This window comes from Agrobacterium sp. SORGH_AS_0440 (genome assembly GCF_031453135.1).
Classification (GTDB): Bacteria; Pseudomonadota; Alphaproteobacteria; order Rhizobiales; family Rhizobiaceae; genus Agrobacterium; species Agrobacterium pusense.
Genome location: NZ_JAVIYR010000001.1, coordinates 56,900 through 112,944, shown reverse-complemented (window position 1 = coordinate 112,944; position 56,045 = coordinate 56,900). Strand labels below are relative to the sequence as shown.

55 protein-coding genes and 1 pseudogene (2 of these 56 running past the window's edge) are annotated in these 56,045 nt (G+C 59.9%); 32 read left to right on the top strand and 24 right to left on the bottom strand.

Features of this window, described 5'->3' with window-relative positions; all coding sequences use genetic code 11:
* Positions 1–514 carry the 3' portion of a TRAP transporter small permease gene (locus QE453_RS00560; RefSeq protein ID WP_004445019.1) on the top strand. The gene continues 38 nt to the left of window position 1, outside the view, so 514 of the gene's 552 nt are visible here — the last part of the coding sequence; the start codon falls outside the window, past its left edge; its stop codon occupies positions 512–514.
* Between the two features lie 3 nt (positions 515–517).
* Entirely contained in the window at positions 518–1,798 is a 1,281-nt protein-coding gene (locus QE453_RS00555; protein WP_004445017.1) for a TRAP transporter large permease, read from the top strand.
* A gap of 24 nt (positions 1,799–1,822) precedes the next feature.
* Here QE453_RS00555 and QE453_RS00550 read toward each other — a convergent pair whose 3' ends face one another.
* Positions 1,823–2,719 carry a LysR substrate-binding domain-containing protein gene (locus QE453_RS00550; RefSeq protein ID WP_309776165.1) on the bottom strand — a complete coding sequence of 299 codons (897 nt, stop codon included), beginning with the start codon at positions 2,717–2,719 and terminating at the stop codon, positions 1,823–1,825.
* Between the two features lie 85 nt (positions 2,720–2,804).
* Positions 2,805–4,001, bottom strand: coding sequence for an MFS transporter (locus QE453_RS00545; protein ID WP_309776164.1), 1,197 nt, complete (start codon positions 3,999–4,001; stop codon positions 2,805–2,807).
* A gap of 124 nt (positions 4,002–4,125) precedes the next feature.
* Between QE453_RS00545 and QE453_RS00540 the strand changes: the two genes are divergently transcribed.
* A complete protein-coding gene (locus tag QE453_RS00540) occupies positions 4,126–4,980 on the top strand; it encodes a helix-turn-helix domain-containing protein (RefSeq protein WP_004445008.1) in 855 nt (284 codons plus the stop codon).
* 58 nt (positions 4,981–5,038) lie between these two features.
* On the opposite strand, the gene QE453_RS00535 is transcribed toward QE453_RS00540, so the two are convergent.
* Positions 5,039–5,935, bottom strand: coding sequence for a helix-turn-helix domain-containing protein (locus QE453_RS00535; RefSeq protein WP_309776902.1), 897 nt, complete (start codon positions 5,933–5,935; stop codon positions 5,039–5,041).
* Between the two features lie 86 nt (positions 5,936–6,021).
* On the opposite strand from QE453_RS00535, the gene QE453_RS00530 reads away from it, so the two are divergent.
* From QE453_RS00530 to QE453_RS00505, 6 genes are all read left to right on the top strand, one after another.
* A complete protein-coding gene (locus QE453_RS00530; protein WP_309776163.1) occupies positions 6,022–7,293 on the top strand; it encodes a sugar ABC transporter substrate-binding protein in 1,272 nt (423 codons plus the stop codon).
* Between the two features lie 254 nt (positions 7,294–7,547).
* The gene (locus QE453_RS00525; RefSeq protein ID WP_022562661.1) at positions 7,548–8,408 is read left to right on the top strand and encodes a carbohydrate ABC transporter permease; all 861 of its coding nucleotides are present in this window, start codon (positions 7,548–7,550) and stop codon (positions 8,406–8,408) included.
* On the top strand, positions 8,405–9,241 hold the full coding sequence (locus tag QE453_RS00520; protein ID WP_035210329.1) for a carbohydrate ABC transporter permease: 837 nt from the start codon (positions 8,405–8,407) through the stop codon (positions 9,239–9,241). The genes QE453_RS00525 and QE453_RS00520 overlap by 4 nt, the downstream gene beginning before the upstream one ends.
* 11 nt (positions 9,242–9,252) lie before the next feature.
* Positions 9,253–10,338: an ABC transporter ATP-binding protein gene (locus QE453_RS00515; protein WP_244455356.1), complete on the top strand. Its 1,086-nt coding sequence runs from the start codon at positions 9,253–9,255 to the stop codon at positions 10,336–10,338.
* A 45-nt stretch (positions 10,339–10,383) separates the two neighbouring features.
* Positions 10,384–12,387 (top strand): aldo/keto reductase, encoded by a 2,004-nt coding sequence (locus QE453_RS00510; RefSeq protein ID WP_309776162.1) that lies wholly within the window; start codon positions 10,384–10,386, stop codon positions 12,385–12,387.
* 319 nt (positions 12,388–12,706) lie between these two features.
* On the top strand, positions 12,707–13,939 hold the full coding sequence (locus QE453_RS00505; protein ID WP_309776161.1) for a Xaa-Pro peptidase family protein: 1,233 nt from the start codon (positions 12,707–12,709) through the stop codon (positions 13,937–13,939).
* A gap of 8 nt (positions 13,940–13,947) precedes the next feature.
* Here the strand turns inward: QE453_RS00505 and QE453_RS00500 are convergent, their stop codons facing one another.
* The 3 genes from QE453_RS00500 to QE453_RS00490 all read right to left on the bottom strand — a co-directional run bounded on the left by QE453_RS00500 (position 13,948) and on the right by QE453_RS00490 (position 15,944).
* A complete protein-coding gene (locus tag QE453_RS00500) occupies positions 13,948–14,265 on the bottom strand; it encodes a cupin domain-containing protein (RefSeq protein ID WP_006700391.1) in 318 nt (105 codons plus the stop codon).
* 37 nt (positions 14,266–14,302) lie between these two features.
* Positions 14,303–15,040 (bottom strand): FadR/GntR family transcriptional regulator, encoded by a 738-nt coding sequence (locus QE453_RS00495; protein ID WP_309776160.1) that lies wholly within the window; start codon positions 15,038–15,040, stop codon positions 14,303–14,305.
* 106 nt (positions 15,041–15,146) lie between these two features.
* Positions 15,147–15,944 (bottom strand): NAD(P)-dependent oxidoreductase, encoded by a 798-nt coding sequence (locus tag QE453_RS00490; protein ID WP_309776159.1) that lies wholly within the window; start codon positions 15,942–15,944, stop codon positions 15,147–15,149.
* Between the two features lie 137 nt (positions 15,945–16,081).
* Between QE453_RS00490 and kduI the strand changes: the two genes are divergently transcribed.
* The 8 genes from kduI to QE453_RS00450 all read left to right on the top strand — a co-directional run bounded on the left by kduI (position 16,082) and on the right by QE453_RS00450 (position 23,701).
* Positions 16,082–16,906, top strand: a complete 825-nt coding sequence (gene kduI / locus QE453_RS00485) for a 5-dehydro-4-deoxy-D-glucuronate isomerase (RefSeq protein ID WP_004444988.1) — start codon at positions 16,082–16,084, stop codon at positions 16,904–16,906.
* Positions 16,903–17,646, top strand: a complete 744-nt coding sequence (kduD, locus tag QE453_RS00480; RefSeq protein ID WP_004444987.1) for a 2-dehydro-3-deoxy-D-gluconate 5-dehydrogenase KduD — start codon at positions 16,903–16,905, stop codon at positions 17,644–17,646. Before kduI ends, kduD begins: the two co-directional genes overlap by 4 nt.
* A 112-nt stretch (positions 17,647–17,758) precedes the next feature.
* A complete protein-coding gene (gene kdgD / locus QE453_RS00475) occupies positions 17,759–18,670 on the top strand; it encodes a 5-dehydro-4-deoxyglucarate dehydratase (protein ID WP_004444985.1) in 912 nt (303 codons plus the stop codon).
* Positions 18,671–18,694: 24 nt separating this feature from the next.
* Positions 18,695–19,831, top strand: a complete 1,137-nt coding sequence (locus QE453_RS00470; RefSeq protein ID WP_004444983.1) for a D-galactarolactone cycloisomerase — start codon at positions 18,695–18,697, stop codon at positions 19,829–19,831.
* Positions 19,828–20,706: a D-galactarolactone isomerase gene (locus tag QE453_RS00465; protein ID WP_077987633.1), complete on the top strand. Its 879-nt coding sequence runs from the start codon at positions 19,828–19,830 to the stop codon at positions 20,704–20,706. Before QE453_RS00470 ends, QE453_RS00465 begins: the two co-directional genes overlap by 4 nt.
* A gap of 144 nt (positions 20,707–20,850) precedes the next feature.
* Positions 20,851–21,828, top strand: a complete 978-nt coding sequence (locus QE453_RS00460; RefSeq protein WP_309776158.1) for a TRAP transporter substrate-binding protein — start codon at positions 20,851–20,853, stop codon at positions 21,826–21,828.
* A gap of 70 nt (positions 21,829–21,898) precedes the next feature.
* Positions 21,899–22,420 carry a TRAP transporter small permease gene (locus QE453_RS00455; protein ID WP_022562649.1) on the top strand — a complete coding sequence of 174 codons (522 nt, stop codon included), beginning with the start codon at positions 21,899–21,901 and terminating at the stop codon, positions 22,418–22,420.
* Positions 22,421–23,701: a TRAP transporter large permease gene (locus QE453_RS00450; RefSeq protein ID WP_044459266.1), complete on the top strand. Its 1,281-nt coding sequence runs from the start codon at positions 22,421–22,423 to the stop codon at positions 23,699–23,701.
* A 29-nt stretch (positions 23,702–23,730) separates the two neighbouring features.
* Here the strand turns inward: QE453_RS00450 and QE453_RS00445 are convergent, their stop codons facing one another.
* The gene (locus QE453_RS00445) at positions 23,731–24,657 is read right to left on the bottom strand and encodes an AraC family transcriptional regulator (protein WP_125271376.1); all 927 of its coding nucleotides are present in this window, start codon (positions 24,655–24,657) and stop codon (positions 23,731–23,733) included.
* A 212-nt stretch (positions 24,658–24,869) separates the two neighbouring features.
* Here QE453_RS00445 and QE453_RS00440 point away from each other — a divergent pair, with 212 nt between their 5' ends.
* The 6 genes from QE453_RS00440 (at position 24,870) to QE453_RS00415 (ending at position 31,826) form a co-directional block, all read left to right on the top strand.
* Positions 24,870–25,751 carry a carbohydrate ABC transporter permease gene (locus QE453_RS00440; RefSeq protein WP_004444977.1) on the top strand — a complete coding sequence of 294 codons (882 nt, stop codon included), beginning with the start codon at positions 24,870–24,872 and terminating at the stop codon, positions 25,749–25,751.
* Between the two features lie 4 nt (positions 25,752–25,755).
* On the top strand, positions 25,756–26,640 hold the full coding sequence (locus QE453_RS00435; protein ID WP_037092664.1) for a carbohydrate ABC transporter permease: 885 nt from the start codon (positions 25,756–25,758) through the stop codon (positions 26,638–26,640).
* Between the two features lie 2 nt (positions 26,641–26,642).
* Positions 26,643–27,743 (top strand): ABC transporter ATP-binding protein, encoded by a 1,101-nt coding sequence (locus QE453_RS00430; protein WP_100911167.1) that lies wholly within the window; start codon positions 26,643–26,645, stop codon positions 27,741–27,743.
* A gap of 43 nt (positions 27,744–27,786) precedes the next feature.
* On the top strand, positions 27,787–29,055 hold the full coding sequence (locus tag QE453_RS00425) for an ABC transporter substrate-binding protein (protein WP_044459269.1): 1,269 nt from the start codon (positions 27,787–27,789) through the stop codon (positions 29,053–29,055).
* Positions 29,056–29,169: 114 nt separating this feature from the next.
* Positions 29,170–30,723 (top strand): glycoside hydrolase family 28 protein, encoded by a 1,554-nt coding sequence (locus QE453_RS00420; protein ID WP_309776157.1) that lies wholly within the window; start codon positions 29,170–29,172, stop codon positions 30,721–30,723.
* 8 nt (positions 30,724–30,731) lie between these two features.
* The gene (locus QE453_RS00415) at positions 30,732–31,826 is read left to right on the top strand and encodes a glycoside hydrolase family 88 protein (protein ID WP_309776156.1); all 1,095 of its coding nucleotides are present in this window, start codon (positions 30,732–30,734) and stop codon (positions 31,824–31,826) included.
* 104 nt (positions 31,827–31,930) lie between these two features.
* On the opposite strand, the gene QE453_RS00410 is transcribed toward QE453_RS00415, so the two are convergent.
* Positions 31,931–32,167, bottom strand: coding sequence for an acyl carrier protein (locus QE453_RS00410; RefSeq protein WP_004444965.1), 237 nt, complete (start codon positions 32,165–32,167; stop codon positions 31,931–31,933).
* A 301-nt stretch (positions 32,168–32,468) separates the two neighbouring features.
* Here QE453_RS00410 and QE453_RS00405 point away from each other — a divergent pair, with 301 nt between their 5' ends.
* Positions 32,469–33,566, top strand: a complete 1,098-nt coding sequence (locus QE453_RS00405; protein WP_309776155.1) for an acyltransferase — start codon at positions 32,469–32,471, stop codon at positions 33,564–33,566.
* 360 nt (positions 33,567–33,926) lie between these two features.
* On the opposite strand, the gene QE453_RS00400 is transcribed toward QE453_RS00405, so the two are convergent.
* From QE453_RS00400 to QE453_RS00345, 12 genes are all read right to left on the bottom strand, one after another.
* Positions 33,927–34,214 carry a hypothetical protein gene (locus QE453_RS00400; RefSeq protein WP_278067556.1) on the bottom strand — a complete coding sequence of 96 codons (288 nt, stop codon included), beginning with the start codon at positions 34,212–34,214 and terminating at the stop codon, positions 33,927–33,929.
* A gap of 550 nt (positions 34,215–34,764) precedes the next feature.
* The gene (locus QE453_RS00395; RefSeq protein ID WP_004444959.1) at positions 34,765–34,902 is read right to left on the bottom strand and encodes a hypothetical protein; all 138 of its coding nucleotides are present in this window, start codon (positions 34,900–34,902) and stop codon (positions 34,765–34,767) included.
* Positions 34,903–34,945: 43 nt separating this feature from the next.
* Positions 34,946–35,161, bottom strand: coding sequence for a hypothetical protein (locus QE453_RS00390; RefSeq protein ID WP_004444958.1), 216 nt, complete (start codon positions 35,159–35,161; stop codon positions 34,946–34,948).
* 35 nt (positions 35,162–35,196) lie between these two features.
* Positions 35,197–35,433 (bottom strand): 30S ribosomal protein S21, encoded by a 237-nt coding sequence (rpsU, locus tag QE453_RS00385; RefSeq protein WP_006700627.1) that lies wholly within the window; start codon positions 35,431–35,433, stop codon positions 35,197–35,199.
* Between the two features lie 29 nt (positions 35,434–35,462).
* A complete protein-coding gene (locus QE453_RS00380; RefSeq protein ID WP_004444954.1) occupies positions 35,463–35,753 on the bottom strand; it encodes a hypothetical protein in 291 nt (96 codons plus the stop codon).
* Between the two features lie 110 nt (positions 35,754–35,863).
* On the bottom strand, positions 35,864–36,073 hold the full coding sequence (locus tag QE453_RS00375) for a cold-shock protein (protein WP_003508146.1): 210 nt from the start codon (positions 36,071–36,073) through the stop codon (positions 35,864–35,866).
* A gap of 261 nt (positions 36,074–36,334) precedes the next feature.
* Entirely contained in the window at positions 36,335–36,505 is a 171-nt protein-coding gene (locus QE453_RS00370; protein ID WP_309776154.1) for a hypothetical protein, read from the bottom strand.
* Positions 36,506–36,827: 322 nt separating this feature from the next.
* Positions 36,828–38,063 carry a Gfo/Idh/MocA family protein gene (locus QE453_RS00365; RefSeq protein ID WP_113382417.1) on the bottom strand — a complete coding sequence of 412 codons (1,236 nt, stop codon included), beginning with the start codon at positions 38,061–38,063 and terminating at the stop codon, positions 36,828–36,830.
* 19 nt (positions 38,064–38,082) lie between these two features.
* The gene (locus tag QE453_RS00360; RefSeq protein WP_004444942.1) at positions 38,083–38,904 is read right to left on the bottom strand and encodes a sugar phosphate isomerase/epimerase; all 822 of its coding nucleotides are present in this window, start codon (positions 38,902–38,904) and stop codon (positions 38,083–38,085) included.
* Positions 38,905–38,927: 23 nt separating this feature from the next.
* On the bottom strand, positions 38,928–40,091 hold the full coding sequence (locus QE453_RS00355) for a dihydrodipicolinate synthase family protein (protein WP_113382418.1): 1,164 nt from the start codon (positions 40,089–40,091) through the stop codon (positions 38,928–38,930).
* Between the two features lie 10 nt (positions 40,092–40,101).
* Entirely contained in the window at positions 40,102–41,244 is a 1,143-nt protein-coding gene (locus tag QE453_RS00350) for a Gfo/Idh/MocA family oxidoreductase (protein ID WP_309776153.1), read from the bottom strand.
* Between the two features lie 247 nt (positions 41,245–41,491).
* On the bottom strand, positions 41,492–42,202 hold the full coding sequence (locus tag QE453_RS00345) for a TetR/AcrR family transcriptional regulator (RefSeq protein ID WP_006700541.1): 711 nt from the start codon (positions 42,200–42,202) through the stop codon (positions 41,492–41,494).
* Positions 42,203–42,319: 117 nt separating this feature from the next.
* On the opposite strand from QE453_RS00345, the gene QE453_RS00340 reads away from it, so the two are divergent.
* The 4 genes and pseudogenes from QE453_RS00340 to QE453_RS00325 all read left to right on the top strand — a co-directional run bounded on the left by QE453_RS00340 (position 42,320) and on the right by QE453_RS00325 (position 46,598).
* Positions 42,320–43,609 (top strand): ABC transporter substrate-binding protein, encoded by a 1,290-nt coding sequence (locus QE453_RS00340; RefSeq protein ID WP_004444937.1) that lies wholly within the window; start codon positions 42,320–42,322, stop codon positions 43,607–43,609.
* Between the two features lie 6 nt (positions 43,610–43,615).
* Positions 43,616–44,569 (top strand): carbohydrate ABC transporter permease, encoded by a 954-nt coding sequence (locus QE453_RS00335; protein WP_004444936.1) that lies wholly within the window; start codon positions 43,616–43,618, stop codon positions 44,567–44,569.
* A pseudogene (locus tag QE453_RS00330) lies at positions 44,562–45,438 on the top strand (carbohydrate ABC transporter permease). Before QE453_RS00335 ends, QE453_RS00330 begins: the two are co-directional and overlap by 8 nt.
* An 86-nt stretch (positions 45,439–45,524) precedes the next feature.
* The gene (locus QE453_RS00325; protein ID WP_004444934.1) at positions 45,525–46,598 is read left to right on the top strand and encodes an ABC transporter ATP-binding protein; all 1,074 of its coding nucleotides are present in this window, start codon (positions 45,525–45,527) and stop codon (positions 46,596–46,598) included.
* 162 nt (positions 46,599–46,760) lie between these two features.
* Here the strand turns inward: QE453_RS00325 and QE453_RS00320 are convergent, their stop codons facing one another.
* The 4 genes from QE453_RS00320 to QE453_RS00305 are packed head-to-tail and all read right to left on the bottom strand — an operon-like array spanning position 46,761 to position 51,493.
* On the bottom strand, positions 46,761–47,549 hold the full coding sequence (locus QE453_RS00320) for a TIM barrel protein (protein ID WP_309776152.1): 789 nt from the start codon (positions 47,547–47,549) through the stop codon (positions 46,761–46,763).
* Entirely contained in the window at positions 47,546–48,562 is a 1,017-nt protein-coding gene (locus QE453_RS00315; protein ID WP_107339616.1) for a hydroxyacid dehydrogenase, read from the bottom strand. Before QE453_RS00315 ends, QE453_RS00320 begins: the two co-directional genes overlap by 4 nt.
* Complete coding sequence (locus tag QE453_RS00310) at positions 48,559–50,436, bottom strand: DUF2264 domain-containing protein (protein WP_309776151.1); 1,878 nt, start codon at positions 50,434–50,436, stop codon at positions 48,559–48,561. The genes QE453_RS00315 and QE453_RS00310 overlap by 4 nt, the downstream gene beginning before the upstream one ends.
* Positions 50,429–51,493 (bottom strand): LacI family DNA-binding transcriptional regulator, encoded by a 1,065-nt coding sequence (locus tag QE453_RS00305; protein WP_022562628.1) that lies wholly within the window; start codon positions 51,491–51,493, stop codon positions 50,429–50,431. The genes QE453_RS00310 and QE453_RS00305 overlap by 8 nt, the downstream gene beginning before the upstream one ends.
* Positions 51,494–51,605: 112 nt before the next feature.
* On the opposite strand from QE453_RS00305, the gene QE453_RS00300 reads away from it, so the two are divergent.
* From QE453_RS00300 to QE453_RS00285, 4 genes are all read left to right on the top strand, one after another.
* The gene (locus tag QE453_RS00300) at positions 51,606–52,898 is read left to right on the top strand and encodes an ABC transporter substrate-binding protein (RefSeq protein ID WP_309776150.1); all 1,293 of its coding nucleotides are present in this window, start codon (positions 51,606–51,608) and stop codon (positions 52,896–52,898) included.
* A 181-nt stretch (positions 52,899–53,079) separates the two neighbouring features.
* Positions 53,080–54,009 carry a transcriptional regulator gene (locus QE453_RS00295; protein ID WP_004444928.1) on the top strand — a complete coding sequence of 310 codons (930 nt, stop codon included), beginning with the start codon at positions 53,080–53,082 and terminating at the stop codon, positions 54,007–54,009.
* Positions 54,010–54,131: 122 nt separating this feature from the next.
* A complete protein-coding gene (locus QE453_RS00290) occupies positions 54,132–55,643 on the top strand; it encodes an alpha-N-arabinofuranosidase (RefSeq protein WP_309776149.1) in 1,512 nt (503 codons plus the stop codon).
* A gap of 7 nt (positions 55,644–55,650) precedes the next feature.
* Positions 55,651–56,045, top strand: the 5' end (the start) of a protein-coding gene (locus QE453_RS00285; protein WP_006700547.1) for an ABC transporter ATP-binding protein. 679 nt of this gene lie beyond the right edge of the window; only the first 395 of its 1,074 coding nucleotides appear in the window; it begins with the start codon at positions 55,651–55,653; its stop codon lies off the right edge, out of view.

The window sequence follows — 56,045 nt, the reverse complement described above, 5'->3', positions numbered from 1 at the left end:
AAGACTCATCGCCGATGTGGCCGCAGGCGCGGCCTGCGCCGGCATTCTCATCGTCGTGCTCCTCCAGGTCATTGGCCGCCTCATCGGCAGTCCTCTCCCCTGGACCGAGGAAGCGACCCGCTTTCTCTTCATCTGGATGGTGTTTCTGGGCCTCGCCGCCGGCTTCCGCACCGTTGAAAGCGCCCGTGTTGTGGTGTTTCTCGTGCTGTTTCACCGCTTCTTCCGGCGGCTCGCGGTGCCGATCTACGTCGGTTCATCCGTGTTCTTCTTCGGCATGATGGGCTGGACGGGCCTGACCATGGTGCGCCAGCAGGTCATGATGAACGAAACCGCCGCCACGCTTCCCATCCCGATGTGGACCATCGGCATCGTTCTGCCGGTTTCCGCCATCATCGCCGTGCTCGCCATCGTCGAATCGCTGCGCAGCCGCCGGGAGCTCATCGCGCTTCCCGAGCTTGGCCTGCCGGCGGACGAGATCGCACACGCCGACATCTCCATTTCAGCAGGACATTGATCCATGTCGGTCTTTCTTCTCGTCGCCTTTTTCGGTCTCAGCATGCTCGGTGTACCGCTTGCCATTGCGCTGGCGCTCGCCAGCGTCGGCACGCTCTGGCTCTTTACCTCCATGCCGATGGACCTGCTGTCGCAGACGATGTTCTCGTCCATGAACTCCTTCCTGCTCGTCGCCGTGCCGCTGTTCATCCTCGTCGGCACCGTCATGGAGCGGGGGCGTGTGGCGGAGCGCATTTTCGATTTCGCCGAGGCCATGGTGGGCTGGTTGCCCGGCGGCCTCGGTCACGTCAACGTCATCTCCTCGGTGATTTTTTCCGGTGTCTCCGGCTCGTCCGTCGCTGACATCGCCTCTGTCGGCGCCATCGAGATCAAGGCGATGGAGCGGCATGGCTTCCCGAAGGGTTATGCCGTCGGCATGACGCTTTGCACCTCCACGCTCTCCTCGATCATTCCGCCGTCGATCCTGATCGTCATTGCCGGCTCCATCGCCAACGTGTCCATCGGCACATTGCTGATCGCGGGCCTGGTGCCCGGCCTCTTCATCGCCTTCGCCTTCCTGGTCTTCAATCACTTCTATTCCGTGCACTACGGATATAACCCGCCGACCCCCTTCAACTTCCGTCTGGTTGTCATCACCGGACTTCGCGCCATCCTGCCGATGCTCACCCCGCTGATCCTCATCATCGGCATCGCCAGCGGCCTGTTCACGCCGACGGAAGCCGCTGCCATCGCGGTCGTTTATGTCGCGGTGCTCGGCGTCATCGTCTACCGCACGCTACCGGTGCGCGAACTGCCGGAAATCCTCATCTCGACGGCACGCATTTCCGGAACCATCCTGTTCATCGCCGCCACTTCGCAGCTGGCTGCCTGGGTCTTCACCTTTGACGGCCTGCCGGAACAGGTCGCCGAACTCTTGAAGGCGATGAACCTCGGGCCGATGACGGGCATGCTCGTGATCTTCGTGTTCCTGCTGATCATCGGCATTTTCATGGAAGCGATCCCCGCCATGTTCATCCTCATTCCGGTATTGATGCCGCCGGTCGAAGCGCTCGGTATCGATCCGATCCATTTCCTGATCGTCACTGTCATGACGCTGACGCTCGGGCTGGTGACGCCGCCAGTCGGGGTCTGCCTGTTTGCCGCAGCCCAGGTCGCGAACATGAAGATCGAGGATGTCATCCGCGGTTCGCTGGCGCCGATGACGGTGCTGACGCTCGCCATATTTGCGCTGGTGCTTTTCCCGATCCTGACGCTTGGGCCGATACGGCTGATGGGTCTTTACTGAGCCGAAACAGTACGCCTGAAAAACTCAGACAACGCGACGGTCACGCCACTCGTCGCGTTGTTTTCGCATCCACTCCAGGAAAAGCGTCACCTTTCGCTGCCGCAGGTGAGAATGCGGGCAAACGATCCATTGGGTAACGAGCTTGATGCGCGGTGCGTCGATGACGGGGCAGACAAGCGCCCCGATGCTCAGTTCCCGTTCCATCATCAGCGTGCTTTCCAGCGCGACGCCCAGACCGCCGGCCGCGGCGTCGATGGCCATATGGCTGCGGTCGAACAGCACGCGCCGCCATCTTTTGTCTGAATGCACGCCCGCCATCGGGAACCAGTGCGTCCACTGCGCCTGTGCCTTCACCGAATGAATGAGCCGCAGTTCGAGCAGATCGGCGGCCTGAAGGCTTCCGGTGGCGGCATAGTGCGGTGAGGACACCGGCAGGAATTCCTCTTCCACCAGCCCTTCCACGAAGAGGCCCGGCCAACGACCATCGCCGTGGCGCAGCTCCACATCGACGAGCTCCTGCGAAAAATCGGTCGGCTCGTTGGTGCCGTCCAAGCGCACTTCCAGTTCAGGGTGCTCCTCCAGAAAGGAGCCGAGACGCGGCAGAAGCCATTTGTTGGAAATGGTCGGCGTCGCCCGGATAGTCAGTGCCGTGACGGAACGGAAACCGCGAATGCTGTCGGTCGCGTCGGATATCTGCTCAATCTGGGCGGTGATCATCGAAAAATAGCGCTCGCCCGCTTCCGTCAATGTCACCTTGCGGCCCGTCCGCGCCATCAGCGTCGTGCCGAGCTGGCCTTCCAGCAGCTGGATCTGCTGGGAAACGGCCGAAGGCGTCACGCTCAACTCTTCCGCCGCCCGGGAAATGCTGCCCGCCCTTGCCGCGGCGTGGAAAACGAGGATCGATTTTATCGGGATTTGCATGGATAGGGCTTTGCTCAACGGAATACGGCGGTCACCCGAGTATCACAGGTGACCGCCGTGTTGAAAAGCGTTGAACGCGAGGCTTTTAGCGGTGGCTCGGCAGTTTCGGCAGGAAGACCGTCAAAAGGCCGAGCAGCGGCATGTAGGAGCAGATGCGGTAGACGAATTCAATGCCTTCCTTATCCGCATAGACCCCCAGAACCGCAGCCCCGATGCCGCCGAAACCGAAGGCGAAACCGAAGAACATGCCGGCGATGAGGCCGACGCGGCCCGGCACAAGCTCCTGCGCGAAAACGACGATGGCCGAGAAAGCGGAAGAGAAGACGAAGCCGATGACGACGACCAGAACGGCTGTCCAGAACAGGTTCGCATAGGGCAGCATCAACGCGAAGGGAATGACGCCGAGGATCGAGAACCAGATGACGACGCGCGAGCCGAAACGGTCACCGATCGGGCCGCCGAAAAACACGCCCAGTGCCGAAGCGCCGAGGAAGAGGAACAGCAGTACCTGCGCGTCCTGCACGCCAAGGCCGAACCTGTCGATGGTGTAGAAGGTGAAGTAGCTCGACAGGCTGGCGAGATAGGCATTTTTGGTGGCGGTCAGAACCACCAGCACCAGAAGCGTCATCATCACGGTTCCGCGTGAGAGCGGCAGGGCGCGGCTGGCCGGAGCCTTGCCGATGGTTGCGCGGCGGTGGCGGGTATACCAGACGCCGACCCAGGACAGCACGCCGAAGCCGAGGAGGGCAATCAGCGAGAACCAGCTGAGGCTCGACTGGCCCAACGGAATGACGATGAAGGCGGCGAGCAGCGGGCCGATGGCCGTGCCGGTATTCCCACCCACCTGGAAGAAGGACTGCGCCAGACCATGGCGGCCGCCGGATGCCAGGCGGGCAACGCGCGAGGCTTCGGGATGGAAGATCGCCGAGCCGATGCCGATGAGGCAGGCGCCAATCACCAGGACCTCGAAACTATGGGCAAAGGCGAGCGTGATGAGGCCGGCGCAGGTGGAGAGCATGGCCACGGGCAGGGAAAACGGCATGGGCCAACGGTCTGTCACCATGCCGACGACCGGCTGCAGCAGCGATGCCGTGACCTGAAAGGCGAAGGTAAGCAGTCCGATCTGTACGAAATCGAGCGCGTAATTGGCTTTCAGCAACGGGTAAAGCGACGTCAGCAGCGATTGCATGATGTCGTTCAGCATATGGCAGAAGCTCGCGGCTGCGATGATTGAAAACGCCGTGCGTTGCGGGTTGAACCCGGTGCTGGTGACGGTGGCCATGAATTATCCTCTCCAGATCCCCGCTGATGAAACGGGAAACATGTCTTTATTTGCTCCCGCTTTTATTCATATTGTGTCTGGCCTGCATTTGTGTTCTGGACGAGTTTCTTTGTGAGTGGGCCAAATGGCAAAAATCAAATCGCGACAGACAGTCGGTGTGACGCTCGAGGAGCATGAGCGCAGCCTGAAACTGATCGACGGCACCAATGAGCCGGTGCTGGCGCTCCATCGCATCTATCCGACGGGGCATCGCACTCCGCCCCATAACCATAGTCGCGTGCAGATATGGTGCGCGCGCCGGGGGGTGGTGCTGGTCAGCACGGCGGATGGGCGCTGGATGATACCGCCGGGTCACGGGCTGCTCATTCCCGCCGGTCTGCAACATGAGGCCGAAGTCATCTCCAATGTCGAGATGCACTCCATCTACGTCCATCCCGATCTCTTCCAGGCAACGTCTCCAAGGGTCGTGGAAATAACAGATCTCGCCTCGAGCCTGATTTCCGAATTGCTGGCCGAGGAACATCAGCCAGCTGCTTTTCACCGGCAGGGTCTCGTGCGCGCACTTTTGCTGGATGAAGTGAACCGCCTGCCGGAACGCCCTTTGGGTTTGCCATTTCCGGACAATCAGCGGCTGGCAGCGCTTTGCCGGGATTTCCTCAACAGGCCCGTGGCGCGGGTGGAGATCGATGACTGGGCGGCGGCCATGGGCATCAGCCGCCGGTCCTTCACGCGTCTGTTTCGCAAGGAACTGGGGGTGAGCTTCGCCACATGGCGTCAGCAGGCCTGCATCTTCGCCTCCCTGCCGCGGCTGGCGGCGGGGGAGGCCGTGACGAACGTGGCGCTGGATGCCGGTTATGAAAACATCCCCGCTTTTACAACGATGTTCCGGCGAATGCTGGGCAGCTCGCCCCGGGCTTATCGCCAGGCGGCGCGGCAACGCAGCGCTGCTTTTCCCGATTTTGAAGAGATGGGTGGCTAGGGTTGGGTGGCTCACTCAACCTCATCCCTGTGACGAGCACAGGAATGAGGAGGGTACCCTAAGCCGCCGCCGCCCGCATGTCGCGGCGAAAATCGGAAGGCGACATGCCTGATATCTGGCGGAATGCCTTGTTGAATGCGCTGACCGAGCCAAAACCGCTTTCCATGGCGATTTGCAGGATATTGTCCTTGCCCGTCATCAGCATGGCCTGCGCGCGCGAAAGACGGAGCAGGGTCAGATATTTGATCAGCGTCATGCCGGTGGATTTGCGGAACAGGTTCATCGCATATTTCGGGTGAAGCGCGGCGGCGCGGGCGATGTCGGTTGCGTCGATATCGTCGAGGAAATTGGCGGCAATGAAATCGCACATGCGTACCACGCCGATGGAGGGCGCCATGCCCTCATCGTTCTCTCTGCGTTTGCCGCTGGCGGCGGAAGATATGACGGAGTATGGCTCGAGGAACATCCGCTCGACCCTGAGCAGCAATTCTTCCACCGCGTGCTGGGCTTTCGCCGGGTCGCCGGAGGTGACATAGCGAAACCAGCGGCCGAAATTTTCGGCGTCTGCCTTGTCCGTCTCAGCACTCACCATCGTCGCACCGCCCATCAGCAGGCTCGAAACGGTAGCGGGCAGGCGCATGCGGAAAAAGTGCACGAGCGGAAGATGCGCGCCGGCGTAAAACGAATCGTCGGAAGAGTGGTCCATCTGGTGCGGCTGGCCACCCCAGAAGATGCACATCTGGTCGGAATTAAGCGTAAGGTCATGATCGCCCATGCGATAATGCACCGATCCCGCCATCACGTAATTCACCTCCACCTGCGCGTGCCAGTGTGGCCTGAGCATGATGGGCGGGTGATTGTGAAAAAGCTGAAGGGTTGTCGGCATGCCTTCGATGCTGCTTGCACCCGGCTGGTAGAAGGCTCTTTCAGCAATCTTACTTTCCGCCAAATCGATGTTCCCTTTTTACGAGACAGATTTCCTGCCGCCGGTAATGTGCCCATGTTCGCTGAAGAACGGCAATTGAAAAAGGGAGGTTTTCAATGTGCTTGAAATTTCTTGGCGCGTCTACGGCCATGCTGCTTCTTGCAGCCCAGGCTTTCGCGCAAACCGAGACCGTCACCATCTGGAGCTGGAATGTCGCGGCTTCCGCGCTGAAATCCACGGTAGAGGGCTTCAACAAGCAGAATCCGGATATCAAGATCGTCGTTGAAGACCTTGGAAACAATCAGGTTTTTGACAAGACGCTGGCTGCGTGCGCCGCCGGGGGCGATGGTCTTCCTGATATCGTCACCATTGAAAATTTCGAAGCGGAACTGTTCTGGAGCCGTTTTCCCGATTGTTTCGCCAATCTGACCGAGCTTGGCTATACGCCTGAGAAACAGGCGCTTTTCCCTGATTTCAAGCGCACGGAACTGGAGGTTGACGGTGTCGCCTATGCGGTTCCGTGGGACTCCGGCCCGGTAGCGGTTTTCTATCGCCGCGACTTCTATGAGAAGGCGGGCGTCGATCCGGCCACCATCAAGAGCTGGGATGATTTCATCGCCGCCGGCAAGAAGGTCATGGCTGCCAATCCCGGAACGGTCATGGCGCAGGCCGACTTCAACGGCGATAGCGAATGGTTCCGCATGATCGCCAATGAGCAGGGATGCGGTTACTTTTCGACCGATGGCCAGAACATTACCATCAACCAGCCCGCCTGTGTCGCGACCCTTGAAAAGGTCAAGGAAATGAAGGACGCCGGCATCATCACGGCGGCGATCTGGGATGAAAAGATCCAGGCGAATACCGCCGGCAAGGCCGCCAGCCAGATGTATGGCGCCTGGTACGAGGGCACGATCCGCTCCGGCTCGCCCGATCTCGCGGGCAAATGGGGCGTCTATCTGATGCCGAGCCTCACGCCTGACGGTCCGCATGCGGCCAATCTTGGCGGGTCTTCGCTGGCGATCAGTTCGACGTCCGAGCACAAGGAAGCCGCATGGAAATACATCGATTACGCGCTGACCACGAATGAGGGCCAGGTGACGATGCTGAAATCCTTCGGCCTCGTTCCCTCGCTGCTATCAGCCATCGACGATCCCTTCGTGAAGGAGAAGCACCCCTATTGGGGCGGGCAGGCGGTCTGGACCGATATTCTCGCCACGCTGCCGAAGATCGTTCCAAGCCGCGGCACGGCATTCCAGTCCGATGCGGATGCGATCTACAAGGCGACGCAGACGAAATATTTCGCAGGTGGCTATCCCGATGCGAAGGCTGCGCTCGATGATGCGGCAAAGCAGATCGAAACGGCCACGGGGCTGCCTGTCGCGCAGTAAGCCGGCGGCCAGGACCGAGCGGGTGCCACGGGCTTCTTCTTCCCGAGGGGAGAAGTCCGCGGCAGCGAGATGAGGGGGCAACGTTGGTGATAGATCGCGAGCTAACCACCTCATCCGACCCTTCGGGCCACCTTCTCCCCCTTTGGGGAGAACAAAATAGGCCGCACCGCCTTGCAATGGTCTCGCCCTCGAAATCGGGCAGGCCTTCAAGCTTTTCCATTTATCCGGCCCTTGTCCGGCATCTGGAGGTCGTCATGCCGTCTAGGAACAGGATCGCTTATGCGTTCCTTGCGCCCTATCTCCTGATTTTCGCCACCTTCTGGGTCTGGCCGATCATCAGCTCGTTCATGCTGTCGTTCCAGAATACCCGCATTAACCCGTGGCGGTTTGCACCGTCCATGAACTGGGGGCGGCTCGTCTCCGATCCGGCTTTTTATAACGCGCTCTACAATACGCTGATCATTCTGGTCATTCAGGTGCCGGTCATGATCGCGCTCGCCACCGTCATGGCGGTGCTCTTGAATTCGCCGCTGCTGAAAGCGCGGCCGCTCTATCGTTTTGCCTTCTTCGCGCCTGTCGTTGTCGGCGAGGTGGCCTATGCGGCGGTGTTCCGGCTGATGTTCAGCGCCGATTTTGGCATCATCAACAAGCTCATCACGTCAGTCGGCCTTGCGCCCATCTCGTGGTTCGACAATGCCAATGCGGCCATGGCGCTGGTCATCATCGCGGTGACCTGGCGCTGGGCGGGGTATAACGCCATCATCATTCTCGCCGGTCTGCAATCGATCCCCGGCGATGTCTATGAGGCGGCGACGCTGGACAAGGTGAGCAAGCGCCAGCAGTTTTTTCATATCACGCTGCCGCTCCTCAAGCCCATCATCCTGTTCTGCGTTGTCCTGTCGGTCATCGGCACCATGCAGCTCTTTGCCGAACCCTTCCTCATCACCAACAGGGGCGGGCCGGGCGGCGGCACGGAAACGCTGGGACTCTTCCTTTATCGGCAGGGCTTCACCTCGCTCAATTTCGGGTACGCCTCGGCCATCGCCTACACCATGGCGGCGCTCGCCATCGCCATTTCGTTGCTTAATCTCTGGGTCGGGAGGGAGCCGAAATGAGATCGAAATCAAGATCGCTTTTCTGGCAGAAGATCGCGCTGCACGCGGTGCTGACGCCACTTGCCGTCATCTGGCTGTTTCCGCTGTGGATGATGTTCGTGTTCTCGACCATGCCGGATTACGGCATCTTCAGCCCCGATATCGTTCTGGTGCCGTCCACCAACTTCATCGAGAATTTCAACAACCTGCAGGCGGATACGAATTTCCTCAGGGCCATGTTCATCTCGATCACCGTCGCCTGCATCTACACCGTCCTTTCGGTCTTCCTGACGTCGATGGCGGGCTGGGCGCTGGCGCGTTACCGTTTTGCGGGACGCGGCGTGGTGATCGCCATCATTCTCGGCACCATCACCCTGCCGTTTGCAGTCGTGGTCATTCCGCAATTCATCATGGTGGCGCGGGAATTCAAGCTCGCCAATACCTGGGTAGCGCTGATCGTGCCGCCGCTCTTCAACTCGCTCGGCGTGCTGTTCATGCGGCAATCCTTCTCGATGATGCCGACGGAGCTTTTCGATGCCGCGCGGGTGGAAGGCGTCAAGGAATGGCAGATTTTTCTGCGCATTGCTTTGCCCTTGGCGCGGCCCACAATGGCGGCGCTCTCCATCATTCTCTTCCTGGCCTCGTGGAACAACTACCTCTGGCCGCTTCTCATCAATTCCCGCCCAGGAATGATGACCGCACCCGTGGCACTTGGCACCCTTATCGGGCTCACCAAGGTGTCATGGGGCGGCATCATGGCTGGCGCGGTGCTGCTGACCGCACCCATTCTCGTGGTTTTCGTGGTCCTGCAGCGTCACTTCATCGCCGGCATTTCAGCCGGGGCAGTCAAGTAAGGGGAGGCCGCATGGCGGAACTTTCGCTCAAAAACGTGGTCAAGCGATACGGTGCGCTGGAGGTGATCCATGGCGCCAACCTTGAGGTGAAAGACGGGGAATTCGTCGTTTTTGTCGGCCCGTCCGGCTGCGGAAAATCCACGCTTCTCAGAATGATCGCGGGGCTGGAGGATATTTCCGGCGGCGATATCGTGATTGGCGGCAAGACGGTCAGTGATGCTGATCCGGCCGATCGTGGCATTGCCATGGTGTTCCAGTCCTATGCACTTTATCCGCATATGACGGTGGCCGAAAACCTCTCCTTCGGCCTCAGGATGAACGGCAACCCAAAGGCCGATACGGAAAAGCGGGTCAACCGCGCCGCCGAAATCCTGCAGATCAATGAACTGATGGATCGCCGGCCGAAACAGCTTTCCGGCGGCCAGCGGCAGCGTGTGGCCATCGGCCGGGCCATTGTGCGCGAGCCGAAGGTCTTCCTGTTCGACGAGCCTCTGTCCAACCTCGATGCGGAACTGCGGGTGCAGATGCGCGTCGAAATTTCGCGCCTGCACAAGCAACTCGGCACCACGATGATCTATGTGACGCATGACCAGACCGAGGCGATGACGCTGGCCGACAAGATCGTGGTCCTGCGGGCGGGCAATATCGAACAGGTGGGCGCGCCGCTCGATCTCTATGACGATCCCGCCAACCGCTTTGTCGCCGGCTTTGTCGGCTCGCCGAAGATGAACTTTCTCGACGCCACTGTCATCGGCGGCGGCGCCGACAGCGTCACGCTCGCCCTCGACAGCGATCCTGCGGTGCGGCTGACTTTGCCGATTAAAGAGCGCGTCAACGAGGGCGCCAGGGTCTCGCTCGGCATCCGGCCGGAGCATTTTGCCGATGCGGGCGGGGGCGATGCCGATCTCACCGTGCATGTCGATGTCGCCGAGCATCTCGGCAATACCAGCTATGTCTATGCCCGAACCGAAGGCGGCGAGCAGATCATCATCGAGCGGCCGGAATCGCGTGATGTCGGCAATCGCGACCGGCTGACGGTCGGCCTTTCCGCCCGCCGCGCTTTCCTTTTCGACAGCAAGGGCGAACGCCTGCGCTGAACCCTTTCCCAAGCACCCAAGACCGATACGAAAGACGAGGATTTCATGACCACCGAACAACCGATCCGCTGGGGCATCATCGGCCCGGGCACCATCGCCAGAACCTTTGCTGACGGTATCGCCCATTCCCGCACCGGCAGGCTGGAGGCCATCGCCACTCGCAATCCGGACAAGCCCGGCCTTGCCGAAGCTTTTCCCGGCGCGCGCATTGTGAAGGGTTACGATGCGCTGCTTGCCGATCCCGATATCGACGCGGTCTATATCGCCACGCCCCATACGGGCCATGCCGAGTGGGCAATCAAGGCAATCCGGGCGGGCAAAAACGTGCTGGTGGAAAAGCCTATCGCGATTTCCGCTTATGACGCCGACGCCATTTTCCATGAGGCGAAAAAGGCCGGCGTTTTTGCCGGTGAAGCCTATATGTATCGCTTGCATCCGCAGACGGCGAAATTGCTGGAACTGGTGAAAGCCCGCGCGGTGGGCGATATCCGCATCATCCGCTCCAGCTTCGGTTTCAACATGGGCTCGTTCCGGGCCGATCACCGGCTGTTCGCCAATGAAACCGCGGGCGGCGGCATTCTCGATGTCGGCGGTTATCCGGTTTCCATGGTGCGGATGATCGCAGGCGCTGTGGATGGAAAGCCTTTTGCGGAGCCCGAAAAAGTGGCGGGTGCTGCCCATCTCGGCCAGTCGGGCGTTGATGAATGGGCCTCGGCCGTGCTGAAATTCCCAAACGGCATCGTCGCCGAAGTCTCGTGCTCGATCATGGCGGCGCAGGACAATGTGCTGCGCATCATCGGTTCGGACGGCCGGATCGAGGTCAGGGATTTCTGGTTTGCCGCCGGCCACAAGGGCGGCACCGGGCGGATCGATATCATCAGGGGCGACAAGGTGGAAACCATCGAGCTGCCGGAGGATCGCTGGCTTTATTCCTTCGAGGTCGATGCGGCGGGCGAAGCAATTCGCCAGGGTAAAAAGGAATTCGATGCACCCGGCATGGCCTGGGCGGACAGCCTCGGCAACCTGCGCGTCATGGACCAGTGGCGCGCTTCCGTCGGGCTGGAATACAGCGTCGAAAAGGCGACGTCGCGCATCGCCAATATAGCCGGTGGTAAGGTTGTATCCGGAAATACGGTCCCGAAGCGGCAGATACCGGGCCTTGCCAAGCCCGCTTCGGTGGTCGCGCTCGGTTTCGAATTCTTCCCCAATTTCGCGTCCGCATCCCTGACACTCGATGCCTTCTACGAGGCCGGCGGCAATCTCTTCGATACGGCCTATGTCTATGGCGGCGGCAAAACGGAGGCGATTTTCAGCGACTGGCACACCAGCCGCAACGTGCCGCGCGAAGAGATCGTGCTGATCGGCAAGGGTGCGCATTCGCCGCTCTGCTATCCCGATATGATCGCCAAACAGCTAGATCAGTCGCTGGAGCGTCTGAAGACGGATTATGTCGATGTTTATTTCATGCATCGCGATAATCTCGACGTCCCGGTGGACGAGTTCGTTGATGCCATGGATGCCGAGGTTCGGCGCGGGCGCATTCGCGGCATTTTCGGTGGCTCGAACTGGACGCGCGAACGGATGGATGAGGCCGCGGCTTACGCGCAGAAGAACGGCAAACAGGCCCCCGGCGCACTTTCCAACAATTTCTCGCTTGCCGAAATGCTCGATCCCATCTGGGCAGGCTGCGTGGCGGCATCGGATGACGAATGGAAAGAATGGCTGAAATCCCGACAAATCCCCAATTTCGCCTGGTCCAGCCAGGGGCGCGGTTTCTTCACCGAGCGGGCAGGGCGGGACAAGCATGACGATGAGGAAATCGTCCGCGTTTGGTATTCCGACCGCAATTTCGTCCGTCGCGATCGGGCGATCGAGCTTGCGCAGAAACTCGGGCGCCACCCAATCCATATCGCTCTCGCTTATGTCATCGCCCAGCCTTTCCCGGTCATCCCGCTGATCGGGCCGCGCACGATTGCGGAGCTGGAGGATAGTCTTTCGGCGCTGGATATTGCGCTGACGGACGAGCAGGTGAAGTGGCTGGAGGCGTAAGAGTGGATTGAGGCTGAGGATTTATCTGCCGCCTCTTTCGGATAGGGCAAGCCGTTGCGGCATATTTCTTCTCCCCGCCGCGGAGAAGGTGGCCCGAAGGGTCGGATGAGGGGGCTAGCTCTCCGGATATCTCTTCCGGAGCCCCCCCTCATCCCGCTGCCGCGGACTTCTCCCCGCCGGGGAAAAGAAACATGCGGGAAGCGCTCGCGCAACTGACGACTCTCAGGGTTGAGACATCATCTTCCACCTTCTTTCCTATCCCGGTGACTGCTAAAGCGTAGGTTCACAAACCTGCTGCCAAACAATCACCGGAGTTCCCATGAGCGATATCGACCGAGGCCGCGCCCAGCAGCTGATGCGGGAGGCGGAGATTGATGCGCTGGTACTGTTCCAGCCCGAGGCCTTTCGTTATGCGGTTGGTGCGCCTGCCGGTGTTGCGACCATGTGGGGCAAAGCGGGTTCCGCAATTGCGCTGGTGCCTGCCGATGCCGGGGCAGGGCTGGCCGCTGTCGTCAGTGATCATGCCGCGCCGATCATCAGGAGGGCGGCACCTGATATCGATCTGCGCTGCCATCGCATCTGGATCGATTTGGTCGATCTTTCGGGTGTGGAAACCCTCGCGCAGGTGGATGATGCCTATCGCCGCAACAATTCTGGCGGGGCGCGGCCAGAGACATTTGATCGTACCGCCTGCTTCGGCCTGCTCTCCGATCTGCTGCGGGAGCGCGGACTGTCCGCGACGCGCATCGGTGCCGACCTTGAATTCATGCCCGCCGCCGATTTTTTCGCCCTGCGTCAGGCGCTGCCCGAGGTGAATTGGGTTGATGGTTCGACGGTGCTGAAACGTCTGAGGGCGGTGAAATCCCAACGCGAGATCAAACTTCTCAGGCAGGCGTCAGCCGCCGCCGAGGCGGGGTTGGTCGAGATGGCAGCCGCCGTCCGACCGGGGGCGGCCCTTGGTCAACTCTCCGCCGCCTGGAAATCCGGCGCGCAGGCATATGCCGCGAAATCCGGTTTTTCGTTGAGCGGGCATTGGGACTTCATTTCGGTCGGCCCGGCTTTGTCGGATATGACGGCAGCGGTCGCGCCGGGTGCGCTGATCAAGGCCGATGTGGGCACGCTGGTGGACGGTTATTCTTCGGATGGCGCGCGGACTTTTTCATGGGGGCCGGTTTCGCCTTTCGCGGGCGATATCTTCAAGGCTCTGGAAGCGGCCTTCGCCCGCGGGCTGGACGCGCTCCGCCCGGGCAATACATTCGGTGCAGTGCACGCCGCCATGCTGGCCTCGATGCGCAAGGACGGCTTCGGTGAATATTATCGCGGCCACTTCGGCCACTCCGTTGGTGGCAGCGTGGGTATCGAGGAATGGCCGTTCTTTTCCCACGACAATCCGGAACTCATTCTTCCCGGCATGGTCGTCGCGCTCGAAGCGCCGTTTTATGGGGAAGGCGTGGGTGCGTTGATGATCGAGGACCAGTTCCTCGTCACCGCATCTGGCGCAGAGTGCATGAACAGCCTGCCACGCACTCTACGGGATTTATCTGCGGACTGATCGCCGGATCAGAGGAAATCGTCGCGGCGCGGCGTGAAGCAGTCGATCAGTTCGCCCTCTTCCAGACACAGGCAGCCATGCTCGATATGGCCGGGAATGACGAGGCTATCGCCCTTCTTGAGGTCGTAGGCCTCGCCATCACGGTAAAAGCGGAAGCTGCCGCTGGCGACATAGGTCGATTGTACATGCGGATGGCTGTGCAGCTTGCCTTCCGCGCCGGTCTTGAAACGGAACGATACCACCATCAGTTCGGGCGCTTCGGAAAGCACGGTGCGTTCTACGCCATCGTCGGGCGAAACAGTGGGGAAGGTCGGAAGCTGCTGCATATCTTTCTCCTCAGTCAATGCGGTTCAGGCGGCAATCTCAGCGCGGTGCGCGCAACATCGCGCGGTATCGCATCTGGCTGCTTTTCAGGTGGTTGCGCATGGCGCTTCGCGCCGCCTCCTCGTCGCCGTCCTGTATCGCGATCAGTATCGCCTCGTGCTCTCCCACCAGACGGCTGAGATCAGCGGGCGAAAGCACGGTCTCGGAGCCGTTTTCGGCCACGGCGCGGCGGGGAATGACGGTCGGGCCAAGCACCTGCAGAAACTCGCTGAAGCGGGGATTGTTGGTCGCTTCGGCAACGGCCAGATGGAAGGCGAAATCGGCCTCGGCCGTCGGGCTGCCCTTGGCGGCGCTGGCGCGGAAGGCGTCGAAGGCCTCGATGATCTTTTCTTCCTGCGCCGGCGAACGGCGGATCGCAGCAAGGCCCGCGGCATCGCCTTCCACCGCGGTGCGCAGTTCCAGCATTTCTATCAGCGAGGAGACGCGGGCCAGATCGACATTATGGAAAGGCCGCCGTTCGACCGGGGCGGGCTCCAGTACGAAGACACCGGCGCCCTGACGCGCTTCGACGAGACCGTCTGAGCGCAGGGAAGCAATCGCCTCGCGCACAACGGTTCGGCTCACGCCGAATTCCTGCGTCATCTGCGCTTCCGATGGCAGGCGGTCGCCAGTCTTGTAACGGCCCTTGGCGATCTGGCTGCGGAGTTCCTCCGAAACCTTCACCACAAGCGTTTTGGCCTGTGGCGCTGCCGGTTCGGAGGTCGTCGTTCTTGTCATCTTCGTCGCCGTTCTAAAATATCGGTTGCGTCTACCGTTCCTCGATACGTTATTCGCGGCCCGGCTTGCAATCCCACCGCCTGCCGGGAACGTTCCCTGCCGCTTTTCACGTCGCCTTGAAGATCGGGTTGTCGACGAAAACACCGCCCTGAAACCGCACCATGGCATCGCCGGGGTCGGGTTTCGGCGTTGTCTCGGCAATGTGCCGCCGGAAGGCCTCCGCATTGTCTTTGGGTTTCCATCCGAGAAAACCGAGATGCGAATTGTCCCACCAGCCGGCATCATTGGCAGACGCGCCCCAGACAACGGGGCAGCCGAGGATCGGTGCGCGAAATACCGCTTCGATCAGCGATACGAAATCGTCGTGCGAGAACCAGGTGGACAACATGCGATAATTGGTGGGTTCCGGGGTGCAGGAGCCGATGCGCACAAGCGCCGTCTCCTGCCCGAACTTCTCGAAATACATGCGGGCAAGGTTTTCGCCAAAACACTTGGAGACGCCGTAAAGCCCGTCCGGTCGGAAGGGGGCGTCGGGGCCAAGACGCTCCGTCTGGGGATAATAACCGATCGTGTGGTTGGAGCTGGCAAAAACGATCCGCGGCTGTCCATGGGCGCGGGCGGCTTCATAGAGATTATAAAGCCCGATGATGTTGCCTTGAACGATCTGTTCGAACGGCTTTTCCACCGATATGCCGCCAAGGTGGATAATCCCGTCGCAACCGGCGACCATGGCATCCACGGCTTTTGCGTCCGCCAGGTCGCACTGCACGCATTCCTCGTTCGGGCCTGCCGGGTCTAGCGGAGCAAGATCGGCGAGGCGCAATATCTCGGCCACCGGTGCGAGGCGTTCGCGCATGACGCGGCCGAGCTGACCTGCCGCACCGGTAACAAGAAGCCGTTTCATCGCAATTCTCCATCAGCATTATACGTCATCGACGCAGTCAGATATGGCAGCGCCTCTTGACCTTGTCATACAGATCGTACAAAAAGCGGATAACATATATTATGTGCCATACGCAACAATCATGAAGGATGAGTTTGATGCTGACCGTCGAAACAAGGCAGGCCGTGAACCCGGAATATGCAAAAACGCTGGATACCGAAGGTCTCCGCCGGCATTTCCTCGCCAGCGACATGTTCCGTTCCGGTGAAATCAAGCTGATCTACACCCATTACGACCGCTTCGTGATGGGCGGCGCCGTGCCTGACGGAAAGCCGCTGACGCTCGACAAGGTGGAGGAAACCAGGACGCCTTCCTTCCTCGATCGGCGTGAAATGGGCATCGTCAACATCGGTGAGGCGGGCACGGTCAGCGCCGGCGGCGAAACCTACACGCTGAACCGCGGTGACGTGCTTTATCTCGGTGCCGGCAGCGGCGCGGTGACCTTCGACGGCGCCGGGCGATTCTACATCACCTCGTGCCCGGCGCATCGCAGCCTGCCGGCGAAGCTGGTGACGCTGGCGAACAGCAAGGAGGTCAAGCTTGGTGCAACCGAAACCTCCAACAAGCGCACCATCAACCAGTTCATCCATCCGCTGGTCATGGAAAGCTGCCAGCTGGTGCTGGGATATACGACACTGGAGGACGGCTCGGTCTGGAACACCATTCCCTCGCATATTCATGATCGCCGCATGGAGGCCTATCTCTATTTCGGCATGGATGAAAAGTCGCGCGTGCTGCACCTGATGGGCGAGCCGCAGGAGACCCGCCACCTGTTCATTTCAAATGAAGAAGGCGCGATTTCCCCGCCCTGGTCCATTCATTCCGGTGCGGGCATCGGCTCCTACACCTTCATCTGGGCCATGGCCGGCGACAATGTCGACTATACCGACATGGACTTCATTCAGCCGGGAGACCTGAAATGAGGAACCCCTTTTCGCTTCAGGGGCGCAAGGCGCTCGTCACCGGCGCGAATACGGGGCTCGGCCAGGCGATTGCGGTGGGTCTCGCCGCTGCCGGTGCGGACGTCGTCTGCGCCGCCCGTCGTGCGCCGGATGAAACGCTTGCCATCATCGCGAGGGACGGCGGCAAGGCCAGCGCATTGTCTATCGACTTTGCCGATCCGCTGGCGGCAAAAGACAGTTTTGCCGGTGCCGGTTTCGACATTCTCGTCAACAATGCCGGCATCATCCGCCGTGCCGATTCCGTTGAATTTTCCGAGCTGGACTGGGACGAGGTGATGGACGTCAACCTCAAGGCGCTGTTTTTCACCACGCAGGCCTTTGCAAAGGAGCTGCTGGCGAACGGCCGCCCCGGCAAGGTCGTCAATATCGCCTCGCTCCTGTCGTTCCAGGGGGGCATTCGTGTGCCGTCCTATACGGCTGCAAAACATGGCGTCGCCGGTCTCACCAAGCTTCTGGCAAATGAGTGGGCGGCGAAGGGCATCAATGTGAATGCGATTGCGCCGGGTTACATCGAAACCAACAATACAGAGGCGCTGCGCGCGGATGCGGTCCGCAACAGGGCCATTCTCGAGCGCATTCCGGCTGGCCGCTGGGGTCATTCAGACGATATAGCCGGGGCGGCGGTTTTCCTTGCTTCGCCGGCGGCGGATTATGTGCATGGCGCCATTCTCAATGTCGATGGCGGCTGGCTGGCGCGCTGAGCCGCGCCCGCTTGTAAAATTCATCATATAACTTGTATGATGAATTGTTGACAAATATACGGCAAGTCGTTTAGGTGACTTTCAGTCATTGAACTTCAAAGGAATACCAATCATGAACCCTGAACAAATCAAAACGGCTCTCGGCTCCGGCCTTCTGTCTTTCCCGGTCACCCATTTCGATTCCGAGGGCCGTTTCGCTGCCGACAGCTACAGGGCCCATGTCGAATGGCTTGCCGGTTACAAGGCGCCGGTGCTGTTTGCCGCAGGCGGCACCGGCGAGTTCTTTTCGCTGAAGCCGGATGAGATTCCGACGATCGTTTCCGCCGCCAAGGAAGTCGCCGGCGAAACCGCCATCGTTTCCGGCTGCGGTTACGGCACTGAAATTGCGGTTGATATCGCCCGCTCTGTCGAAAAGGTCGGCGCCGATGGCATCCTGCTTCTGCCGCATTACCTCATCGATGCGCCGCAGGAAGGGCTTTACGCCCATATCAAGAAGGTGTGTCAGTCGGTCGGCATCGGTGTCATGGTCTATAACCGTGACAACTCGGTTCTTCAGGCCGATACGCTGGCGCGGCTGTGCGACGAGTGCCCGAACCTTGTCGGCTTCAAGGACGGCACCGGCGATATCGGCCTCGTTCGCCAGATCACCGCCAAGATGGGGGACCGCCTGATGTATCTCGGCGGAATGCCAACCGCGGAACTGTTCGCCGAAGCCTATCTCGGTGCCGGTTTCACCACCTATTCCTCGGCCGTATTCAACTTCGTGCCCGGCCTTGCCAACGAGTTCTACGCAGCGCTGCGCGCCGGCGAGCGTGCCACCTGCGAGCGCATTCTTGTCGATTTCTTCTATCCATTCATGGCGATCCGCAACCGCGCCAAGGGTTATGCCGTCTCCGCCATCAAGGCCGGCGTCCGCCTGCAGGGCTTCGATGCCGGTCCGGTGCGTGCGCCGCTGAAGGACCTCACGAATGAGGAAATCGGCATGCTCGAAGCGCTGATCGGCACGCACAAGCGCAAAGCCTGATCACGGCATAACGGGAGGGGAGCCATGAAAATCACGGCAGTGCGCACGCATCTGCTCGAACATCGTCTGGACACGCCGTTCGAAAGCGCCTCCATGCGTTTCGACCGGCGGGCCCATGTTCTGGTGGAAATCGAATGCGACGACGGGACCGTCGGCTGGGGCGAATGCCTCGGCCCGGCGCGGCCGAACGCCGCCGTGGTCCAGGCTTATTCCGGCTGGCTCATCGGCCAGGACCCTCGCCAGACCGAAAAAATCTGGGCCGTGCTTTATAATGCCCTGCGCGATCAGGGCCAGCGCGGCCTCAGTCTTACGGCCCTGTCCGGCATCGATATCGCGTTGTGGGACATCAAGGGCAAGCATTACGGTGCTTCCATCTCGATGCTGCTCGGCGGGCGCTGGCGCGAGAGCGTACGCGCCTATGCCACCGGCAGCTTCAAGCGCGATGGTGTCGACCGCGTTTCAGACAATGCGTCCGAAATGGCGGAGCGCCGCGCTGACGGCTTCCACGCCTGCAAGATCAAGATCGGCTTCGGCATCGAGGAGGACCTCAGGGTCATAGCCGCGGTTCGAGAGGCGATCGGGCCTGACATGCGGCTGATGATCGATGCCAATCACGGTTATACGGTCACCGAAGCCGTCACGCTTGGCAACCGCGCCGCCGACTATGGCATCGACTGGTTCGAGGAGCCGGTGGTTCCCGAACAGCTCGATGCCTATCAGCGTGTACGGGCAGGGCAGCCGATCCCGGTTGCGGGCGGCGAGACCTGGCATGGTCGTCACGGCATGTGGCAGGCGCTTTCCGCCGGTGCCGTGGATATTCTCCAGCCCGATCTCTGCGGATGCGGCGGTTTTTCAGAAACGCAGAAGATTGCCACGCTTGCCACGCTGCACGGCGTGCGCATCGTGCCGCATGTCTGGGGCACCGGCGTACAGATCGCCGCCGCGCTGCAATTCATGGCGGCGATGACGCCTGATCCGGTGCGGGTCAATCCCATCGAACCGATCATGGAATTTGACCGCACCCATAATCCGTTCCGTCAGGCGGTTCTCAGTGAACCTCTCGAAGCGGTGAACGGTATCGTCGCCATTCCCGATGGTCCCGGTCTCGGCATTGAGATCAACCGGGATGCACTCGTTGAATTCAGGATGCCAGACCCATGAGTGAACTCGTCAGAAAGCTGAGCGGCACCGCGCCGAAACCCGCTTTCCCGAAAGGCGCGGTCGATACGCAGATGCACATGTATCTGCCCGGATATCCCGCCTTGCCGGGTGGCCCCGGCCTTCCGCCGGGCGCCCTGCCGGGACCGGAGGATTATCGTCGCCTCATGCAATGGCTCGGCATAGACCGGGTCATCATCACGCAGGGTAACGCCCATCAGCGAGACAATGGCAATACGCTGGCCTGTGTTGCCGAGATGGGCGAGGCGGCGCGCGCGGTCGTCATCATCGATGCCACCACGAGCGAAAAGGACATGGAGAAGCTTGCCGCCGCGGGTGCGGTCGGCGCGCGTATCATGGATCTGCCGGGTGGCGCGGTGAACCTTTCCGAACTGGAAGCGGTGGACGAGCGGGCGCATGCGGCCGACTGGATGGTGGCGGTACAGTTCGACGGAAACGGTCTTCTCGACCATCTGCCGCGTCTTCAGAAAATCCGCTCGCGCTGGGTGTTCGATCATCACGGCAAGTTCTTCAAGGGCCTCAAAACCGATGGGCCGGAAATGGCGGCGCTTCTGAAACTCATCGACGGCGGCAATCTGTGGTTCAAATTCGCCGGCGTTTATGAAAGCTCCCGCGAAAGCTGGCCGTACGAGGATGTCGCCGCCTTTTCGCGGGTGATCGCGGCGCATGCGCCGGAACGCATCGTCTGGGGCACCAACTGGCCGCATAATTCTGTACGCGAGACGGCTGCCTATCCTGATGATGCCCGCCTTGCGGAACTGACGCTTGGCTGGCTTCCGGATGAGGCGGCGCGTCATCGGGCGCTGGTCGAAAACCCCGAAGAGCTGTTCAAGCTGCCGCCATTCAAGGCGTCATAGGTCAATCCGGGATGGTTGGGGAAGGGAGGCCCCATCATCCTTTTCACATGAAAGGTCTTTGCATGCCGGCCCGGATGGGCGTGAAAAAATCGGCCCGACAAGCCTTGGAGGGGCTGGGCCGTTTCAACAATGGAGGAGGAAAGCATGAAAAAGATTGCAAGCATGATGTGCGTCGCGATGGGGATCGCGCTGTCCGGTGTTTCCGCCATGGCGCAGGAAATCACCCTGCGTTCTGCCGATATTCATCCGGACGGTTATCCCACGGTCGAAGCCGTGAAATATATGGGCGAGCTTCTGGCCGAGCGGACCAATGGCCGTATCAAGATACAGGTCATGAACAATTCCGTTCTTGGCGGCGAAAAGGACACCATCGAGCAGACCCGCTTCGGCGTCATCGACATGAACCGCGTCAATGCCGCGCCTTTCAACAATCTGGTCAAGGAAACCACCGTTCTTGGTCTGCCTTTCCTGTTCCGCTCGACGGAGCACATGCACAATACGGTCGACGGTCCGATTGGTGATGAGGTTCTGGCTGCCTTCGAACCGCACGGTCTCGTCGGTCTCGCCTTTTACGATTCCGGCGCCCGATCCTTCTACACCACCAAAAAGCCCATCGAAAAACTGGCGGATCTGAAAGGGCTTAAAATCCGCGTGCAGCAGTCGGACCTGTGGATTTCGATGATGCAGGCCTTCGGCGCCAACCCGACGCCGATGCCGATGGGCGAGGTTTATTCCTCACTGGAAACCGGTGTTGTCGATGGTGCCGAAAACAACTGGCCATCCTACGAATCCGCCCGTCATTATGAGGTGGCAAGGAACTATTCTCTGACCGAACATTCTCTGAACCCGGAAATCCTCGTCATTTCGAAGATCTCCTGGGACAAGCTCTCCCCGGAAGACCAGAAGCTGCTGCGCCAGGCGGCCAAGGATTCGGTCGGCAAGATGCGCGAACTGTGGAGCGCCCGCGAAAAGGCATCGGAAGAAAAGGTCCGGGCCGGCGGGGTCAATGTCATCAAGGTCAACAAGGAGGAATTCGCTGCCGCGATGGGGCCGGTCTACGACAAGTTCGTCACCGATCCGAAGATGAAGGACCTTCTGGAACGGGTGAAAGCGGTCAAGTAACGCGTGGGAAACCGGCCTTGGAAACAGGGCCGGTTTTCTTTTGTCGCCGTTGATGCGGGAGGAACAGACAATGCGACACTTCATGCGGGCCATCCGCCCTTTTCTCGGCGCGCTTAGCCACGCGTCGCTTTATATTGCCGGTATCGGCATGATCGCCATGACGCTTATCGTCGGCTGGCAGGTCTTTGCGCGGTATATTCTCAACGATTCACCCAGCTGGTCTGAGCCGCTGTCGCTGCATCTCATGTCGTGGTTCATCATGCTTGGCGCCGCCGTCGGCGTGCGCGAGAGCGTGCATCTGGGGCTCGATATTCTGCGCTACATGATGCCGCCGCGCGTGCAGAAGGGCATGGACCTGACAAGCCTTGCGCTGATCTTCTTCTTCGGCGCCGGCATGGCCTGGTATGGCACCTCGCTTGCCATGGGGACATGGACGGCGACGATCCCTGTTCTCGGCTGGCCGGGCGGGACGGATTTCTTTCCGCTGATCGGCGGCGGTTTCCTTATCGCGCTGTTTGCTGCCGAACGTTTCGTCGATCTTTCCATCGGCGAGGAAATCGCTGCAGACGTGATCGTGCAGGAGGCCGCATAAATGGCTTACACCATTCTCTTCGGGGTATTCACCCTGCTGATGCTGATCGGAACGCCGATCGCGTTCTGTCTCGGCATCGCGTCCTTCGCCACGGTTCTTTATCTCGGCCTGCCGCCCATCGTGGTGTTCCAGCAGATGAATTCCGGCATGAATGTCTTCGCGATGATGGCAATACCGTTCTTCATCTTCGCCGGTGACCTGATGGTGCGCGGCGGCATCGCCCACCGCCTCATCCGCTTCGCGGCAGGCCTCGTGGGGCACCTGCGCGGCGGTCTTGGTCAGGTCAACATCGTGGCTTCGACACTGTTCGGCGGCATTTCCGGCTCGGCCGTGGCCGATGCCTCTGCCGTGGGCGGGCTGATGATCCCGCAGATGGCAAAACGCGGTTACGACAGGGATTACGCCGTCAATGTCACCGTCAACGCCGCCATCATTGCGCTGATGATCCCGCCCTCGCACAACATGATCCTCTATTCCATCGCGGCGGGCGGCAATGTCTCTGTGGCCGATCTCTTCACCGCCGGTATCATTCCGGGCCTGTTGCTTGCAGCAGCGCTGATGGTGACGGCCTATATCGTCGCCCGGCGCAAGGGCTATCCGTCCGAGCCTTTCCCCGGTTTCTCGAAGCTGATGTATTATCTGCTGGCGTCTTTCCCCGGCATCCTGCTGATAGGCATCATCTTCGGCGGCGTGCGTTCGGGCATCTTCACCGCGACGGAGAGTTCCTGCATCGCCGTGCTCTATGCCTTCCTCGTCGCCATGCTGGTCTATCGCGAACTCAACTGGGACGGCTTCGTGGATGCGGTGATGGGTGCTGTCCGCACCACGGCCATGGTGCTGCTGGTCATCGGCACGGCGGCGTCCTTCGGCTGGCTGATGGCCTTTCTGCAGGTCCAGACGTTGATGATTGCCGCAATCAGCGCGATTTCGGACAACCCGATCATCGTGCTGCTTGTCATCAACATCATCCTGCTGCTGCTCGGCACCTTCATGGACATGGCGCCGATGGTCATCATTTCCACGCCGGTGCTTCTGCCTGTCGTAAAGGCCTTCGGCATCGACCCCGTGCATTTCGGCGTGGTGATGATCCTGAACGCCGGCATCGGTCTCAATACGCCGCCGGTCGGAACGGTGCTCTTCGTCGGCTGCGCGGTGGGCGGCATATCGATACGGGAGGCAATGCGGACGATCTGGCCGTTCTTCGGCGCCAGCATCGCGGTGCTGCTTGCTGTCACCTATATTCCGTCACTATCCCTGTGGTTGCCGTCACTGTTCCGGTAATTCCAGCGCTTTCAAACGAGGAGGCCCCGTTATGCCGGAGCCTTTTCCGTTTCGTCGGCAAGCAGCCTTTGCTGCTCATGCTCGTCAAATGCCATCAGGTTGCCGTGCCGGCTGCGGCGTATCCGGTTCATATGGTCACGCGGGCTTAATCCCAATGTCCGCTTGAACATGCGCGAGAAATAATAGGGGTCGCCATAACCCACCTCGGCCGCCGCTGCCGAGACCGAAAGTCCGGCCTCGAGAAAATGCATGGCGCGTTCCATGCGTTTGAACTCCTGATATTTGCGCGGCGTCCGTCCCACCCGCTTCTGGAATTCCCGCAGGAAATAATCGCGATTATAGGGCGCCGCATCGGTGGCCCGCCCGGCAATGTCGGGGTCCAACGGATTGGCGGAAATCATCGTGATCGCCTTCATCACCGCAAGGTCGAGGCCTTCCGTACCCTCCGGCTGAAAACTCGGGCGGTCGACCCAGCCCAGAAACGCGTCATCGATGAAGGCGATCAGAAGCACCATGAATAGATGATGTTGACCCAGAGTGACGGAGGAAGGAGGCGCGCTCTGCCGGTAGTGGCGCACCAGCGGCTCCAGAAGCGACCAGCGGCTCAGCCGCAGTTTCGGTTTCAGGTCCATCTGCGCGATCAGGTTGTGGCGGCCGTAAATATCGAGCGTGAAATGCTGCGCCACGCCGCGATAGGTCACGGCCTGCTCGTTCCACCCGACAAAGCGTTGCCCTCGGAAAATAAGCATGGCGTCACCGGGCTCCAGTACCCTTGCTTCGCCATCAACGAGATAGTGCCCGCGCCCTTCCAGGCAGATGATGAGATCGTCCACCGGATTGGATTTGTCGATCTGCCAGGTGCGCGAATGCTCCATTTTGATCGTCGCGCGCGTCAGGTTGAGGTCGAGCGCCGCAGGCGGAACGGATGACAGGATGCCACCTTCGATTTCGTCCATCTTTTTCCTCGTCTTTGTTAATTCACCTTGGCGCTGAAATTTGGTTTTGTCACCGCATAAATTGCTTTTACGCACCGTATCAATGAGGGAGGAGATCGGTCGCGGCGAGGAAATACGCTTTATTGCGCCTGCCGCTGGCCGTTCCGGGAGAATCACTTGTACGAAATTGTATTCTGTCAGTCGCGTTCTGCCGGGACGCGGGGAGGAGCATCATGAAATCTCAGCGCTTCCTGGGGCTGGGATATCTGACGCCTTACATCATCGGGCTTTTGGTCTTCACGGCCATTCCGTTCCTTGGCTCGCTTTATCTCAGTTTCACCCGTTACGACTTGATGAGCGATCCCAGCTGGGCAGGGCTTGCCAATTACGAGCGGCTGTTCACCCGCGACCGCACCTTCATGAAATCCCTGAACGTCACCCTGTTCTACGTGTTTCTGACGGTGCCGCTGAAGCTTGCCTTTGCGCTGTTCATCGCGGCAATACTCAATTACAAGCTGCAATTCATCAACTTTTTCCGCACCGCCTTTTACGTGCCGTCTATCCTCGGCGGCTCGATCGCGATTGCGGTTCTGTGGCGCTATATCTTCGCCAGCGAAGGCCTTGCCAATATGGCGCTTGCCGCCGTGGGGCTGTCGCCGGTGGACTGGTTCGGAGATCCGGGCAATGCGCTTTTCACCATCACGCTGCTGCGCTGCTGGCAGTTCGGCTCGGCCATGGTGATCTTCCTTGCGGCCCTGCAATCCATCGACAAATCGCTTTACGAAGCGGCCGCCATCGATGGTGCCGGCAAGGTCAGGACCTTCTTCTTCATCACCCTGCCGCTTCTGACGCCGGTGATCTTTTTCAACCTCATCATGCAGATGGTGCAGGCATTCCAGGAGTTCAACGGCCCTTACATCATCACCCAGGGCGGGCCGCTGAAGTCCACCTATCTCCTGCCTCTTTATATCTACGACGAGGCCTTCAAGAAGTTCAACATGGGCTATGCCTCCGCAATCGCCTGGGTGCTCTTCACCATCATCACCGTGCTGACCCTCGTGGCCTTCTGGTCCTCCAAGAAGTGGGTCTATTACGCCGGCGACAAGCGGAACTGATGCCATGACCGATATCACAACCCTAAACGACATGCAGGCGGCCCGCCGGGCGCGGCTCAGGCTGCTTTCCACCTCGGTCCGCTACGTGCTTCTCTTCGCTGTCGGACTCGTCATGCTCTATCCGCTGATCTGGCTGGTGGGCGCAAGCTTCAAGACCAATTCGGAAATCTTCTCCGGTGCCGGTTTCATCCCGGAAAACCCGACGCTGGATGGCTATATCCGCGGCTGGGAAACCTCGACGCCCTACACCTTCGGCCGGTTCTTCTGGAATTCGTTCCTGATCATCCTGCCGAAGGTCATCGGCACGGCGATTTCCTGCACCATGGCGGCCTATGCCTTTGCCCGCTTCGATTTTCCGCTGAAGAAGATCCTGTTCGGCTCGGTCATCGCCATTCTGCTGCTGCCCAATGTCGTCACCCGCATTCCGCAATATATCCTGTTTCGGGATCTCGGCTGGCTGGACAGTTTCCTGCCGCTCTGGGTGCCCTCGGCTTTCGCCGGTGATGCCTTCTTTGTCTTCATGCTGGTGCAGTTCCTGCGCTCGCTGCCCTCGGACATGGAAGAGGCCGCCCGGGTGGACGGCGCCAACAGCCTGCAGACACTGGTCTACATCGTCGTACCGATGCTGGCGCCGGCGCTGATCTCGGTCTGCCTGTTCCAGTTCATGTGGACGATGAACGACTTTCTCGGGCCGCTGATCTACCTGTCCTCGGTCGACAAATATCCGGTGAGCCTGGCGCTCAAACTCTCCATCGACACCACCGAAGCCTTTGAATGGAACCGCATCCTGGCGATGTCGGTGCTGACGATCGCGCCTGCGCTGATCGTGTTCTTCGCGGCGCAACGGTATTTCATTGAAGGGATCTCGTCTGGCGGGGTCAAGGGCTGAAAATGGCAAGCGTTCAACTTAAAAATCTCGAAAAAGTCTATGGCGGCAGCTTCAAGGCGGTGCACGGCATCAATCTCGACGTCGAGGATGGCGAGTTCATGGTGTTCGTCGGCCCTTCGGGCTGCGCCAAATCCACGACGCTGCGCATGGTGGCGGGGCTGGAGGAAATCACCGGTGGTGAAATCCTGATCGGCGATCAGCGCGTCAACGACCTGCCGCCCGGCAAGCGCTCCATTGCCATGGTGTTCCAGAACTATGCGCTTTATCCACATATGAAGGTGCGCGGCAATCTCGCCTTCGGCCTGAAGATCGCCGGTGTCGCCAAGCCGGAGATCGAGAAGGCCATCGACAATGTCGCGCGCATTCTGGAGATCGAGCCGCTGCTCGACCGTCTGCCGAAGCAGCTTTCCGGCGGGCAGGCGCAGCGTGTGGCGCTCGGCCGTGCGCTCATCAAGAAACCGGGTGTGTTTTTGTTTGACGAGCCGCTGTCCAATCTCGACGCCAAGCTTCGTGCTTCGATGCGGGTTCGCATTACCGATCTGCACCGGCAGTTGAAAGCGGAAGGCCTGTCATCGACCGTTATCTACGTCACCCATGACCAGACGGAGGCCATGACCATGGGTGACCGCATCTGCGTCATGCAGGCAGGTCGCATCATGCAGGTCGCGACGCCGAAGGAGCTTTACAACCATCCCGCCAATCTCTTCGTCGCCGGCTTCATCGGCACGCCGGAAATGAACCTCGTGGATGTGGCAATCGAGGGTACTGAATTCGTGATCGCCGGTCAGCGCCTGCCGATCGGCGCGCATCTGGAACAGCGACTATCGGCGAGACCCACGGACGCCGTCATCGGCATCCGTCCGCAGCATCTCTCATTGGCGGAGGCGACCGATGGTCCGGCGCTGCAGGCGAAACTCACCAATGCGGAATTCATGGGCCACGAGGTCTATCTGCACGCCGATCTCGGCGGCCAGAAGGTCGTCAGCGTCGTCGGCGCGGCGGAATTCGAGGTGCTCGGCCGCGATGGTCTTCTGCGCCTGAAGCCGGACCCGGAGAAGCTGCATATTTTCGACAAGGCCGATGGGCGCAACGTTTCGCTGTGAGGAGCGGACGGGCGTGCCTGATTTTTCGAGGAGGAGAAGAACAATGAAGATGATGACCAGAATGATGGCGATGCTTGCCGGTGCCGCTTATGTGGCGATGGCGACCGCTCCTGCGGCAGGTGCCGCGGAACTGCGCATGTCATGGTGGGGCGGCGAGAGCCGCCATGTCGCCACCCAGAAAGCGATTGCCGCCTGTGGCGAGAAATACGGCCACACGATCAAGGGCGAGTTCACCGGTTTCGACGGTTATCTCGAAAAACTCACCACCCAGATGGCGGGCAAGACGGAAGCTGATATCGTTCAGGTCAACTGGCCGTGGCTGCCGCTGTTTTCCAAGAATGGCGAAGGTTTTGCCGATCTGCGCCAGCTGAAGCCGCTCGATCTTTCCCAATGGGCCGAGAGCGATCTGGAGGCGGGGTCGATGAACGGCGTGCTGCAGGGGCTTTCCGTTTCCACCACCGGCCGCGTCTTCTTCTTCAATGCCACGACCTTTGAAAAGGCGGGTGTCGAAATTCCGAAGACCTGGGATGAGTTCTTCGCGGCGACGAAGACCATCAAGGAAAAGCTCGGCAAGGACTATTACACCTTCAACGCCGTCAAGGAGACCGCCCAGCTTCTGGTGACGCTGGCCGTTGTGCAGAAAACCGGCAAGGATCTGGTCGATCCCAAGACAAACCGCGTGGCCTGGACGCCGGAGGAACTGGCCGAGGGCATTTCCTTTGTCGGCAAGCTGGTCGAAACCGGATCCATCCGCTCCCAGAAAGAGGAAGCGGCCGATGGCAATGTCAATCTTTATGAAAAGCCGTCCTGGTCTGAAGGCCGCATTGCCGGCTCCTATGAATGGGATTCGACCTATTCAAAATATGCCGATCCCCTGAAGCAGGGGCAGGTTCTGAAACCCGTGCCGATGCTGAAGCTTGCAGACGCGGTGACCGAGGGGGTCTATCGCAAGCCTTCAATGGTGTTCTCGATCTCTAAAAACTCGAAGAACCCGGAAGCAGCGGCGCAGATACTGAACTGCCTGCTGAACGAGCCTGAGGGTATCGACGCACTCGGCACCTCGCGTGGTTTGCCGGCATCCAAGGCTGCGGCTGCACGTCTGGGCGACAAGGGCGAGCCGGAAGTGCGAGCCGCCAATGCCATCGTCATGGCCGCATCCGGGCCGGTGGTATCGCCCTTCAACGAACATCCGGAAATCCGCTCGGCCTTCATCGATACGCTGGAAGAATATGCCTATGGCCAGCTGACGGCGGAGGAGGCGGCCGAGCAGATCGTCGATTCCACTAATGATGTTCTGGCGAAGTTCGATTGACGGCAATCTCCCGCCGCCGCGTCCGTGGCGGCGGGCTCACTGACCGGCTGCCGGAACATGCGAGGCATGTCCGCCAGGGCCTGGCCGGATAGGGACGAAAGACGGGAAATGAACATGAACGAACCCCTTATCATCGCGTCTTCAGCGCGAACGGCAGCGCTTTGCCTCGCCGCACCCGGCGCTCGCCATTTCCTTCCGGCGAGGACGGAGTGGCGTTTGTCGTCGACGGAAGGCGACGAGCGGCGCGGCGAAACTGCGACCGTGGTGACGCTGCTGCATGATCTCTTCCCGGATACCTGCTATCTGTTCGAGGCCGAGGGGTTCGCAGCGCTGGAGTTCAGAACCAGCCCTTGCGCCGGGCTTGTGGAGGCTGCGGCGTTCTCCCTGACGCCGGATGTTGCGCTCGATGATGAAGAGGGCGCGCGTGCCAATGCCGAGGCGCTGGAAAGGGCGGTGGCTGCGGTGCCGCATGGTGGCACATTGCGGCTTGCGGCCGGTCTTTGGACGTCCTTCCCTGTCCGCCTCAGAAGCAACATGACCTTCCATCTTGCCGAGGGAGCCGTGCTGCGCGCCCCTTCGAGCCGTAAAGCCTGGCCGATCCTGCCGGCACGCGATGATGCGGGCCATATGCTCGGAAGCTGGGAAGGCCTTCCGGATGCCTGTTTCGCCGCGCCGGTTCATGCCATCGGGACAGATAATCTCATCATTGAGGGCAGGGGCGTTCTCGATGGTTCGGGCGACAGGGGTGACTGGTGGAGCTGGCCAAAAGAAACACGCGACGGCGCGCGGCGGCCGCGCGGCCTGCATCTCGTTTCCTGCCGCAAAATCCAGCTTCTCGGCTTTACGATAAAAAACGCCGCCTCATGGACAATCCATCCGCAGGGCTGCGAAGACTTGATCGCTGCCGGCCTCACCATCAACGCGCCGCATGACAGCCCGAACACCGATGGTTTCAATCCTGAAAGCTGCCGCAACGTCACGATATCGGGCGTTCGTTTTTCGGTCGGAGACGATTGCATCGCCGTAAAGGCAGGAAAGCGCGGCCCGGATGGCGAGGACGATCATCTCGCGGAAACCCGTGGCATTCTTGTGCGCCATTGTCTGATGGAGCGCGGCCATGGCGGGCTGGTGATCGGCTCGGAAATGTCCGGCGGCGTGCATGACGTGTCTGTGGAGGATTGCGACATGGTCGGCACGGATCGCGGCCTGCGCCTCAAGACGCGGCGCGGACGGGGCGGCATCGTCAGCAATATCGCCATGCGCCGGGTGCTGCTGGACGGCGTGCAAACCGCGCTTTCCGCCAATGCACACTATCATTGCGATGCTGATGGACATGACGAACGGGTACAGTCGCGGCAGCCGGCGCCGATCGACAAGGGCACGCCATTCATCGATGGAATTATCGTGGAAGATGTCGAAATACGCAATCTCGCCCATGCTGCGGGCGTCTTTCTCGGCCTTCCCGAAGCACCCATCCGCAATGTCGCCATCCGCAATCTCACCATCGTCTCGCGCGATCCATCGGCCATCGCCGCGCCTCCCATCATGGCTGACCGGGTTCGTCCCATGCGCCATGAGGCGATCGTTGTCGAGCAGACACATATAGTCTGCGACGATCCTGCCATGCTGAGTGACGCTTCCATTTCCACTGTTTCAGATCGCGATTGAGAAAATCCATGAAAGCCACTGAATATTTTGAGCAATTCTGCAGTCGTTATAGGCCTTACAAGGGCGGCAGCTGGTGTTATGAGGATGGATGCATCTACCGCGGCCTGCAGCAGCTGTCCGAGGCCACCGGAGAGGCGCGCTGGAGCGACCATCTGCACCGGCTCGCCGATGTGCAGATAGCGACCGACGGCGCGCTCGCCGGTTACGATCCGCAGGAATATAATATCGACCATATTCTTGCCGGCCGTATCCTCTTTCCCCTTTCGGAAGAAACGGGCGACCCACGTTATCTCGCTGCCGCGGACCATCTGGCGGGGCAGCTACGCAGCCATCCCCGCATCGCCTGCGGCAATTACTGGCACAAGAAACGCTATCCGCATCAGGTTTGGCTGGACGGTCTCTATATGGGTCTTCCGTTCCAGATTGAATATGCGCAGGCAACGGGGCGGGGCGAACTGATCGACGACGCGCTGAGGCAGTTTTCAACGGCACTTGCCCTGACGGCCGATACCGGCGGGCTCTATGTTCATGGCTACGATGAAAGCCGCACCCAGCGCTGGGCCGATCCGCGAACCGGCAAATCGCCGGCCGTCTGGGCCCGTGCGGTCGGCTGGCTGGCCATGGCGCTGGTGGATGCGCTCACGATGCTGCCGGATGATGGCCGGACAAACGAATTGCGACAGAGCACACGGCGCCTCCTGGCTGAGATCGTCGCACGCCAGACAGGCACCGGTCTGTGGATGCAGGTTCTCGATAATCCAGATCTGGCGGGCAATTACGAGGAGACATCCGCCTCCGCCATGTTCTCCTATGCGCTGCTGCGTGCGGTCCGTCTTGGGCTGTTGCAGGGAGAGGCGGCGGGCGCGGCTTTGTCCGCAGGTCGTCGCGCGCTTTCGGCTCTGCTGGAGACCCGGCTTCTGGCGGGCGAAGACGGTGTCACTCGTCTTGCCGGCATCGTACACGTCGCCGGACTTGGTGGTTTCGAGGGCAATTATCGCGACGGCTCGCCGGAATATTATCTGACCGAGCCAGTGGTTAGCGATGACGCCAAGGGAGTGGGTCCCCTGATGATGGCCTTTGCCGAAAACCTCCTGCTGGTCTGATGTGCCACCACCTCGATGAGCAGGATAGTTAGAGCGGGACACCCCGAAATTTGGCCCGGTTGCGGCGCTATCAGCGGATCAGGCCCGCCTCTGGCGCTGCACCATCAAGCCGTGCTTTTTTCGATGAAGCGGATGGCGTCGCCGACGGTCAGGATCGTATTTGCGGCGGAATCAGGAATCTCCACCCCGAATTCCTCTTCGATCTCCATGACCACCTGAACTATTTCCAGAGAGTCTGCACCGAGATCGTCGGCGAAACTGGCATCGTCCACGACGGCGGCAGGGTCTGCGCCAAGCTGGTCCACGATGATTTTTCTGATACGTTCGGCAATTGTGGGCATGAGAAGGCTCCGCGAGAGTGGTTGTCGCCGAACCTGCCCCATGGACATTGCCGGAACTTGTTCTTGCAAAATCACACATTTGCAGGAACAACACGGCTGTGTCACGGGGTCGAAACATCGATGACATCCGGACGTAGCACGCCTTTCTCCGCTGCGAAAGGGTGCCGGCCTCGACCCCATGTCCGGAAAAATTCGCGGCGACTGCAAGATTAAACGGTTTGTGACTGGAAGCGGAGAACCGGGACGCGGTAAAGCTGGTTTCCATTGAACAATTGCCGCTATCTCATTGAGCATCAACGCCATGGCCCCATCATCCCCGGAACGCTTCATCTTGCTTGACGGCATAAGGGGCGTGGCTGCGCTCTTTATCGTCCATCGCCATGCCGAGCAGTTTTTCGGCAGGGATCCGGCCTCGAGCTATCTTGCCGTTGATCTGTTTTTTGCTCTCAGCGGCTTCGTGCTCGCTCACGCCTATGGCGTCAGATTGCGTGACGGGGCTATCACGCCCGGCTTTTTCATGAAGGCGCGCTTCGCCCGGCTTTATCCGCTTTATGTGCTGGCACTGGCGTTGATGGTGGCCTATTTCATCTGCCTTTATGTGCTGGGTCTGCCGACGCCGATCGACGATCTGCATCGTCTCATCGATCCCGGTGAACTGGCCTTTGCGCTGGTGACGGGGCTTCTCTTTCTGCCGGCGCCTTTCACGTTGACCCTCAATGGCGCGCTGTTTCTCGTCAGCCCGGCGTGGTCGCTTTTCAACGAACTGGTGGTGAACGTGGTCTATGCCCGCTGGGGCGTGCGGGCGACGGTGAAGCAGATCGCAGCCGTCATCGTTGCCAGCGCCATCGTGCTGGTGATGGCCGCCGCCGCGTCTGGAAAGCTGCATCTCGGTTTCCGTTGGCATGAAATGTATGCCGGCATGGGCCGGGTATTCTTTTCGTTTTTCGCCGGTGTACTCGTTTACCGGTTCCGCAACCGTGTGCCGGAGCTGAGGCCCGTCCAGGCCGCGCTCTGTCTGGTGCTCGTCTGTGTCATCCTTGCCGTGCCCGTATCACGCGAAGTCCGGCCCTACTTCGACCTCGCAATCGTCCTGCTCCTCTGGCCGCTGCTGCTGTTCGTGGCCAGCCGAACGGTGCCGGGCCCCATGGTGAGTGCACTTTCGGGGTTTCTTGGTACGGCGTCTTACGCCGTCTATGTCCTGCATATTCCGCTTCTGGCATGGACGGAGTTTTTGATCCCGTCCATCACGCAGCAGAATATCGCCCTGCCAGCCGGCGTCCTGTTTCTCATCGGCACGACGTGGATTTCATGGTGGCTGACGGTCCGTTACGATCAGCCCGTTCAGAAATGGGTGAAAGTCCGCCTGCGGAAACGCGCAGAAACCCGCCAGCCCGTCTAGTCGAAACAAGCGGGCCTGAAATTCAGTAGTGGGCAAAGATAGGCGCGGTCAGCACAAAGGCGGCCACAAGGCTGATGATCGTCAGTTTCGCCGCTCGCATGCGGCGCATTCTGCGGCCGCTCCAGTCATACGTCATACTCTCTCTCCACGCAGACGCAAACCCGCCGGTATGGAACCCGCTGACGTCGAGGCCTGTCCCGGCCTTCAGCGCGCATGTTCCATCCGTCACCTTCGTGCCGCCTGATCCGCGCACGGAGGTATCCATTTCAGTGTTGCCTGATATACATCATTTGCCAAGCCGTTATTTTCATCGGTGATTTTGAAGGCCTGGTTCCCGTCGTCATGGATGGAAGAGCGCCGTTATCGGTAAAGAGGCGGCAGCCCCTGAATCGCGTAACGTGGCAACGGTTTCCATGATTTACTGCGATCATGTTTATGAACGCCAAAAAGAAAGCGCATTTCCTTCGAAAGCTCGGCAGGGTCGGTCAGCCCGCCCTGAAACAGCTGGATCACCTTTCGGGCGGCATTGTTGTAAAGCATGACCTCCTCGCCCATGGTGTGCCGGTCATAACCGAGGTCTGCCAGCACCGACTGGAGCATCTTGAGGTCCTGTGACGAAATGATGCAATTTTCATATGCGGAAGACATCACGTCCTCCTTTCTGTGGGGTTCACCAAAACTGTGGTGTCTCGCGTCGCTGCGGACGTCATGCGACGCCTCTTCCGTGCATCCGAGCGACAGGCCGTGCCATTAAAGCGTCGCGCCTTGGACATTCATGTCGTGTGGGTCCGTATCGTTCCTGCGGGTCAACGACATGAGCAGGACGAGGGCTTCAGCGGCCGTCGTAAAGCGGCGGTAACGCCCTTTTCAGTGATTGGGAGGGTGCGCCCATTAGGCGGAATAGGCAAGTTAATTCCGTCGCAGTCGGCGGCAGTCGTGCATATTTATCTTCGGCTGCTCGCGGCAACAAAAAAGGCCGGGGCAATATTGCACCGACCTTCCTCATATCGCTCTCAACACCAGTGCCAGTACATCCGTGGTCAAAAGTCTGAAGCGACTAAAACAACTGCGAACGACGATTTCATTCGCGCTCACCAGCAGTTGCTATGAGAGATATATAGAAGAGCAATATGGCCAAAACAAGTCCGGTCTCCCAGACGAGAATTTATCGTCGTGACCTGCGCGCCGATACCGTGCCCTACTTCTTCTTGCCATCCGCTGTCGTGGCGTTTGCAAACTTCACCTGCGAACCGGCTGGCGCCGCGGCGGGTGTTTTCGTCTTGTCCTTCTTCGGCTTGCGGATTTCCTTGTTACTGCGCAACTGACCCTTTGCCATGGTGTCGTCCTCCTGCGTTGACCGGGCGATGTAAAAGCGCCCGCTATCTGTTACCGGATCGTTTCTTTGCGGGCACCGGATCGGCGGCGACAACCGCCGCTTCCTGTGCCTCGCGAAGCTGGCGAAGGCGTTCCGTCTTGCGGGCGCGCTGGTCGGCTTCGGCGTTGATGATCTGCTTTGCCGCGCTGTCGGTCAATGATGCTTTGTCCTGAGCGGACAGTTTACCGGGCTTGAAAAAAACTTCTTTCGTGGCGGCCATGGCAGTCTCCTTCGCGGAAGTGCGGTGTAGGGCGTTTACCGGGTACGGGCGGCCTTTTTGGGCGCTGGCAGCAGCCCTTCGCGCTGCATCTTCTTTTTCTCCAGCTTGCGGTGGCGGCGTACGGCTTCGGCTTCTTCGCGAACACGCTTTTCCGACGGCTTTTCATAGGATTCGCGGGCGCGCATCTCGCGGAAAATGCCTTCACGCTGCATTCTCTTTTTCAGGACGCGAAGGGCCTGTTCAACATTGTTGTCTCTGACGAGTACCTGCAAGACTATCTCCCTTTAAGCGGCCAATGCCGCTACTTTCTGATTTTGATTGTGTTCAGGTTGATCCAGCTCGATCCGGTTTCGCGTGGCGAGAGGCTTTCGCCTTTGCCTAGCCGCGAGGCCGTCGACATCGATGCATCTATCTCATCGAGTGCGACGCTGCGCTCAAAATTCTCGTGCTGGAAACGCACCCTGTAACGAACCGTTCCCTGGGCTTCGGGCATGACTGACACAATCCGGCCGGGACCATCGGGCTGTGCATTGCCAAGGACGCCGGACTTCAAAAAGACGGTGTCACCGCAATGATAGGAATTTTTACGCATGAGGACCTCCATGGCCCAAAAACAAAAGGCCGGGCTTTAACCCGACCTCTCACAGTCATCGGCAAGCGCAGCCAGTACATCCGTGGTCTGCGGTGCCAAAATGACGAATATCAAGCTGCCTGAAGGTTGTCGGCAGAGCTCTTTCCGGACCGACGGTCCTGGACGATCTCGTAGCTGATCTTCTGGCCGTCGTTCAGAGAGCGCATGCCAGCGCGCTCGACAGCGGAAATGTGGACGAAAACGTCCGTGCCGCCATTGTCAGGCTGAATGAAGCCGAAGCCCTTGGTGGCGTTAAACCACTTTACAGTACCAGTGTTCATAACGATTTCCTTTCGTAGAATCGTTGTGGTTCCCGCGATACCTTGCGGGATAAGATCGATTATTTGAGAGGAAATCCGACGGGGAACAGTCTGTTCCAGAACGACGTCACAAGCAATGGTCGATAAGGCAAATATAAGCTCAATTTTCGATTTTGCAATGACCACCGTGAAGAAACAGGTATTTCGCGACGGTTCGGGGGCTAAGTGACTGTTAATGCGCCGAAATATAATAAATGTATGATATTTCGGCGCAAATGGTCATCAGCCAGCGCCCGGCGTGACGTCCTTGCTGTCGCCATCCGGCAGGCTTCCTGCGCCTGGCGTCTTTTCATGGTCGGTCAGGAAAGGTTTGGCGTGCGGGCCTGCAGGAGGAATGTCGCTGGCCTTCGAAGCCCTGTTGTCGTCGTTTTTCGTCTTTTGCTCTTGCGTCATGGCGTTCTCCTTTTGACAGGGAAACGCCGACGGCAGGACGAGGTTCCGTAACCGTGCAAGGGCGCGGGCGGGCGTGATCGGTCAGCGGCGGGAGCGCGGCTTCTTCTCTTCCCGATTCATGTCGCGCCCCACCCATTTGAAGAATACGACGAGGCTGACGCCGATGATGATGAGCGGAACGATGGATTGCAAACTGGACATGACTCACTCTTTCTTCCCCCGGCAATCAATTTACCGGTATGGAAGGAGTGCGTAATCTGCGGAATATCGCCCGTTCTTTTTGGTGGTTGCCCGTGGCGGATGGCGCCACGGGCTGAGGCAGCTAGAGGGGCAGGGATTTCACCGGCTGGGCGCCGCCTTCCAGCGCACTTTTCAGTGCCGCCACGCCTGTCAGAACCGACATGGCGCCAGCGCGCGAACCAGCCCGCTGCCGCAGCCGGTCGTTGGAGCCGGGCTTGAAGATCATGTCGCGCATGCGGTTGTCGCCGCCATAATGGCCGCCCGGCTCATGCGGCACCCAGATGTGCTCAACACCGCCGCCGAAGCTCTTCACCAGCAGGATTTCATCTGCCGGCGGCTCCGTCCAGGGCTGCTTTTCATATTGGCGCATCTCGATGCGACCCTTGTGGCCGTTGAAGGCGATGTGGTGACCCTCTATCGGCATGTAGGTGTTGAGTGAATAGGAAACCTGCACGCCGCTGGCATAACGGATCGAAGCGCTCATGGTATCGGGAATGTCGATGTCCTCCCGGAAGACGCAGGCATCACGCATGTATCCGTCAATGCTCGACGGGTCCTCGTAGAGGGCATCGAGGAAAGGATCGGCGCCGAGGTCCATGAAATAATCACACTCATTCTTGTGCGGACAGGTGCGACAGCGCGTTCCGCGGAACGGGCCGTTCTTGCCATAATGCAGCAATTGCCCGAAGCCCTTCACCTCCACCGGATCGGAATCGAGATACCAGTTCAGGAGGTCGAAATGGTGCGTGGCCTTGTGCACGAACAGGCTGCCGGAGTGTTCTGTGAAGGCGTGCCACCGGCGGAAATAATCCGCGCCGTGCTGGTTATCGAGATACCAGTGGAAATCCACCGAGGTAACGGTGCCGATGGCGCCTTCGTCGATCAGTTCCTTGATGCGGGCTGCGGTGGGAGAGAAGCGATAATTGAAGGAGACATCGACCCGGCGGCCGCTTCTGGCCTCGGCTGCGCGAATCCGGTCAATCTTTTCGGGGGTGGTGGTCATCGGCTTTTCGCTGATGACGTCTGCCCCGCCTTCCAGCGCGCGGATGATGATGTCGTCATGCGTATCGTCGGGCGTGCAGACGATCACCAGCTCCGGGCGCTGCTCTTCCATCATCCGGTCGAAATCGTCGTAAAGCGGTGCGCTCGATCCCATCATGGCGCGCGCGCGCTCGGCGCGCATCAGGTTCAGGTCGCAAATGCCGACGAGTTCGACATAGTCGCTCCAGCCGGCCAGCAATTCGCGGCCCCACATGGTGGTGCCACGATTGCCGGTGCCGACCAGCGCATAGCGTTTGCGTTTCACCCTTTCAGGCATTGTCTCTCTCCCGGATCTATCAACAAACAGTCTTGAAACGCTCGACCACGGTGGCGAGGACCTCGTCCACCGGGCGCGCCTGCCAGCGATGCGAAAAGATTTCCACTTCCTGCGGGCCGTGGAAGCCCGCAGCCTCGATCATGGCGCGAAATGCCTTGAGGTCAATCACACCATCTCCCATCATGCCGCGATCGTTGAGCGGGTCAGTGGTCGGCACCAGCCAGTCGCAGATGTGATGGGCGAGAATTTGGCCATTCCTGCCGGCCCGCGCCACCTGCTCCTCCAGCTCCGGGTCCCACCAGACATGATAGACATCGATGGCCACGCCGGTGCCGGCACCCAGCCGGTCACAGAGGTCGAGCGATTGTTTCAGCGTGTTGATGCAGGCGCGGTCCGCGGCATAGAAAGGATGCAGCGGTTCAATGGCGAGCGGCACGCCGGCAGCCCGCGCATAAGGAAGAAGTTCCGCCATGCCGTCCTCCACCATCTGCCGCGCACCTTTCAGATCGCGCGAACCGGCGGGCAGGCCGCCCACGACAAGCACAAGGCAGTCGGCCTTCATGGCGGCGGCCTCATCGACGGCGCGTTTATTGTCCTCGATGGCGAGACGTCGGCCTTCAGCGTCAGGAGCCGGGAAAAAACCGCCGCGGCAATGACCGGACAGGCGCAGGCCGTTCCGCTCAACGATGCGGGCGGCTTCCGCAAGGCCGATACCGTTCACCTGCTCGCGCCACGGTGAGATGGTGGTGATGCCATGGGCGAGGCAGGCATCCACGATGGCACCGAAATTTGCGCCTTGCCGCACGGTCGCGAAATTGATGGAAAGGCCTTCAAGGCTCATGTTCTATCCTCCCTCGTTCTGCTTTAGCTGATACCCCGGACGGCGAGAAATGCCTTCATCCGGTGCGTCGCCAGGTCAGGTTCAGCCAGCACGTTGGCCTTGTCCGCCAGCCGGAAAAGCTCGGCGAAATGCTGCGTGGAACGGGTGCTTTCCTGGCCGCCGACCATGGTGAAATGATCCTGCAATCCGTTGAGATAGGCGAGGAACACCACGCCGGTCTTGTAGAAGCGGGTGGGCGCCTTGAAGATGTGGCGTGAAAGCGCCACCGTCGGCTCCAGAATATCGAAAAATTCATTGTCAGCACCGTGCTTCAGGCTGGCCAGTGCCTTGGACGCAGCGGGAGCGATGGCGTCGAAAATGCCGAGGAGGGCATCCGAATGACCCTGTTCGTCACCGGCGATCAATTCGGCATAGTTGAAATCGTCGCCGGTATACATGCGCACGCCAGCGGGCAGGCGGCGGCGCATGGCAATTTCCTTTTCCTTGGAGAGAAGTGAAATCTTGATGCCGTCGATCTTGTCGGCATTCTCCTCGATCATGGCAAGGCAGGTGTCCATGGCGGTCATATGGTCGCCCGAACCCCAGTAGCCCTCGAGCGCCGGGTCGAACATTTCGCCCAGCCAGTGGATCACCACTTTCTGTTCGGCGCGGGAAAGCACCCTGGCGTAGGTCTTGAGGTAATCATCGGGCGAACGGGCGGCGGCGGCGAGCGCGCGGCTGGCCATCAGGATAACTCGCCCGCCTTCTCCCTGAACAAAATCAAGCTGTTCGAGGTAAGAGTGGATAATTTGATTCAGATCGTAACCGCTTCCGTTCAGATGATCGGTGCCCACCCCGCAGGCAATCAGCGCATCCTTGCGGCTGGCGGCTTCCTTGAGCGACCGGGAGATCAGCTCCTGGGCCTGCGGCCATGCCAGCCCCATGCCGCGCTGCGCCGTGTCCATCGCTTCTGCGACCCCGAGGCCGAGGTCCCAAAGGCGATGACGGAACCGCAAGGTCGCGTCCCAATCGATCGCGGGGGTCAGCCACGGGTCGTTGTCGGCAAGCGGATCGGCCACCACGTGGGCGGCCGCGAAAGCGACGCGGTTGAAATCGGCGGCACTTCGTTTTTCAACCGCGACCGGCGTGCCGGATAATCTGTAGACCTCGATGCTGCGGTCGTCCTTCGGAAGCTTGAGTTCACTCACGTCAGCCTCCTCAGGAAAGGGCGGGAACGTCGAGCCAGCGGCGTTCCTTCCATGATTTCAGCCCCAGTTCGGCAAGCTGCACGCCCTTCACGCCTTCCATCAGGCCATAGGGCCACGGATCATTGTCGACGAGGTGGCGGATGAACATTTCCCACTGTGCCTTGAAGCCGTTGTCATAAATGACGTTGTCCGGCACCTCCTGCCAGGTCTTGTAAACATCGATGGTCTGCGGCTGGTCGGGGTTCCATACCGGCTTCGGCGTGTTGGTGCGGTGCTGGGTGAAGCACTTCGTCAGGCCAGCGACGGCCGAGCCGTGGGTGCCGTCCACCTGGAAGGTGACGAGATCGTCACGGCGCACCCGTACCGCCCATGAAGAGTTGATGTGGGCGATAACTCCGCCCTCCAGTTCGAAGGTGGCGTAGGCGGCGTCGTCCGCATCCGCCTTATAGGCTTTGCCCTGTTCATCGAAACGCTCCGGAATGTGCGTCGCGCCGAGGCAGCTCACGGATTTCACCGGTCCGAATAGATTGTCGAGCACATAACGCCAGTGGCAAAGCATATCGAGAATGATGCCGCCGCCATCCTTCAAGCGGTAGTTCCATGAGGGGCGTTGCGCTGGCTGCCAGTCGCCCTCGAAGACCCAGTAACCGAACTCGCCCCGCACGGAGAGAATCTTGCCGAAGAAGCCGCTGTCGCGCAGCATGGCGAGCTTGCGAAGGCCGGGCAGGAACAGCTTGTCCTGCACCACGCCGTGCTTGATGCCCGCACTTTCGGCCAGGCGGGCAATCGCCAGCGCCTCATCCATCGTGTCCGAAATCGGTTTTTCGCAATAGACGTTCTTGCCGGCCTTGATGGCTTTTTCCAAAAGGCTGCCACGCATCTGTGTCGTGCCAGCGTCGAAGAACAGTGTGTCGTCAGGGTTGGCGAGAGCAGCATCGATATCGGTCGTCCAGCGCGCGACATTATGCTTTTTGGCGATTTCCTCGATCTTCGCGCCGTTGCGGCCGACGAGAATGGGATCGAGCATCACCCTTTCACCGTTCTTCAAAAGCACGCCGCCCTGATCGCGAATGGCGAGAACGGAGCGCACGAGATGCTGGTTGTAACCCATGCGGCCGGTGATGCCGTGCATGATGACGCCGATACGTTTCATGAATTTCCTCCCAAGGCGGCCTTTTCCCGCAAGGCCGCTTCCGTCAAACATGGTAATTTGTAACCATTTGGTTATTTGTGATCGCGAAGAACACGATCTGTCAAGGTGTTTTTTGACAGGAGAAATTGATGAGGTTTGAAGGCTCGCCCTTGCAGTTATTCGCTGCGTCGCAAAAGAAAATGACGCGCTTCGCGGATGCGAGTGGCGCGTCATCGCTGTAGTTAAACAGGAATCCGGCTTGGCTCGTTCAGACCCGCCGCACTGCAGCAAGCAACGTGTCGACGATGTGCTGGCCCCATCGCTCCAGCTCGGCAGGGTCTGTCAGGTCGCGCTGGAAGATCGTTGACAGGGTGAACCTGTTCGACAGGTAGAAGGCGCCGAGCGAAGCGATGGTCAGATAAACGTCGATCGGGTCGAGGCCGTCACGGAATTCGCCGGCGTCGCTGCCACGCCGCAGCACGTCCTCAAGCTCGGAAATGAAATTTGAGTGCATCGCCGTGATCGTCGGTGATTGCCTGAGATACCGGGCTTTATTGAGGTTTTCCGTGGCGAGGATGCTCAGGAATTCGGGGTGGTCGAGAAAGTAGTGCCAGGTGAAAAGCGCAAGTTCCCGCAAGCCCTCGGACGGGGCCTTACGGGCCAGATCAAGCCGTCTTTCAGTGTGGCGGATATGGCGGTAGGCGTCTTCCAGAACGGCGAGATAAAGCGCATCCTTGTCGCCGAAATAATGGTAGATCATCCTCTTGTTGGTCCCGGCGCGGCGGGCGACGACATCGATTCTGGCTCCCGCCAGCCCTTTGGCGGCCACCTCGCGGCGGGCGGCTTCAAGAATGGCGGCGCGGGTTCTTTCCGGGTTTCGCACCTGGGCCGTGGCCCGTTTGCGCTTTGGCGGCAGCGTTTCCTCCACGGCCGGATCGGGGCCCGGATCGGACGGCTGGTTCTTAGTCGTTTCTTCCATTTCGGCACCCGCTTGACAATGTTTGCGATCGGTGTTCCCATGTAACCAATTAGTTATAAAACGGCAAGTGTCGTTTGCGTTGATCATCAATTGGCAGTCAATAGGGAGGAGTTGCCAATGCCCGTGATGCTTCAGAGGAGAACTGTGCTTTCGGCAGGGCTTGCGGCCCTGTCGCTTGCAGCATTGGGAGGTGGTTCGGCGCAGGCGCAGGCCGCGCGCCTTCGCATGTTGTGGTGGGGGTCGCAGGAGCGTGCCGATCGCACCAACAAGGCAATAGCAGCCTACAAGCAGGTGAAGCCCGATCTCGACATTGCCGGGGAATTCGCCGGCTGGAGCGATTATTGGCCCCGCCTTGCAACGCAGGTGGCGGGCCGCAACGCGCCCGATCTGATCCAGATGGATTATCGTTACATCTTCGAATATGGCCGGCGCGGCGCGCTGGCGCCGCTGGATGATTACATCGGCAAGGGCTTGAAGATCGAGGATTTCGGCAAGATGAACATCGATTCCGGCAGGGTCGATGGAAAGCTTTACGGCATCAATCTGGGGGTCAATTCCAGCGCCGTCTTCTTTGACAGGGCGGCCTGGGAAAAATCCGGCGCGACACCGCCGGCCATCGGCCAGACCTGGGAGGAGTTTGCCGAAAATGCCGCCAAGCTCAGCAAGAACAAGCCGAAGCCCGGTTATTACGCCACAGCCGATGCGAGCGGCGTGGAGCCGAGCTTTGAAAACTGGCTGCGCCAGAACGGCAAGTCACTCTACACGCAGGATGGCGGCATCGGCTTCGATCCGACCGACGCGACCAAGTGGTTCACGCTCTGGGCGGATCTGCGCAAGAGTGGTGCCTGTGTGCCCGCCGATGTGCAGGCGCTCGACCAGCTCAATATCGAAACCAACCCTTTGACGACGGGCAAGGCGGCAACCGCATTTGCCCATTCCAACCAGTTCGTCGGGTATCAGAAGCTCAACAAGGCCAAACTTGCCATCAGCTCCTATCCGAAGAGCACGAAGGACGGCCCTTCCGGCCACTACCTTAAACCTTCCATGCTCATCAGCGTCGCCAATGGCAGTGCCGGTATCGAACAGGCCGTCGGGTTTATCAATTTCCTCGTCGCCGAGCCGGAAGGCATCGATATTCTCGGCGTGGAGCGCGGCGTTCCGGCGTCGGAATCCATGCGCAACGCGCTGACCCCGAAACTCGATGAAGTCAGCAAGAGCATGGTGGAATATATCGCCGAAATTACACCCGGCGTCGGCGATCTGCCGCCGGCGCCACCTCCGGGTGCGGGCGAATTCGCCTTTGTCCTGAAACGCACGGCGGAAGAAGTCGGCTTCGGCAAGATCACCCCGGAAGAAGGCGGTGACCGCCTCGTCAAGGAATCCGAAACCGTTATCAAACGGAAGTGATGGTTTATGGCCTTTCGATCTGAAACTCTTGTGGGGGAGAGCCGTGGCGCGGCTCTCCCGAAACGGGGCGGCCTGAAGCGGATCTTCGACCGCAACATTCACGCCTACCTGTTTCTCCTGCCCTGGCTGATCGGCTTTTTCGGCCTCACGCTGGGCCCGGCGCTTGCGTCGCTTTATCTGTCCTTCACCAACTACGACCTGTTGCAGTCGCCGGACTGGGTGGGTGCGGCCAATTATGTGCGCATCGCCACGGCCGACCCGAAATTTGCCGCCGCCATGCAGGTCACCTTCACCTATGTGCTGCTGTCGGTGCCGCTGAAGCTGATTTTCGCGCTGCTGGTGGCGCTCGCCTTCAACCGCGGCATCCGCGGCCTGACCCTCTATCGGGCGATTTTCTATCTGCCGTCCTTGTTGGGCTCCAGCGTCGCGATTGCCGTTCTCTGGCGTCAGCTTTTCGCCTCTGACGGTCTCGTCAACATGATACTCTGGCAGGCCTTTGGTTATGAAGGGCCGAGCTGGATTTCCAATCCGGATTATTCGATCTACACGCTGGTCATCCTGTCGGTCTGGCAGTTCGGTTCGCCGATGATCATTTTCCTCGCAGGTCTGAGGCAAATTCCGCAGGACATGTATGAGGCCGCCGAAATCGATGGCGCGAGCAAGGTGCGGCAGTTCTTCCGCATTACGCTGCCGCTTCTGACGCCCGTCATCTTCTTCAACGCCGTGATCCAGACGATCGACGCCTTCAAGGCCTTCACGCCGGCCTTCATCATTTCCGAGGGCACCGGCGGGCCGATCAATTCGACTCTGTTCTACACGCTCTATCTTTACCAGGAAGCCTTTGGTTTCTTCCGCATGGGTTATGCCTCGGCGCTTGCCTGGATCCTGGTGATCATCATCTCGCTGTTCACGGCCTTCTCGTTCCTCAGCGCAAAATACTGGGTGCATTACGATGACTGACGCTGTTACCGCTCCCCGGCCGGGACAAGGCCCGCAACGCTCGCCGCTGAAATCGGTGATGCTCCATACGGCGCTGATCATCGCCTCCTTTGCGATGCTCTATCCGATCCTGTGGATGATTTCAGGCTCCTTCCGGCCGCAGGACGAGCTGTTCGGCTCCTCCTCGCTCATTCCCTCGGCGGTGGATGTCGGCGGTTATATCAGAGGCTGGACCGGGCTGCAGGTGAGCTTTGGGCAGTTCTTCTGGAACTCCTTCTTCATCTCGGTGCTGGCCACCATCGGCAACGTGGTCGGCTGCTCGCTCACGGCGTTCGCTTTTGCAAGGCTTCGCTTCGGCGGGCGCAATTTCTGGTTCGCGCTGATGCTCGGCACCCCTGATGCTGCCCTATCACGTCGTGCTCATCCCGCAATATATCCTGTTCCTGGAAATGGGCTGGGTGAACACATCGCTGCCGCTGATCGTGCCGAAGTATCTCGCGACGGACGCCTTCTTCATCTTCCTGATGGTGCAGTTCTTCCGCGGTATTCCGCGTGAGCTGGATGAAGCGGCTGTCATGGATGGCTGCTCACCCTTCCGTATCTACTGGAAGATCATGCTGCCCCTGTCGCTGCCGGTTCTGGCAACGGCCGCCATCTTTTCCTTCATCTGGACCTGGGACGACTTCTTCGGTCCGCTGATCTATCTGAACGACATCAACACCTACACCGTGCAGCTCGGTCTCAGGTCCTTCGTGGATTCCACCGGCAGCTCGGACTGGACCTCGCTTTTCGCCATGTCCAACCTGTCACTGGTGCCGGTCTTCCTGTTTTTCCTGTTCTTCCAGCGGCTGCTGATTGAAGGCATCGCGACGACGGGAATGAAACGCTGAACGGATCCCGGATCGGGAACGTATTCTAAGACAATCAACACTGTCGCAGCCGTCCCGCATGCGGCGCGACAGTCGGGAGAAACAGCATGGCAAGCAGCATTACGCTCGAAAAAATCGTCAAGCGGTTCGGCGCTTTTCCGGTCATCCACGGCATCGATCTCAAGATCGAGCCGGGCGAATTCACCGTCTTCGTCGGCCCTTCGGGCTGTGGCAAATCCACGCTTCTGCGCATGATCGCCGGGCTTGAGGAAATCTCCGAAGGCGATCTGCGTATCGACGGTGAGAGGGTCAACGAAACCGCTGCCTCCAAGCGCGGCATCGCCATGGTCTTCCAGTCTTATGCGCTCTATCCGCATATGAGTGTCTACAAGAACCTCGCCTTCGGGCTGGAAACGGCAGGTTACAAGAAGCCGGAGGTGGAGGCGCGGGTGCAGAAGGCTGCCGATATCCTGCAGATCGGCCCGCTGTTGCAGCGCAAGCCGAAGGCGCTTTCCGGCGGCCAGCGCCAGCGTGTCGCCATCGGCCGCGCCATCGTGCGCGAGCCGAAAATCTTCCTGTTCGACGAACCGCTCTCCAACCTCGATGCGGAACTGCGCGTGCAGATGCGCGTCGAAATTGCCAAGCTGCACCAGACGCTCGGCAGCACCATGATCTATGTGACGCATGACCAGGTGGAAGCCATGACCATGGCCGACAAGATCGTCGTGCTGCGCGACGGCCGCATCATGCAGGTTGGCCGCCCGCTCGATCTCTACAACAATCCCGCAAACCAGTTCGTCGCGGGGTTCATCGGCTCACCGAAGATGAATTTCCTCTCCGCAAAAGTGGCTTCAGGCGACACCTCCAACCGCACCATCGAAGTGGCGGGACAGCGCATCGTGCTTGAAAAACCGGTCACTGCTCAGCAGGGGGAACCGCTCACCTTCGGTGTGCGCCCGGAACATGTGAACCCGCAGGCGCAATCCTCTCTCGGTGAAGCTTCCATCCAGCTCGTGGAACATCTCGGTGGCTCGACGGTGGTTTACACCAGCACCCCCGACGGCCAGCCAGCGACCGTGCTTCTCGATGGCCAACGCCAGATCCGCATCGGCGAAACGATTCCCTTTGCCTTCGATCTGGGCAAGACGCATCTGTTCGGCGCGGATGGACGGCGGATATGAGAACGAGTGGTGAGCTGTCTCACCACAGTGGCTGACGAAGTCCAGAAAGCTTTGCGTTCTTCATCCTCGGGCTTGTCCCGAGGATGAAGAACGTGTTTGTTCCACATGATCAGGTTCCCGGCACGAGGCCGGGGTGACGCCGCGTGTGAGGTTAATCGTGCGCTAATCGGCCACTCCGCGGCCAGCGAGTATCTTGCCTAGTGTCAGCGCGTCTTCCGCAAACTGGCCGATGTCATCACCCGTGACGAATTCCAGCATCGCATAGGCGGGTCTCGTCCATTCGCCCTCAGGCAAAGCCTCGATGCACGCCCGCCAGTAGTCTGCGCGGTCGGCAAGCGGCAGGCGGCTGGCGTCGGCGAGCCAGGCGAACACATGCAGATGGCAGATGCGTGGGCCGAGTGAGGATATTTCCGCGAGTGCCTCTTCCAGCGGCAGGCCCGGGGCGGGCTGCCAGTAGAAGAACAGGTTGGGCATCGGCAAATCCTGCGCCAGCTGCTGGGCGGAGGGGAGGGCATCGGTCAGCGAATTCGGGTGGTATTCGAGACCGATTGTCATGTGAAACTCAGCTGCTCGGTGAGCAATTGTCGCCAGAGCTTCCGTTGCCGCGCGGCGTTCCGCGGGTGTGTAATCGGCGGATGGACGTTTGCGTTGCCCCGGCCAGATACGGATATGCTGTGTGCCGAGCGCCCTTGCGGTTTCGAGCACACTGGTCACATCGTCAGGTGTGAAATCCGGCGCGAAGATATAGGAACCGTAGGACGAGACGGAGAGGCCTGCTTCCGCCGTCCGCGCCGCAACCTGCCGCGCATTTTCGAGATCGCCCGGCGGGACATGGACATCCGCACCCCATTCGATCGCCCTGATGCCATTGCTGGCCGCAAGCTCTATCACGACCTGTGGCGTCAGGGAGCGGAAGGTGACGGAGCACAGGCCGGGTTCGAAAGGTCTCACGCGATCAGGTCCAGATGTTCGGGCCGCACCTGCTGCTGCAAAGGCACTGCGCAGCAGAAGCGTTCGATTTCGGCAATCGCCATGTCGCCGAGCCTCGCCCGTTCGAGACCGGTGGCGCCCGCAATATGCGGCGTCAGGAAGACGTTCGGCAGGCTGTAAAAGGGCGAGTCCGGCGGCGGCACTTCGGGATCGGTCACGTCGATGACGGCTTCGATGCGTCCGGTTTTTAGTTCGGCCAGAAGCGCGTCTTCATCCACAAGTGCGCCGCGCGCCGTGTTGATCAGGGTTGCGCCGTCCTTCATGCGGGCAAGCGCTGCCGCGCCAATCATATGCCGCGTCTGCGGCAGGGAGGGCGCATGCAGGGAAATGACGTCGCTCGCCGCCATCAGCTCCTCGAGCGAGGCAAGACGGACGCCGAGCTTTTCCGCTTCCGCAGCACCGAGAAGCGGGTCGAAAAGCATGAGATCGAGATCGAAGGGCTTCAATAGACCAATGACGCGACGTCCGATGCGTGACGCGCCGACGATGCCGACCGTGAGGCCGAGATTGCCGATGGCCTGCGCCTGCAATCGCTCGACCGGGGCTCGGTCGCGATGCTCCAGATAAAGACGTCGGAAACCGAAGGTGCGCTTGCCGGCCAGCAGGATCATCGCCAGAGAAAATTCTGCGACCGGCTGCGCATTCGCCTCTGCGGCGCTGCACACCGTAACGCCCCGATCGAACACCGCTTGCGACAGGAAATATTTTACCGTGCCGGCAGCATGGGAGATAAGCCTGAGGCGGGGCATCAGCGCCAGTTCCTGCGCGCCGATATCCGGACAGCCCCAGCCGGTCAGGAGGATATCCGTCTTCGCCAGCTGCTCTTTCACCGCAGGATCGTGGAAATCGCGGATTGTGCCTGTGTCGAGAATCTCGACCCTCTCTGACAACCTGTCGAGCGCCTGCGATGTCAGCACATGCTCGGTCCGTTCCGGGTCCATGGCTATGCTGAGACGCGGAATCGGGCTCGTCATTGCGGCTCTCCCCTGGCCGCCATGCTGCTGACCGGCACGCCCTCTCTCGCGAAGAGGCGATCAAGCGCCTCCAGGTCGGGAATGGCTGGAACCGAAGCCATTGCTTTCTCGCCTTCCGGGCCGCTCACCCCGGCAAAGACCGCGCAAATCAGAACGCTCTCGCCGGCAGCGATCTGGCCGCGCAATTGCGGCACGGTGGTCTTGGCGTTGATGAGATTTGTATTGGGCAGTGCCTTCAGTGCCACGCCGTGCCGGTCTATGCTCGAACCGAGATCGATGATTGCCGATATGTCAGTGCCACAATCCGTCGTCGCCCGGCCGGCCTCTTCGCTCATGGCGTCGCGGTCGCCATCGTTGCGGTTGATCGCAAAGCCACCTTCCGTAACCCAAAGGGAGCGGGCAGAGGTGATCCGGTGCAGTCTGATATGCCAGTCGCCAGCCGCAACCAGCGTGGTTTCAACGGCGACATCGGCAAACGGCTTCCATGTCGCCCGCAGGCTTGCTCCCGCCAGCAGAACCTTTTCGTTGGTCTCGCGCACGCGGTAATGTAGTCCGTCCTCGGAAAAGGCCAGCATATTGTCGAAACCGTTGGTCTTGAAGCCACGCTCGTCCACTTCCACGCCGAAGCCGTAGCGGGAGGAATAGGCGAATTTTGCGTATTTTTCCGGCCCGCCGCGCATGGAGAGATTTTCCTGGCCGCTGGAGAGCGCCGTGACGTTGCCTTTCCTCCGCATCATCACCATGCCGGGATGAACAAGCGGCTTAGGGCTTGCGGACGGCTCGGGCAGCCTTTCCTCCGCCAGCCAGAAGGGATGACTTTCCGGCAGGGCAAGCGGCAGGAAAGCCTTGAAAGCCCAATAGGGCGAACCTGCAGAATTATAACTTTCCGACATGGTGAGCTGCGGATAGGCGTAGCCGATGGAGAGCACGCCATCGCGATCGGCAATCGGCTTTTTGGCCCACCAGCGCAGATGCTGCAGATAAAGGCCCTTGATCTCGCCCCAGGGCAGCGCCTCCTCGTCGGCAAAGGCAAGGCCCGCCCAGAAACCGCCACAGGCAAAACGGTAGGTCATGGAGCGGCCGAAAGCCAGGGTTCCGCCATCCTGATCGAACCAGCTGGCAAAATCGCCAGCGAAAAGCCGTGCGCGCTGCCGGTAACGCTCGGCATAGGCGTTATCAGGCTTGCTAAGTTTCGCGTAAATCAGCCCGTAGAAATGCATGGCGAAGGCAATGTAGTGATCGATGCGGCGATAGTTGCCGTCGCGATACCAGCCGTCGGATATATAGAAATCGTCGAGCTCCTTCTGGAAGGTTTCGGTCAGGCTGCGGTCAAATTCGATACCGAGATGGTCGAGCGCCATGTCGACCATGATGCGAAAAAACTTCCAGTTATTATCGGCGTAACCGCGCTCACGGGCGGTCAGCAAATAGCGGCGCACATTGTCTTTCTGTGTATCGGACAGTGGTTCCCACAGATGCTGTGGCGCAAGCCGCAGTGCAAAACCGATTGCAGCGAGCTCCACCAGCCGCTGATCCTTCTGGCGCACATCACCCCAGTATTCAGGATGGGAAGGATCGGTGCCGTTGGCTATGCCCCGGGCGAGAAGCGGCCAATGGTCGAAACGATCGCCACTCAGCGCAAGCGGTGCGATGCCCCAGAGCGGTCGGGCAAAGCCTTCCAGATCGGCCGCCGCGCGGTCGAAGTGCGCGGCTGCTCCGCTGAGCGTCACCCTTGCGCCACCCTGCGAGAAATAGGGAAGAAGCGGCGCAAAGCTATCATCCAGCGCCCGCCGGACATCGGCGCGGCTTTTGAGCGGATTGCCGTGCAGCGGATTAAATCGCGCCATATGGGGTCTGCTCATGGTATCATGCATCGCGTGTCGCCTTTCCCGTCTTTTTCGCCTTGCCGGCTGTCTGTCCTTCCACCAGCTGCACGCCAAGTTGCACCTGACGGGCATTGGCGGAAGGTTCGGTCAGGCGCCGCCGCAGCAGGTCAACCGCTTCGCGCGCAATCTCGCGGCGATCGACCCGGATCGTGCTGAGACGTGGGGTAGAAAGTTCGGCAAAGGGCAGGTCATCGAAACCGATGATGGAAAGATCGTCGGGAACGCCGAGGCCCAGCTCCTGCGCTGCCCCGAGTGCGCCAAGGGCAATTGCGTCATTCATACAGAAAATGCCTGTCAGTTCAGGGTTTTTGGCCAGCAGCTGGCGAACCGCGTCGCCCGCCTGCCCGAAGCCGCTATCTGCCGTCGAAAGCAGGAACTCCTCATAGGTCGTTCCTTTCTCCTCAAGGATCGTATGGCGGAAGCCGCGCATGCGCTCCCTGATGGTGTGGCGATGATGCGGACCGATATAGGCGACCTTGCGATGGCCGAGTTCCAGAAGCCGCCGGGCCGCCAGCGCGCCGCCGTAAAAATTGGAAGGCGAAACGCAATCGAGCATCATGGAGGGGTCAGCACTGTTGACAAGAACAGGTTGCAGTACGCCCTGCGTGATGCGGTGGATGATCTCCTCCTCGGGATCGAGCCCGATGGCCAGGAGGCCGTCCACCTCACAGACCCGCTGGATCAGGGAATCGTCTATCTGCTTCTGGTGCAATAGCCTGATGTCGAGTTCGAAACCGTCCGTCTGGGCGAGGCTGCGCAGCACATCGAAAATATCGTGATAAAACGCGCCAATATCGCCCGTCGCCCTTTCCGCGGACATGAGCGCGAGGATTGTCTTGCCTTCCAGCTGCACACCGGCCGCCTGGTTGGTCGCCGGTCGCAAGGGGTAACCGAGCTCCGCCGCAACTCCCAGAACCTTGGTCTGGATCGACGCGCTGATTCCTTTTTCCCCTGCGAGAACACGCGAGACTGTGCTGATGGAGACCCCGGCGCGCTGGGCGATATCCGACTGGCGCGGACGGCTGATGTCGGGCGTATCGTTCATATCGGCTCCTGCGCTTGCAAAAAAATCTATTATGATGCAAATATTGCAAACAGAGAAAATTTGCAAGAATTTAAGTGATATCAGAAAAATTTGCAAAACGCGGGAGGAGCAGATGCAAATGATCGATAGACGCGGGTTTTTGGTGACGGCGGCGCTGGCGAGCCTGGGTGCTGCGGCGGGCGGTTTTCGCGCGGCTGCGGCTGAAACCCGGCTTCGTTGCGTGTGGTGGGGATCTGCCGATCGCAGCAAGCGCACCAACGATGTGATCGCTCTTTACCAGAAGGCCAATCCGCAGACCGAGATCAGCGGGGAAATGATCGCCGGTTCCGATTACTGGACCAAGCTTGCGACATCGATGGCGGGGCGAAACGTCGCCGATATCTTCCAGCTTGAACCCTCCACCATCGCCGATTATTCGGGTCGAGGCGCCTGCATGGAGCTGGATCAGTTCGTCGGCAAGTCGCTTGATCTTTCCACCTTCGGCAAAAGCGAGATCGATCTCTGCCGTATCGACGGCAAGCTTTACGGTGTCGGCCTCGGGCTCAATTCCTTCTGCATGATGTATGACGCCGACACGCTGAAAGAAGCGGGTGTTTCCGTTCCACAGGATCAGATCACCTGGAAGGCGCTTGCTGAACTGGCGCGCGATTTCAAGAAGAACGGCCCGGCGAAGCGCAACTATTGGGCCGTACCCTATGGCGCGCGTTATCATTATGTCTTCGACGTCTGGCTGCGCCAGCGCGGCAAGCTTCTGTTTAAGGACGGCACCATCGGCTTCAACAAGGAAGATGCCAAGGAATGGTTCGCCTATTGGGAGGACCTGCGCGAGAACAAGCTTTGCGTTTCCGCCGATATCCAGACGCGTGACGACAATACCATCGAATCCAATGCGCTGACGCTTGGCAATTCGGCCATTGGTTTTGCCTATTCCAACCAGCTTGTCGGTTACCAGAAACTCAATAAGCAAACGCTGTCCATCGGTATGCTGCCGGGTGAGGGGCCGGGCAAGCCGACCGGGCATTATTATCGGCCGGGCCTCATCTGGTCCATTTCGTCCACTTCGACCAACGCGGAAGCGGCGGCGAAATTCATCAACTTCTTCGTCAACGATCTGGAAGCAGGCAAGGTGCTCGGCGTCGAGCGCGGCGTGCCGCCCGCCAAGGTTGTGCGCGAGGCATTGTTGCCGACGCTCAACGAGACCGAGCGCAAGACGGTGGATTACATTGAGAGCCTGTCGGGCAAGCTCGATCCCTATCCGGAGCCCGCCCCGATCGGCGCCAATGAGTTCGACCGCGGCGTGATGCGCCCCATCGCCGATTCGCTCGCCTTCGGCCGCGCGAGCGTGGATGAAGCAGCGCAAAATCTCGTCGACACCGGCACGCGGACCCTGCGCAAGCGCGGCTGACGACGAAAGGGCACCGCCGCGCGGTCTCGCAGCCGCGTGGCGATGCCTTTTTCATGAAGCGAGGGCGGTGAATCCCGCTTTCCGCCTTTTGGAAGCGCCTGAACGGCAAACAGCACTGGACAAGTGCATGGCATTTAAGCCAGAAATTCTGATCTGGATCGATAAATCTGAAGATTAGAATATGGCGCCCAATTTCCTTCTCGTTGATGCTGAAAAAGAATTCGATGTGCTGAAAGCGGCCGCATCGCTGATCCGCGTGCAGATATTGAAGCTCTTGCACGAGGCGAGCGGTCTCAATGTCAACGAAATTGCGCAGAGGCTGGATTTGCCCCAGTCCACCGTTTCCGCCGGCGTGGCCGTTCTGGAGGAGGCGGGGTTGCTGCGAACCGAGACGCGCAAGGCGCGCAAGGGCAGCCAGAAAATCTGCTTTGCCACCTGCGACGAACTCATCGTTTCCTTCCGGAAACCCGAAACCCCGGCGACCTCAAACTATATTGCCGTGGCGATGCCTCTCGGTCTTTACACGCAAAGTTCGGTAACGGCGCCCTGTGGCATCTGCTCGCCGGAGGGCATTATCGGGCTTCTGGATGTGCCCGATACGTTCATGGATCCGGACCGCATGAAGACGGCCTTGTTATGGCTGACATCGGGTTTCGTCGAGTATCAGTTCCCCAATAACGCCAAGATTCAGGGGCGGGAGGTCGAGGAAGTCGAGTTTTCCATGGAGGTCAGTTCCGAGGTTCCCGGAACCCACAGCAACTGGCCGTCGGACATCACCCTGTCCGTCAACGGCAGGGAAATCGGCGTCTGGACGTCGCCCGGCGATTTCGGAGACAAGCGGGGAACATTTACGCCGGACTGGTGGAAGCTGTCCGGTTCGCAATACGGTATGCTGAAAACATGGCGGATTACCGCCCAGGGAACCTTTGTGGATGGGACCCGGATTTCGGATGTGACGCTCGCGGATATCGATCTGACCAGCCACCGTTCCATCCGGCTGCGCATCGAGGTCAAGGCGGATGCGAAACATCCGGGCGGGCTGAACATATTTGGCCGCGGGTTCGGAAATTACGACCAGGACATCGTTCTGCGTCTGCGAACGGCTGCCTGATACAGCAAATTTAATAAGTATGATTTTCGCGGTTGACAGGCGCGAATTCCCTCGGCAACTATATTATCAAATGTGGTTTATACCACATTTCACGATATAAATGCGCATGGGAGGAGAGCCTTATGAAAGCGCGGGTTTCAGTCCACCGGGACTTCCGGATTGGGCGTATCGACGATCGTCTTTATTCCGCCTTCATCGAACATATGGGGCGCGCCATATACGGCGGCATCTACGAGCCGGGCCATCCTCAGGCGGATGAAAACGGCTTTCGCAAGGACGTTCTGAAATTCGTGCAGGACCTGAAGATCCCGGCCATCCGTTATCCGGGCGGCAACTTCGTTTCGGCCTATCGCTGGGAAGACGGCATCGGGCCGCGCGACCAGCGTCCCATCCGTCTCGATCTCGCCTGGCGCTCCAAGGAAACCAACCAGATCGGCATCAATGAATTCGCCGACTGGGCGCAGATGGCCGGCATCGAGATGATGCTCGCCGTCAATCTCGGCTCCCGTGGTCTGGACGACGCCCGCAACTTCCTCGAATACGTCAACTTCCCCGGCGGTACGACGCTCAGCGATCTGCGCCGCAGCCATGGCGCCGAAAAACCGCATGGCGTGAAAATGTGGTGCCTTGGCAACGAAATGGACGGTCCCTGGCAGATCGGTCACAAAACGGCGGTGGAGTACGGGCGTCTCGCCAACGAAACCGCCAAGGCCTTCAAGGGTTTCGACCCGACAATTGAAGCAATCGTCTGCGGCAGCTCCAATGACGGCATGCCCACTTATCCCGAATGGGAGCGGGAAGTTCTCGAGGAGTGCTATGAAAATGTGGATCACATCTCGCTGCACAAATATTTTGGCAATAACAGCCGCGACACGCTGAATTATTTCGGCAAGATCGAGGAAACCGGACGCTACATCCAGACGATTGCGGGCGTCATCGATTATGTGAAGGCGAAGAAGCGCGCCAAGAACGACGTCTCCATCTGCTTCGACGAATGGAACGTCTGGTATCACATCCGCGAAGAAGACGGCAAACGCATCAAGAGCTGGGACTGGCCGGAAGCGCCCGCACTTCTCGAAGAGACATACAATTTCGAGGACGCGCTGTTCGTGGCGGGTCTGCTCAACGAGTTCATCCGCCGTTCGGATCGGGTGCGCATCGCCTGCATCGCGCAGCTCGTCAATGTCATCGCGCCCATCCGTGCCGAGAAGAACGGCCCGGCATGGCGTCAGACGATCTATTATCCATACCAGTTTGCTTCGCTTTATGGCCGTGGCGTCGCGCTGAATGTCGCCGTTGATTGCCCGACCTATGACTGCAATGCGGCCGATGACGTCAAATATCTCGATGTCGCCGGTGTCTATGACGAGGCGGAAGGCATGGTGACATTGTTCGTGTTGAACCGGCACTTGACCGAGGCCGCCGACCTCGATGTCAGCCTCACCGGTTTCTCGTCGACCACGCTCGATCTGCATCTGGCCATGGCGGGATATGATCTGCGTGTCGGTAATGGCCCGGATCAGCCGGATCGTGTCGTGCCGGTGCCGGGCGGCGGTGTCGGCGTCGAAGACGGAGCGCTGAAGGGCTCCGTGCCGGCGCTGTCTTATCATGTGCTGCGTCTGAAGGTTCAGTGAGGCGGCCATGGGTGTCCGTCTCAACAATATCGCCAAGTCCTTCGGCTCCTTCGCGGCGATCCGGGATGTCTCGATGGACATCCCCACCGGCAGCTTCGCGGTCTTCGTCGGGCCTTCCGGTTGCGGCAAATCCACGCTGCTGCGGATGATTGCCGGTCTTGAAGAGACCAGCGGCGGACGCATAGCCATCGACGACCGTGATGTCACGGCCGTCGAGCCGGCGGATCGCGGCGTTGCGATGGTTTTCCAGAACTACGCCCTCTATCCGCATCTGACGGTGTTCGAGAACATGGCGTTCAGCCTGCGTCTTGCCCGCCGGCCGAAGGCGGAGGTGAATGAGAGGGTGGGCGAGGCGGCCCGCATTCTGCAGCTGGAAGATCATCTGCAGAAAAAACCGTCGCA

What these genes read in the sequence shown, in the direction of transcription:
- QE453_RS00555 (WP_004445017.1), top strand. Translation starts at nt 518, where the DNA reads ATGTCGGTCTTTCTTCTCGTCGCCTTTTTCGGTCTCAGCATGCTCGGT.
- QE453_RS00550 (WP_309776165.1), bottom strand. Translation starts at nt 2,719, where the DNA reads ATGCAAATCCCGATAAAATCGATCCTCGTTTTCCACGCCGCGGCAAGG.
- QE453_RS00545 (WP_309776164.1), bottom strand. Translation starts at nt 4,001, where the DNA reads ATGGCCACCGTCACCAGCACCGGGTTCAACCCGCAACGCACGGCGTTT.
- QE453_RS00540 (WP_004445008.1), top strand. Translation starts at nt 4,126, where the DNA reads ATGGCAAAAATCAAATCGCGACAGACAGTCGGTGTGACGCTCGAGGAG.
- QE453_RS00530 (WP_309776163.1), top strand. Translation starts at nt 6,022, where the DNA reads ATGTGCTTGAAATTTCTTGGCGCGTCTACGGCCATGCTGCTTCTTGCA.
- QE453_RS00525 (WP_022562661.1), top strand. Translation starts at nt 7,548, where the DNA reads ATGCCGTCTAGGAACAGGATCGCTTATGCGTTCCTTGCGCCCTATCTC.
- QE453_RS00520 (WP_035210329.1), top strand. Translation starts at nt 8,405, where the DNA reads ATGAGATCGAAATCAAGATCGCTTTTCTGGCAGAAGATCGCGCTGCAC.
- QE453_RS00515 (WP_244455356.1), top strand. Translation starts at nt 9,253, where the DNA reads ATGGCGGAACTTTCGCTCAAAAACGTGGTCAAGCGATACGGTGCGCTG.
- QE453_RS00510 (WP_309776162.1), top strand. Translation starts at nt 10,384, where the DNA reads ATGACCACCGAACAACCGATCCGCTGGGGCATCATCGGCCCGGGCACC.
- QE453_RS00505 (WP_309776161.1), top strand. Translation starts at nt 12,707, where the DNA reads ATGAGCGATATCGACCGAGGCCGCGCCCAGCAGCTGATGCGGGAGGCG.
- QE453_RS00500 (WP_006700391.1), bottom strand. Translation starts at nt 14,265, where the DNA reads ATGCAGCAGCTTCCGACCTTCCCCACTGTTTCGCCCGACGATGGCGTA.
- QE453_RS00495 (WP_309776160.1), bottom strand. Translation starts at nt 15,040, where the DNA reads ATGACAAGAACGACGACCTCCGAACCGGCAGCGCCACAGGCCAAAACG.
- QE453_RS00490 (WP_309776159.1), bottom strand. Translation starts at nt 15,944, where the DNA reads ATGAAACGGCTTCTTGTTACCGGTGCGGCAGGTCAGCTCGGCCGCGTC.
- kduI (WP_004444988.1), top strand. Translation starts at nt 16,082, where the DNA reads ATGCTGACCGTCGAAACAAGGCAGGCCGTGAACCCGGAATATGCAAAA.
- kduD (WP_004444987.1), top strand. Translation starts at nt 16,903, where the DNA reads ATGAGGAACCCCTTTTCGCTTCAGGGGCGCAAGGCGCTCGTCACCGGC.
- kdgD (WP_004444985.1), top strand. Translation starts at nt 17,759, where the DNA reads ATGAACCCTGAACAAATCAAAACGGCTCTCGGCTCCGGCCTTCTGTCT.
- QE453_RS00470 (WP_004444983.1), top strand. Translation starts at nt 18,695, where the DNA reads ATGAAAATCACGGCAGTGCGCACGCATCTGCTCGAACATCGTCTGGAC.
- QE453_RS00465 (WP_077987633.1), top strand. Translation starts at nt 19,828, where the DNA reads ATGAGTGAACTCGTCAGAAAGCTGAGCGGCACCGCGCCGAAACCCGCT.
- QE453_RS00460 (WP_309776158.1), top strand. Translation starts at nt 20,851, where the DNA reads ATGAAAAAGATTGCAAGCATGATGTGCGTCGCGATGGGGATCGCGCTG.
- QE453_RS00455 (WP_022562649.1), top strand. Translation starts at nt 21,899, where the DNA reads ATGCGACACTTCATGCGGGCCATCCGCCCTTTTCTCGGCGCGCTTAGC.
- QE453_RS00450 (WP_044459266.1), top strand. Translation starts at nt 22,421, where the DNA reads ATGGCTTACACCATTCTCTTCGGGGTATTCACCCTGCTGATGCTGATC.
- QE453_RS00445 (WP_125271376.1), bottom strand. Translation starts at nt 24,657, where the DNA reads ATGGACGAAATCGAAGGTGGCATCCTGTCATCCGTTCCGCCTGCGGCG.
- QE453_RS00440 (WP_004444977.1), top strand. Translation starts at nt 24,870, where the DNA reads ATGAAATCTCAGCGCTTCCTGGGGCTGGGATATCTGACGCCTTACATC.
- QE453_RS00435 (WP_037092664.1), top strand. Translation starts at nt 25,756, where the DNA reads ATGACCGATATCACAACCCTAAACGACATGCAGGCGGCCCGCCGGGCG.
- QE453_RS00430 (WP_100911167.1), top strand. Translation starts at nt 26,643, where the DNA reads ATGGCAAGCGTTCAACTTAAAAATCTCGAAAAAGTCTATGGCGGCAGC.
- QE453_RS00425 (WP_044459269.1), top strand. Translation starts at nt 27,787, where the DNA reads ATGAAGATGATGACCAGAATGATGGCGATGCTTGCCGGTGCCGCTTAT.
- QE453_RS00420 (WP_309776157.1), top strand. Translation starts at nt 29,170, where the DNA reads ATGAACGAACCCCTTATCATCGCGTCTTCAGCGCGAACGGCAGCGCTT.
- QE453_RS00415 (WP_309776156.1), top strand. Translation starts at nt 30,732, where the DNA reads ATGAAAGCCACTGAATATTTTGAGCAATTCTGCAGTCGTTATAGGCCT.
- QE453_RS00410 (WP_004444965.1), bottom strand. Translation starts at nt 32,167, where the DNA reads ATGCCCACAATTGCCGAACGTATCAGAAAAATCATCGTGGACCAGCTT.
- QE453_RS00405 (WP_309776155.1), top strand. Translation starts at nt 32,469, where the DNA reads ATGGCCCCATCATCCCCGGAACGCTTCATCTTGCTTGACGGCATAAGG.
- QE453_RS00400 (WP_278067556.1), bottom strand. Translation starts at nt 34,214, where the DNA reads ATGTCTTCCGCATATGAAAATTGCATCATTTCGTCACAGGACCTCAAG.
- QE453_RS00395 (WP_004444959.1), bottom strand. Translation starts at nt 34,902, where the DNA reads ATGGCAAAGGGTCAGTTGCGCAGTAACAAGGAAATCCGCAAGCCGAAG.
- QE453_RS00390 (WP_004444958.1), bottom strand. Translation starts at nt 35,161, where the DNA reads ATGGCCGCCACGAAAGAAGTTTTTTTCAAGCCCGGTAAACTGTCCGCT.
- QE453_RS00380 (WP_004444954.1), bottom strand. Translation starts at nt 35,753, where the DNA reads ATGCGTAAAAATTCCTATCATTGCGGTGACACCGTCTTTTTGAAGTCC.
- QE453_RS00375 (WP_003508146.1), bottom strand. Translation starts at nt 36,073, where the DNA reads ATGAACACTGGTACTGTAAAGTGGTTTAACGCCACCAAGGGCTTCGGC.
- QE453_RS00370 (WP_309776154.1), bottom strand. Translation starts at nt 36,505, where the DNA reads ATGACGCAAGAGCAAAAGACGAAAAACGACGACAACAGGGCTTCGAAG.
- QE453_RS00365 (WP_113382417.1), bottom strand. Translation starts at nt 38,063, where the DNA reads ATGCCTGAAAGGGTGAAACGCAAACGCTATGCGCTGGTCGGCACCGGC.
- QE453_RS00360 (WP_004444942.1), bottom strand. Translation starts at nt 38,904, where the DNA reads ATGAGCCTTGAAGGCCTTTCCATCAATTTCGCGACCGTGCGGCAAGGC.
- QE453_RS00350 (WP_309776153.1), bottom strand. Translation starts at nt 41,244, where the DNA reads ATGAAACGTATCGGCGTCATCATGCACGGCATCACCGGCCGCATGGGT.
- QE453_RS00345 (WP_006700541.1), bottom strand. Translation starts at nt 42,202, where the DNA reads ATGGAAGAAACGACTAAGAACCAGCCGTCCGATCCGGGCCCCGATCCG.
- QE453_RS00340 (WP_004444937.1), top strand. Translation starts at nt 42,320, where the DNA reads ATGCCCGTGATGCTTCAGAGGAGAACTGTGCTTTCGGCAGGGCTTGCG.
- QE453_RS00335 (WP_004444936.1), top strand. Translation starts at nt 43,616, where the DNA reads ATGGCCTTTCGATCTGAAACTCTTGTGGGGGAGAGCCGTGGCGCGGCT.
- QE453_RS00325 (WP_004444934.1), top strand. Translation starts at nt 45,525, where the DNA reads ATGGCAAGCAGCATTACGCTCGAAAAAATCGTCAAGCGGTTCGGCGCT.
- QE453_RS00315 (WP_107339616.1), bottom strand. Translation starts at nt 48,562, where the DNA reads ATGACGAGCCCGATTCCGCGTCTCAGCATAGCCATGGACCCGGAACGG.
- QE453_RS00310 (WP_309776151.1), bottom strand. Translation starts at nt 50,436, where the DNA reads ATGCATGATACCATGAGCAGACCCCATATGGCGCGATTTAATCCGCTG.
- QE453_RS00305 (WP_022562628.1), bottom strand. Translation starts at nt 51,493, where the DNA reads ATGAACGATACGCCCGACATCAGCCGTCCGCGCCAGTCGGATATCGCC.
- QE453_RS00300 (WP_309776150.1), top strand. Translation starts at nt 51,606, where the DNA reads ATGCAAATGATCGATAGACGCGGGTTTTTGGTGACGGCGGCGCTGGCG.
- QE453_RS00295 (WP_004444928.1), top strand. Translation starts at nt 53,080, where the DNA reads ATGGCGCCCAATTTCCTTCTCGTTGATGCTGAAAAAGAATTCGATGTG.
- QE453_RS00290 (WP_309776149.1), top strand. Translation starts at nt 54,132, where the DNA reads ATGAAAGCGCGGGTTTCAGTCCACCGGGACTTCCGGATTGGGCGTATC.